Consider the following 43752-nt stretch of genomic DNA (forward strand, 5'->3'; position numbering starts at 1 on the left):
GTAGACCTGGATCTGGCGGGTACCGGGCGGCAGCGGGGGGCTGGTCGGCTCGGGTGGTGGCAGCACCCCCGGAGTGTGCATGGTGACGGGGGGCGCCGCGGGGGGCGGTGCCGGCGGCTCGGCGGTGAGGGTCACCACCTCGGCCGGGGCGGGTGTCTGGCTCCAGCCGGGTGAGGAGAACAGCGGGATCAATCCCATCAACATCCATGCTTTCAACGGCTTGCTCCTTCAGCCTCGTTAGCCTTGTTGAGTAAAGCATCACGGCGCGGGCAGAACAAGCCCGCACAGGTCGAGGTGTGGCCTCGGCTCACCATTTTGTGTGCGGCAAAAAAAAAGCGAGGCCGCCCGGTGGCGGCCTCGCGCGGCTGTGGCCGGTTTACTCCTGCAGCCAGAGCCGGGCGCTGCGGGCGGGAATGGCGACCCGCACCCACTGGCTCTGCACGTTGATCACGGCGCTCTGGTCGAGCACGTCCCGGTAGTTGCGATACCAGTTCATCTCGAACTTGGCGGTATCAAGCCAGTACTCCTGCTCGTAGTCGCACTTGTTGATGCCGACCAGCCCCTGCTTGCCGCGCTTGAACAGCACGAAGCAGTCGCCGCTGCCGACCAGCTGCATGGGCTGGCCCTGCACCGCGTTGTGGAAGCGGATCATCCCCTTGAGGTCGCTGCGCAGGTAGTAGTCCTGCCAGCGCAGCCCGTCCTTGGCCTGAGTCTCGCCATGATCCGAATAGACCAGCGGCGAGCCGCCGTCGCGGCCGAGCAGGTAGGCATAGGCCAGCTTCTCGTCGGTCGGGTTCAGGATCTGGTAGCGAAAGCCGTCGTTGGTGGGGATGTCGTGGGTGATGGCGAAGGTGACCGCCCGACTGCCCGGCAGCGCCTGGCCGTAGGCACCGGGATCCGCCAGCAGGTTCATGCTGCCACCATAGCCGAGCGCCCCGCGCAGGGAAGCAAACAGCGGGAAGTCATAGGCACCCTGACCGCTGCTGTCGAGGTAGGGCTTGAGGAAGCGCTCGTAGTCGTTGCTGCCGGCGCCGCCGGTGGTGATCACCTCGCCGAACACGTGCATCCCCTGCTTTATCTCGGGGGTGAACACGGCATTGATCTGGTAATCGCTCATGTGCTTGACCGCATCGACCCGAAAGCCCTTGATGCCCATCCCCTTGAGCGCCTTGAGGTAGGCCTGCTGCTGGCTCACCACCCAGTTGTTGGGATCGAGATCCGGCAGCCCCTTGTCGCCGGCGCCGCCGCACAGCCGCCAGAACTGCACGTTGCCCGGATCGTTCCAGTCGCTGATGCACCCTTCCGGATGGAAGTCCTGGCCGGCCAGGAAGTTCTGGCCCAGATCGCCAAACAGCTTCTGCCGCTCGAAGTAGCCGGGGTTGGCGGCATAGCTTTGCAGCAGCTCGCTGCCGGGGTAGTTGAGATCGCTGCGCTTCCAGCTCTCGTTGGCCATGTGGTTGAGCACCACGTCCGCGTAGACGGCGATGCCCCGCGCCTGCATGGCAGCGATCAGCTGCTCGAGCTCCTGCTTGTTGCCAAGGGGTGTATCGATGAGGCGCAGATCCTGGGGTTGGTAGCGTGCCCACCACTCGTTGCCCGATGATTTGAGGGGCGGCGAGATGAGCACCTGTTTGTAGCCGGCAGCCTTGATGAGATCGGCCTTGGCGGTGACTTCACTGTATTTCCAGTTGAAGGCGTGCAGTATGACGTCGGCGTGTGCCAAAGGAGCGATCAGCATGCCTGCGATCGCCCAGATTCCCGCTGTGTGTTTCATTATTGTCAGTCCTTTTATTGGGTGCCCTGATGGGCACCCAGAGCCTCACACCAGCCTGGCTGGCCGGCAATCGCCTGACGGTGATTTTGTGAGCACTTTCAAAGCGGACTGTGCGGATCTGTGACGGCTTGCAAAAAACCGCACAGATCCCATCATTACTGATTTTTCAATCACTTATCGGGCTGTATTGCAACTCAGTCGACCCCGTTGTTGTAGAGCGGCTGCCAGGCACAGTAGCGCTGGCCATTGCGCTGGTTGTAGAGCCAGAAGCGGTTGCAGTTGTCGTCGTAGTTGCTGGCGCCGACGTTGACGGCATAGCTGCTCAGCTTCTGCCCCTGCAGGGACTGGAACACCCCGTTGTAGAGCAAGGAGAAGTGCAGGTGCGGGCCGGTGGAGGAGCCGCCCTCGCACAGGGCCTCGTTGCGGTTGCTGGCATAGGTGCCGATGGGGGTGTCGGCGGCCACGTAGTCGCCGCTGCGCACCGAGATCCCGCTCATGTGGTAGTAGTTGGTGGCCCAGCCGTTGGGGGCGGTGACTCGCACCTGGCAGCGGGAGAAGACGGTGACGGTGCCGCTGTTGGCGGCGGTGACCGTGTAGGTGGCGCCGCCCCAGCCAGGCCAGTCGTAGGAGACGTCGATGGAGGAGTAGGGGTAGCCGGAGCCGGTATGGGAGTGGGCGCCGTTGGCCTTCCAGCTGTAGCCCTGACGCCAGGGCAGCTGGAACTGACCGCCGGCCAGCGGTGCGACGGGGGCGGCCGCGCCGTCCCCGGGGGAGGTCATGGCGTCCTGGCCAAACAAGGTCCGCCACTGCTCACCGAGCTGCTGCTGCACTGGCGCGCTCAACAGGCTGGCGAGGGCGGCCTGGTGCGCGGCTTGCGGCGCCAGGGCGGGGGCGCGGCGCGGGGTGAGCTGCAGCTGGGCGCGGGCCTGGTAGAAGCGCTCGGAGAGCTGGCGCGCCATCAGCTCCAGCTGGTTGTCAAAGCCCCTGGCTTTCACCAGCTTGGCGAATGGCGCTGCCATGGCCTGTTCGGAGGGGGCCGAGATGAGCTGGCTGCTCGTCTCCATCAGGGCCAGCAGCAGCTGGGGGTTGAGGCTGGTGATGCCGCTCCAGTGCAGGATCACCTCCTCCTTGGGTAGCAGGTGAGGCGCCTGTTGCAGCAGGAAGTCGTGTAGATCGAACGCCATGGCCGCCTCGCCGAACACGAAGTGGGCCTCATCCAGGGGGAGTGCCGAGGGCTGGCCGGCGGCAAACTGCTGCGCCGTGAAGTGATAGGGGGCAAGCGGGACATGGATGTCGCCGGCCCAGCTGGCGGCGGGCAGCAGGGCCAGCAGCAACAGGGAGGGGATCGGTCTGGACATGATAGCTCCTTGGCAAAGTGGTGAGGTGTCGGTGTGGGGATGACCCCACGCAGGCAACAACAGCGCGATGCTATGCCAAGGCTTCACCATAGGGCGAAACGGTGAAGTTGCTATTCGAATGGAGCTTTTTATCCGGGGCGCTGACGAGAGTGACTTGTTAATAAATGTTTACATGTTCTGTTTGTAGAGCCAAATCAGTGAGTTGCGGGCCAAGAAATGGCGAGCTGCCGTAAAGGGCTAGGAGAAGGGACAAACAGTGTCTGCCTCTGGTTTGCCGTGCTAGGATTGCGGTTTGCCGCCGCGCCGGCAGCATGTTAAAAAGTATGCAACTTGATGTGGTTATTGGCTTTTTTGTTACTAAAAGCCGTGATATCTTCATGCTGGTCGGATCTCTTCGACCAACAACTTCTGTGCGAGGATCTGGCCGGATGGCCAAGGATGAAACGAGTGTGATAGGCAAACGGGCGATGGAACTCACGTTCGAAGAGTACTGCGATGCGGATCTCTCCCTGATCAGGGACTACTACGAAACTACTTTCTCCCACTACGTGCCGGATCTGGCCGAGCGGATCTTCGTGGTACGCGACGCCCACTGGCTGGTGGGGGCCGTGCGCCTGCGCGACGAACAGGATTACTACCACCTGTGCGGCTTTCGCCTGCTGCCCCACTATCAGTCGCTGGGGCTGGGCTCTCGTCTGTTGCAGCACGCCTGCAGCGATCTGCTGGACAAGCCGGTGATCTGCCAGGCCTTGCCGTTCGAAAAACCCTTCTACCTCAAGGCCGGCTTTGCCGACCTGCCCCTGCACGAGCTGGAGGGGCCGCTCTTCTCCCTTTATGACCAGCAGCGCGAACAGGGTTACCAGATCGAGCTGCTGGTGCGCCAGGCCAAGGCCCCGGTCTACAACTGATCCCTTACTGGGGCTTGGTCAGCAGGTGGATCTTGCCCGGTGACAGCTCCAGCCCCAGCAGATTCTCCTTCAGCCAGGCCTGATTCGGATCCTTGGCATCGAGCCGGTAGACAGGTTGGGTCTCCAGCCGCTTCTCCATGCTCTGCAGCAGCATGCCGAGCATGAAGCCGAACTTCTGCTGCGCCGCCTCAGGTTCCAGCTTGTATTCAATCAACTTCATGTTGTCGAGGAACAGGGCGCTCTGCGCCTTGTCGTAGCGCGGCCTCGCCTCGTAGGCCATGTTCAGCCTGGCGTCGTATTCGGTGTTGTCCGGCAGGGCGATCTTGAGCTTGCCCTTGCCGTAGACCCGGGCGGTGTCCGGGCTCTGACGCCCGATCTGCACGTCGCTCTGCTCGAGCTGCACATGGGCCTTGATGATGCCGGGCAGCTCCAGCTGTTTGTTCACTTGCACCTGGGATTGCAGGTACTGGTTTATCTGTTGCTCATTGATGTCATATGAGCCTTGACCTAGCATGGCCAGACTGAGCAGCATAGATGACAGGATCATGCTAACGACCTGATTGAATGGGTGTGTCTTACAGCATACCATCCTGCTTTCGTGGGATCTGCCCACCGCTTTCACCCCTGTGTAAAAGGAGTTCTCGTGATCAACGGTCTGGAGCACGACATCCAACTGCTGTTTTCCCAGTTCCTGGGCTGGTTGCTGCTGCTGTTTCACACCGTGATCGTGGCGGGGGTCTCATTGCGGGTGGTGATGAAGCGACGCCCCATCGGGGTCTCGCTCGCCTGGCTCGCCCTCATCTATGCCATCCCGTTTGCCGGGGTCGGCTTCTACGTGCTGTTTGGCGAAATTCGCCTCGGCCGGCGGCGCGCCGAGCGGGCCCAAGCCATGTACCGCCCTTACGCCATCTGGATCCGCCAGCTGGCCCGGCTCTTCCCCCAGCACTGCTGCGAGGTGGGGGAGAAGGCCCAGCCGTTGCATGATCTGATCCAGGGCAGACTGGCCATGCCCATGCTCTCCGGCAACCGGATGACGTTGCTCAGCAAGCCGGAAGCCATCCTGCGCGAGATAGTGCGCGACATCCGCCAATCTTCCCAGTCCTGCTACCTGGAGTTCTACATCTGGCACCCGGGCGGCGACACCGACGAGGTGTGTGAAGCCTTGATGGAAGTGGCGGCGCGCGGCGTGGATTGTCGCTTGCTGCTCGATTCCATGGGCAGCAAGACCTTCTTCCGCTCGCCCTGGCCTAAGAAGCTGCGCAAGGCGGGGGTCAAGCTGGTGGAGGTGCTGCCGGTCGGGGCCTGGCGCATCCCGTTCCAGCGCCAGGATTTGCGTATGCACCGCAAGCTGGTGGTGATCGATGACAGGGTCGGTTACACCGGCTCCATGAACATGGTGGATCCCCGCTTCTTCAAGCAGAACGCCGGGGTCGGCCAGTGGGTCGACATCATGATCCGGGTACAGGGCCCCATGGTGCCGCTGATGTGGTCCATCTTCGTCTGGGACTGGGAGATGGAGACCGGCGAGCGGCTGCTCGACAGCCTGCAGCACGAGCCGGAGGCCTGGCCCCAGAGCAACTACCGGGCCCAGCTCATCCCGTCCGGCCCCTTCGTCGGCGGCGACTGCATCCAGCAGAGCCTGCTGCTGGCCATCTACCAGGCCCGCCACCATCTGGTGCTGACCACCCCCTACTTCGTGCCGGACGATCCGCTGGCGGCGGCGCTCTCCTCGGCGGCGGCCCGCGGCGTGCAGGTGCAGCTGGTGCTGCCGGCGCGCAACGACTCCATCATGGCCAATTACGCCTGCAATGCCTTCATGGAAGAGCTGCTGGAGGCGGGGGTGGAGATCTACCGCTACGACGCCGGCCTGCTGCACACCAAGAGCGTGCTGGTGGATGACGACTTCGCCCTGGTGGGGACGGTCAACCTGGATCGGCGCAGCCTCTGGCTCAACTTCGAGGTGACCCTGCTCATCGACAACCCGGTGTTCGTCGCCGAGATGACCCAGCTGGTGCAGGGCTACATGGTAGAGGCGACGCCCATGTCGCTGGCCAAGTGGCGGGCACGCCCCTGGTACAAGAAGGCAATGGAGAACATGTTCTATCTGTTCAGCCCCTTGTTGTGACATCACTTAATTGTGGTCGGCGCCGAATTGCGCTTGCCTCCCCCCGAACTTGCCCCGTAGAGTGCGGCAATCACTCCCTGGAGAACGGAATAAAGATGAAGAAGCGAGTATCGCTGGCCGTCACGGCGGCCTTGGTGGTGGGTGGGCTGGGGGCCTGCTGGTACACGGGCAACGCGTTCGACCGCATCATGGCCGAGCAGATCGCCAAGGTGAAGCAGGAGAGCGGCATCGAGTTGAGCTGGCAGCCGGGTTCGAGCAACCTGTTCACTCGCGATGGCGTACTGAAGATGGTGATCACCCCGCAGACCCTGGCCAGCCTGGATGGTCAGCTGGAGGGGAGCGAGCCGGTCGAGGTGCAGTTCATCGTCGACAGCCGCATCCTGCCGCTCTACATCAAGAGCAACATGCTGCTCGACACCAGGCAAGGTTCGCTGGCGCCCGTGTTCAGTGCCTTCAAAATGGAGCAGTGGCAGTTTGGCATCGAGTCGGTCAGCAGCCTGTGGACCTCCAGCAACAGCAGCCGCTTCTGGGCCAACGAGTTCAAGGTCAAGCAGGGGCTCGACGAGTTCAGCTTCCTGCCGATGAAGGGTGACTATCACGGCGATCTGGAAGGCAATGGCCACCTCACCTTCCACTGGCAGGGGATGACCCTGCACGAAGAGCAGAACAAGATGGACATGGTGCTGGCCGAGCTCAAAGGCAGCGCCGACATGGCCGAGATCCGCGGCATCTGGCTCTCTCCCCGCAGCGACATGACCCTCTCCGCGCTGTCGGTACAGCTGCCGGACAACGTCAAGTTCTCCCTGCAGGGGCTGACCTCCGAGACCCAGCTGGCTGGGGATGATGCCCAGACCCTCTCCAGCAGCTACCAGATGAAGGTGGATACCCTCAATCTGGAGAACGAGGCGGACAACCTGGCGCTGACCCAGAGCAAGCTGGCCCTTAATCTGAAGGGGCTGGATCTGGAAGGCTATCAGGCGCTGCAGGCCTCCAGCGGCCAGGGCGTGGAGGAGGAAGCGATCCAGCAGGCGCTGGACAAGATGCTCAAGCGTGGCGCCACGCTGGAGCTGGTGGACTTGAGCTCCCATCTCAACGGCGAGCCGGTGGCCATGAAGGGCGACATCAAGCTGGCGGGCACCTCGCTCGAGCAGCTATTCAACAGCGAAGAGGGGATGCACGCCCTCTCCGGCCTGCTGCACGCCAACCTGAGCGGCAAACTGGGCAAGGCGGTGCCGCAGCTGGCACCCATGCTGGACCAGTTCGCTGCCATGGGGTATCTCAAGGCGGACAAGGATCAGCTTACGGCCGAGATCAAGCTCGACAAGGGCGCCATGACCATCAACGATCTGCCGCTCTGATTGACGTCGCGTCAGTGCACATGGAACAAAGGCTCCCGCGGGAGCCTTTGTCGTTTTCAGTGGCTGGAGTTACTTGAACACCACCGTCTTGTTGCCGTAGACGAACACCCGCTCGTTCAGCACCAGCTCGAGCGCCCGGCTCAGCACGGACTTCTCCACGTCGCGGCCGGCCTTGGCCATGTCGTCGGCACTGAAGGTGTGATCGACGTGGATCACGTCCTGCTCGACGATGGGGCCCTCATCCAGATCGTCGGTAACGAAGTGGGCGGTGGCGCCGATCAGCTTGACCCCGCGATCGAAGGCCTGGCGATAGGGGCGGGCACCGATGAAGGCGGGCAGGAAGGAGTGGTGGATGTTGATGATCTTGCGCGGATAGGCTTCGACGAAACTCGGGGTCAGCACCCGCATGTACTTGGCCAGCACCACGTAGTCGGGCTGGTAGCCGTCGATGATGGCGCGCACCTGCTCTTCGTGCTCGGTGCGGCTCAGATCCTCGTGGCTGACGGTGTGGAACGGAATGTCGAACTTGCCGGTCAGCTCGGCGAGGGTGTCGTAGTTGCCGATCACTGCCACTATGTCCATGTCCAGCGCACCGGCGTAGTTCTTCATCAGGATGTCGCCGAGGCAGTGGGTCTCTTTGGTCACCAGGATGACGATGCGCTTCTTGCCGGCCTTGACCAGCCGACGCTGGGCACCGGCGGGCAGGGCATCATCGAGGTCGGCCAGCAGGGTCTCGTCGTTGAAGCGCCCCTCCAGCTCGGTGCGCATGAAGAAGCGGCCGTTTTCGTGATCCACGAACTCGTCGTTCTTGTTGATGTTGAGCTGGTGCTTATAGCAGATGTTGGTGATCTTGGCGATGAGGCCCTTGGCGTCCGGGCAGTCCGTCAGCAGTATTTTCTTTTCCATCTCTATCATGATTCCGTTGGTGTTGTTGGCGCCTGAGTCTGCGCAGGCCGCGCGTTTTTTCTGGCACTATGCCACAAACAAAATCAGAAAGGACAGCGCGCCGTGCATCCGGGCGATCCGTGCCCCGGAGCAGGCATGCTATTCATCCTTGATGGGTTTTGTGCTGGTATCCGGCGCCGTTTTTCTTTAGGCTGTCTGCGCTTATTCTCAGGGCGGGGTGAAATTCCCCACCGGCGGTATCCCGATCTGACTCGGGGAGCCCGCGAGCGCCCGACCCGGTATTGCACCGGGACGGGGTCAGCAGATCCGGTGAGATGCCGGAGCCGACGGTCACAGTCCGGATGAAAGAGGATAAGACAGACTATTGCAGGCAAGCCCCCCGCGGGCCGGCCGCCGCATGCCTATCTCTGTCTGCCTTTCCATGCCCTGATTCTGGTCCTTGTCTTGTTTAGGAGTCTTACCATGAATCAGTCTCTTCTCAGTGAATTTGGTGATCCCATTGCCCGTGTCGAAGCGGCGCTGGCAGCTCTGCGTGCCGGCCGCGGCGTGCTGGTGGCCGACGATGAAGATCGGGAGAACGAAGGGGATCTCATCTTCGCCGCCGAATCCATGGCCAATGAACAGATGGCCATGATGATCCGCGAGTGCTCCGGCATCGTCTGCCTCTGCCTGACCGACGAGCGGGTACGCCAGCTCGAACTGCCGATGATGGTGGAGGCCAACTCCAGCCACTATCAGACCGCCTTCACCGTGACCATCGAGGCGGCGCAGGGGGTGACCACCGGCGTCTCGGCGGCCGATCGCATCACCACCATCCGGGCCGCCATCGCCGACGGTGCCAGACCCTCCGACCTGCACCGCCCGGGCCACGTCTTCCCGCTGCGGGCCCGCACTGGCGGGGTGTTGACCCGCCGCGGCCACACCGAAGCCACGGTCGATCTGATGCAGCTCGCCGGGCTCAAACCCTTCGGTGTGTTGTGCGAATTGACCAAGGAAGATGGCTCCATGGCCCGCTTGCCGGATCTGGTGGCATTTGGCCGCCGCCATGATATGCCGGTGCTGACCATCGAGGATCTGGTGCAGTATCGTCAGTTGCTGTCAGAACGTTCAGCCTGAGCCTCATACGAAATTGTAATAAGCACAAAATTTGGTTACGCTTTGTGCGAACCTCATCCAGTGACCCTTATTTTTGACTGAACTTTGCACAAAAAGTGTACGTTTAAAAAAAAATGAGGGTTTTAATGCATTTATCTGTGATGGGGCCTATCCAAACTATGATTTTTTTGTGCCATAATCACGCCGCTTGCTAAACGTCTGGCGAGTTAAAGGGAGCTTTTAAAATGAAAAAAATGTTGTTGGTAGGTGTTGTTGGTCTGTCCGCTCTGCTGGGCGGTTGTGCAAACACCAGCGAACTGGAAACTTCCGTTCAGAATCTGTCTAACAAAGTTGACCAACTGGCTCAAGATGTTAGCGCTGTTCGTGCTGATCAGTCCAAGATCGCTGCTGATGTTGCAGAAGCCAAGCAAGAAGCTATGCGTGCTAACCAGCGCATCGACAACATGGCTACTTCCTACAAGAAGTAATCCATGCGAAAAAAATGGCGCAGTTATGCGCCATTTTTTTTTGCCTGAAATTCATCAAATTCCCGCATTTTCCTCGCTGATCCTCGCCTGACAAGGCAATGCCGATCGCTCGGCATCACCCCGTTGCTCATCTTCCTTTCAAGTCAGTAGAGCAGGCTGTAGAGCTTGCGACGGTAACCCTGCGCCGCCGGGTTGGATCCCATGGTGGTCAGGATGTCGAGATAGGTCTTCTTGGCATCGCCGAAGGCGAGATCCCGCTTGAGGATGGTGAACAGCAGCGCCAGCGCCTCTTCCTGGCGACCGGCCTGGCTGTATTGCACCGCCAGCTCCTGGGCCAGGGCAAAGTTGTCAGGCTCCTGCTGGTGGCGGGCTTCCAGCGCCCGCAGCTCCGGGCTGTCCGCGGCCTGTTGGGCCAGCGCCAGACGGGAGACAAGCGTCTGATAGTGGTCATCCTGGGCGATCATCGGGATCTTGCCGAGCAGATCCTGTGCCTCATCAAGCAGATTGAGATCGAGTGCCGCCTGGGTCAACCACAGACTGATGTCGTGGCGATCCGGTGCCAGCTGATGGGCCTTGCCGAAGTGGCCATAGGCCACGCTCGTCTGGCCGTCCGCCAGTGCCTGTTGCCCCTGTTCGAGCAGCAGCTGCTCCTCCTTGGGGGCGAAGGCGGCGAAATAGCCGCGCAGGGTGGCCTCGTCCTGCGGGCCTTCCAGAATGGCCTGCTCGTCAGGGCGTCCCTGATGGAACAGCACCAGCGCCGGCAGGGCGCGCAGACCGAGCTGACCGGCCAGCGGTTGCAGCTGCGGATCGTTCATGTCGACCCTGGCCAGGGTCACCTGGGGATTGGCCGGGCCGACCAGCGCCTCCACCTGCGGGGTCATGGCCTGACACTCCGGCATCTGGGGGGCGTGGAAATAGATGACGATCGGCTTTTTCATGGAAGCATCGATCAGGGCGGCTTGGAAATTCTGGGGATTGATGTCGACGATCATGAGGCTGACTCTTGGAAAATGGTGTGAGTTAACATGGGGTTGAATGGGCCGGAATTCAAGCTGCCATCGAGCAGCCAGCCGTTGACGGCCAGGGTCGGCGCAGCCAGGCTGAGCCAGCCCTGGCCGATAGGCCAATCCTGCACCCGGTAATCTTCTTGATCGAGCTGGTTGTCGAGCCGCCACGCTTCCTCAGGCACGAAGCGCACCTTGTCGAGGCCTGCGGCGATGCCGGCGCCGTGGGCTTTCAGTACCGCCTCCTTGCGCGACCAGAGCCGATAGAAGGCCGACTCTTGCTCCGCTTCGGGCAGGGCGAGCAGCCACTCATATTCACTGCGTGCATAAAAGCGGCGCGCCAGTGGCAAAGTCTGGCGGCGGCGCTGACCCATCTCGATGTCGACCCCGAGCGGGCCGGCGGCGCAGAGGGCGATCACCAGCCAATCCCCGCTGTGGCTGAGATTGAACTGCCAGCACCCGTCGCTTAGCACAGGTTTGCCGTGCGGGTTGCTGGCAAATTGCAGTGCATCGGGTTGACACTGCAGCCGCTCGGCCAGCAGCCGTCGCAGCAGCCCGCGGCTGAGCAGGTACTCCTGGCGGCGCAACGGCTGGCCGATGGCCTGCCATGTCTGCCGTTCGGCGGGGGAGAGCAGGGTCTGCAGCAGAGTCAGCTGCTCGGCGTCGACCTTTGCCGGTTTTAACAAATAGAGATCCACAGAGATCATAATTTTTCACTTTAAAAGAGCGGCGAAACAGCGATAAAAGTCAGTTTAATCCGGTCAGGACGGCCTCTTTCGAGATTGTATATTGTTTGGCCACGATCACATTAATCAGGAAAAATAATGCATTTCCTTGCAGAAATGTGAGGTCGATAGGGATTTTCGCTTGCCTCGATAGAATTCTTGGATATAGTCGGGTGCTGTTGCCTTATAAATTGCCCGTTCGGGCCGTATTTTAACAAGTTTTACTATTTTGCGGGGATAAAGGATTGCGCCACCTGATGCTACTGCTGGTCGCGCTCGGAATGGTGGGTTGTGCCTCGGCACCCCAGCCCGAGGTCGCGAGCAAGATCGAAGTTTCCATGATGGAACCCGTAATTGAACCGGAAGCTTCACAAACCCCAGATGTAAACGAAATCCTGACTGTATACAAAGAGTGGCGCGGCGTTCCTTACCGCATGGGAGGCAGCAGCCAGCGCGGCATCGATTGTTCCGCCTTTGCCCGTGAAGTATTCCGCAACGCTGTCGGCATCGAACTTCCCCGTGATACCCGCTCCCAGGTCCATGAAGGCACCCGAGTCTCCAAGCAGGATCTGGTCGAAGGTGACCTGGTCTTTTTCAAAATCAATCGCCGCCTCAACCACGTCGGCATCTATGTGGGCAATGGCGAGTTCATCCACGCCTCCACCCGGGCCGGGGTAACCCGCTCCAAGCTCGACAGCTCTTATTGGCGCAGCAAGTTCTGGCAGGCACGCCGGATCGACATCTGAGTCAGGCTGGACAAACGGCTCGCAGTACGGACTGTTTTTCCAACCTCACTTGAACCGGGCTCCCGCAGCCCGGTTTTTTATGGCTGCGATTTAGACTTTCGGGTGCCGAATCACTATAGTGTGGGCCCGTTTTTTCCCCGGCAGGCCCAGCATGAAGACCCGTTCAGACCATAAATCCGGATTGCACCCGCGCAATCGCCACCAGGCTCCCTACGACTTTACCGCGCTCTGCCTGCGCACTCCCGAGCTGCAGCCCTTCGTCTTCGTCAATCCCTACGGCGCCAGCACCATCGACTTTGCCGACCCCGCCGCCGTCAAGGCGCTGAACAAGGCCCTGCTGGCGTTACATTACGGCATCCTGCACTGGGATCTGCCGGCCGGCTATCTCTGTCCGCCCATTCCCGGGCGGGTGGACTATCTGCACAGAGTGGCCGACCTGCTGGCCGAGAGCGCGGGCAAGGTGCCGACCGGCAAGGGCGTGCGGGTGCTGGATGTCGGGGTGGGGGCGAACTGCATCTACCCCCTGCTGGGTGCCCGCGAATATGGCTGGCGCTTCGTCGGCTCCGACATCGATCCGGTGTCGGTCAAGGCTGCCTCTCTGCTGGCCAACAGCAACGGGTTGGGCAGCCAGATCGAGTGTCGCCTGCAGGGCAGGGCCGGCGACATCTTTCAGGGCATAGTGGCGCCGCGCGAGCGTTTCGCGCTGACCCTCTGCAACCCTCCCTTTCACGCGTCGCTGGCGGAGGCGAGCAAGGGGACGGAGCGCAAGCTGCGCAATCTGGGCAAGGAGGTCAAGGACAAGCCGGTGCTCAACTTCGGCGGCCAGAAGGCCGAGCTCTGGTGCGAAGGGGGAGAGGCTGCCTTTCTGGCCGCGATGATCAACCAGAGCCGGGCCTTTGCCGAGCAGTGCCTCTGGTTCAGCTCGCTGGTATCGAAAAAGGAGAATCTGCCGGCAGCGAAGAAGGCGCTGACCCGGGTCGGTGCTCGTCAGGTGCGGGTGCTCGAGATGGCGCAGGGCAACAAGGTGAGCCGGGTGCTGGCCTGGACCTTCTTCGATGAGGCAGGGTGCCGCGAGTGGTGGTCTGCAGCGCGCTGATCTCTACACAGGCCCGTGACGGGCCTTTTTAATCTCAATGTAAACATGCTCGGATAAAAAACAGGCAATCGATTTCTTTGTTGGTTCATCATGCTGCTATGTAGCTATCCTGTAGTGATTTTTGCCTTGGTACAGCTGTACGCCGAGATTTTTTTGCACTTTCAGCTGTAACTTTAATAAAATAGGACTGGTTAGACCTCTTTACAGGCTTTGAATCGAATAGGGATCGGTACATGAAAGTTGTCGATTTTCTGAAGCGCAAGCGCGAAATACTGGCGCAGCACCCCTTTGAGCTCAAGGATTGGCTCTCCCCGGCTATCCGCGACTACTGGCGTGAGTTTCAGCAAAAGGCACACCTCCACCCTCTGCTGGGGCGAGTGCTGGATTTGCAGAGCGACAGCCAGTCCATGCTGCAGCAGCAGGGCGCGGCCCAGGCCGTCAACGGCCAGCCCGTGCCACCGCAAGAGTCGATCATCGAACTCGACGGTGAGGCGGCTACCCTGTTTGCCACCTTGCAGGCGCGTATCGGTGAAGAAACCCACGTGGGCGAATGGCTGCATGTCAGCCAGCAGATGATCGATCAGTTTGCCGCCGTGACCGGGGATCATCAGTGGATCCACACCAACCCCGAACGTGCCGCGGCCGAATCGCCGTTCAAGACCACCATCGCCCACGGCTTCCTGACCTTGGCCCTGCTGCCGCAGCTGACCGGCTCGGTGGACGAGGCCAATCCGGAGTTTCCGACCGCCCGCATGGTGGTGAACTTCGGTCTGGATCAGGTTCGTTTCCCGTACCCCATCAAGGTGGACAGCAATATCCGCGCGCGCACCAAGCTGGCTCGGGTTACCCCCATCAAGGGCGGGTTGGAGCTGCTCAAGGAGATCAAGGTGGAGATCGAGGGTGTACGTCGCCCCGGCTGTGTCATCGAATCTGTCACCCGACTCTACTTCTGATGGGGTGACGGTTGTCACTCCGTGGCCCGAATCGTATAGAAAAAAACAGGCTCACCTCGGTGAGCCTGTTTTGTTTATGGCATTTGTTGTACTTACCTATGTCGCAGCCACTTGCGTATCCATGGCTTGTCTTGAGGACTAGAAGCTTGCCCCCAAGCTTATCAGATGACGCCACTCTTTGCCTGATAAGGGTGTCTGAACACCTTGATAGTCCAATCTCGAGTCTTCCCAGTCGAGCTCGCTCGACCAGGAGAGGCGCAGGTGATCGTTGAAGTAGTAGCGCATCCCCAGGCTGCCTTTTACGGCCTGTTCCCGGGTGATGTAGGGCGACGGCTGGTCCAGATAGCGCTTGTAGCTGCCCTTGCTGAACAGCTCCAGTTGCTCCGACCAGAGCGCAACGGGTTGACGATAGTCCCAGCCAAGGCCCATCAGGGGATAGCTGATGATCCTGTCGTTGAAAATATCGGGGATGATGAAGTTGTCCCAATAACCTGGCCGGAAGTAGGAACGCTCCAGTCCCGCTTGGCTGATCAGCTCCAGTCGTCGCCGCTTGTCGTTCCAGAACCGGTAACCCGGGCCGGTCACATACCCCACATCCATGTATTCGGGGTCCAGCATCTGGTATTCAAAGTCGATGGCTGATCGTAAAAACCAGCGCTGGTCGAAGAAAAAGTCCAGCATGGGCTTGAGCCGGTACTCATGGCTGTTGGTGACGTTGTTGGCGGTCTCGTAGATGTACTCCCCGTCCAGCGTATAACGCCAGTCGAGGTTGGCCACCTCGGTGGATGCCTTCAGGTTGACGTTGTTGGTCTGCTTGTCGCTGTGCTTGAGCTTGACGTTCAGATCGCCGCTGCCGCTCCACAGCCAAGCCTTCTTATCATCCGGCGTCAGGGCGAGCAGGGTAATGCCGCTCTTGACGGTCGGTTTCGGCTTGTCCTGCTTCTCGATGCGCCAGCGCTTGACCGCCTCGCGCTTGACCGTGACGGGCTCACTGTAAGGGAGCGCGATGCGCACCTCCTCGTCACCTATCTCTTCTATGGTGCCGGTCAGCCGGTCACCGTTGTCCATCCAGAGGATGTCGGCCAGAGCCGCCGGGCTCAGCAGCAGGGCAAACAGACAAAAAACGCGGTAGCTCATGAAGATCCTCGTGAACATGGTTGGCTATCAGCCGCTGACGGGACGGGGGATGCCGTTCTTGCTGTTGAGCGCGCTGGCGGCCTTGTCACCGTCGACTTCCGGCCTGGCGATGAAGGCCTGCGCCTCGGCGGAGAGGATCAGCGGGGCGCCCTGTTTCAGCTCCAGCTCGGTGCGAGAGAGGGGAGAGTGAACCTCCAGCCAGTGGCGGCCATCCGGCTCGATGGCGGTCTTGACCGGCTGGTTGATCACCCGCACCTGAGTGCCGACGGGGACAATCTTGAACAGGGCCTCGATGTCGTCAGGGCGCAGTCGAATACAGCCGGCACTGACCCGCAGGCCGACGCCGAAATCCTTGTTGGTGCCGTGGATGAGATAGTCCCGCTTGCCATAGCCAAGGCGCATGGCGAACTTGCCGAGGGGGTTGTCGGGGCCGGGCGGCACGACCGCCGGCAGGGTGATCCCTTTTTGTTCCAGCCAGGATTTGCGCACCATGGGGCCGGGCACCCAGGTCGGATTGGGGTTCTTGGCAATGATGGTGGTGGTCATTTCGGGGGTCTCCCGCCCTATGTCACCGATGCCGATGGGCAGCACCATCACCTCGTTCTTGCCCTTGGGGAAATAGTAGAGGCGCAGCTCCGGCAGATTGATCACTATGCCTTCGCGGGGCACGTCCGGCAGCAGCATCTGGGTCGGCAGGGTCAGCCGGGTGCCCGGTTTGGGCAAATAGGGGTCAACTCCCGGATTGGCTTCCAGCAGCGCCAAAAAACCAATCTGGGTGTGCTTGCCGATGAGCTCGAGATGTTCATCTGGCTGGACTATGTAGTCCTCCAGCTCGCCGATCAGGCGGCTGCCTGCCGGGGGCAGCGGATAGGTGGTAGCCAGGGCCGGAGCCGTCAGCAGGCTGGCGGTCAGTGCCAGCAATGAGAGGGTTCGTGCGATGAACATGTACTTCCTGTCTGATTGGATGAGGGGGCCGCACCGCGACCTCCCCGAGGAAAAAGGGGGAAATTGTCAGTCAAATACGCGCCGATTGCCAGCCTGACCGGCAAGGGGTGCAGCCGGGTCCCTGCACGGCAATTTGTCATGTTGACCCTGTCTTGCCTGTTTTTAATGCAAAGCCAAGCCATCTGCAATGAGCAGAGGAACGCTGACGGGAGAGGGGATGGCGGTTCAGCGCCATCGAATGCACGAGATGCAATGCAGGGGGCTGATCGCCTTGGATTGGGTACCAGTACCGGGAGCGACAGGCTCGGACGCCTGCTGCCAGACATGCACTCACTTGCTGGTTTTGTGTGCAGTCGTTTGATCTTTAAAGAGATTCAAGTTGATTTCCAGAGGCGGCTCCGGTAACAATGAAGCCCCGTGGAGAGATGCCGGAGTGGCCGAACGGGATTGACTCGAAATCAATTGTGGCAGCAATGCCACCCAGGGTTCGAATCCCTGTCTCTCCGCCACATACCAAGCCCAACCTACTGATTAGGTTGGGCTTTTTCTTTTAGTCACCTTTTTGGTATGCCATTCAGTATGCCATCTGGTATTGGCTGACATACTACCCGGATGGATTACATTGGACATCGATCCAGTCAGGTGCCCACGTATTGATGATGTTTCCCTCTCTTAGCGATTATATCAACCAAGGCAACGTAGCCTTGGCACTATCCGAGATAGCTCCCGCCAGCTCCGGCCTATTTTCCAATAAGTGTTGACTCAGCAGCTCGATCACCAGCATTGCACTGATCTTGGAGTGAAATGAACCTGCAGTCAGTGGACCTTCCGGTTTAGCAGCAACCAGCAACTGATCAGCTAGTGTGGCGAGCGGACTGCGACTGGTATTACTGAGCACTATGATGTTAGCGCCATGCTCCTTGCCCAGTTGTACCGCATGAAGTAGGTCTTTGGTCGAGCCCGAGCTGGAGACCGCTATCACCACATCCCCCGGTTTCAGGCTGGTCGCGTTCATCGCGGCTCGATGCATATCACTGAACTGTTGGGCGGATATACCCATACGCAGTAAACGATAAGCTAGGTACTCCCCGATAATCGCACTCGCAGCAACACCATAGATCTGGATCTGGCGGGCCTTCTCCAATAGTTCGGCACTTTGTAAGAGTGCCTGCTGGCTGACCAAGGCGCCGGTATCACGCAATGCAGCCACACTCTCTTCAATCAGAGTGCTGAATGCACTGGTCGCCGATGCCTGAGGTTGGCTGGCTTGTTCCTGCTGGGTTTCCAGAGCCAGCGCCATTTTGAATTCAGTATAGCCACGACAACCCACACCACGGCAGAGACGAGTCACGCTGGCTTCGCTGGTGCCACTCTCACGGGCAAGCTCGGTGATGGTCAGGTAGAGCACCCGCTGGGGTTGTTCCAGCACGAATTGTCCCAACCGCTGCAGGGTCTGGCTGTATGTGGCGAGTTGATGGCGAAGCAGCAAGAGAACACGTGGGGCTTCTACAGGTTGATTCAATGGGAACTCCTTCGGAGGGGAGAGGATTCAGACTGCCATGATTTTAACGCGATTCACGCTATGAATGTGAGAGCGGTCACGGCATGAAAATAATTATCATGACATTTGAATTTGATTGGTAAAAATTACCATCAGTGTGATTCACTCGTGGAGATTTTTATCATGTCACTGTCCGAGAAGACGGGAAGCCGCCCGTTTTTCGAAAAGGCGCAGCGTTTTGGCAAATCATTTATGTTGCCCATCGCCGTCTTGCCTGCTGCAGGGTTGTTACTGGGGATTGGTGGCTCGCTCTCCAATCCGAACACGCTGGTTGCCTATCCATTCCTTGATGTGCCCTGGTTACAGGGGCTGTTTATGTTGATGGCCGATGCCGGTGCCATTGTGTTTGCCAACCTGGCGGTACTGTTTGCCGTGGGGGTTGCAGTGGGGCTGGCCCGCTCTGACAAGGGGACCGCCGGTCTCTCTGCGTTGCTGGCCTATCTGGTAATGAATGCCAGTATCAGCACCTTGCTCAAGCTCTCCGATACCTTGGCGAGCGGCAATCTGGGGGCAGCAGGTCAAGGGATGGCGCTCGGGATCCAGACGCTGGAGACCGGCGTATTCGGTGGCGTGGTGGTCGGACTGATGAGCTATTGGCTGCACAGCCGCTACAACAAGGTGCAACTGCCGCAGTTTTTGGGCTTTTTTGGCGGTTCCCGTTTTGTGCCTATCGTCTGTTCACTCGCGGCCATCGTGCTGGGGTGTGTCATGTATGTCGTCTGGCCCCATTTCCAGAAGCTGATCTTCGGGATGGGTGGGCTGGTCGATGCCACCGGTTATCTTGGTACCTTCATCTATGGCTTTGTGCTGCGGATGCTCGGTCCATTTGGTCTGCACCATATCTTCTATCTCCCGTTCTGGACCACCGCACTGGGTGGCAGCGAGCTGATCAACGGTCATCTGGTGGAAGGAACTCAGCGCATCTTCTTCGCGCAGTTGGCTGATCCCAATACGGTGCAGTTCTATGAGGGCACGGCCCGCTTCATGTCCGGCCGTTTTATCACCATGATGTTTGGCTTGCTGGGCGCATGTCTGGCGATTTATCACTGCGCTCGGCCCGAGAACAAAAAGCGGGTGGCAGGCCTGCTCATCTCGGCTGCCCTGACTTCATTCCTGACCGGGATCACCGAACCTATCGAGTTTTCATTCCTGTTTATTGCACCGCCGCTCTATGTGTTGCACGCCTTCTTCGACGGTCTGGCATTCATGCTGGCGCACATGCTCAACATCACTATCGGGCAAACTTTCTCCGGTGGCTTTATTGATTTCATGCTGTTTGGTGTGTTGCAAGGCCAAGCTAAAACCAACTGGATGCTGGTTCCGTTGGTGGGCATTCCCTGGTTCTGCCTCTACTACCTTTCATTCCGTTTCATGATCCCGCGCTTCAAGTTCAAAACACCGGGACGCGAAGATCAGCAGGAAGAGACAACGGAAGCTGTCGGCGCCGATCGTGCCAAAGCCATCATCATCGGGCTTGGCGGCGCGACCAACATCAAGGATGTGGATTGTTGCGCGACCCGGCTGCGCGTCTCCGTACATAACGGGGAGAGCGTCAGTGAAGGGTTGTTAAAGCAGACTGGAGCACTTGCAGTGATCACCAAGGGCAATGGCATTCAGGTTATCTATGGCCCGCATGTCACCATTATCAAGAACGAGATCGAGGAGTTATTGGGAGCATGAGTTGTACAATGCTAAACCAGATCAAAGGCAAGTTAATCGTTTCCTGTCAGGCGCTGGAAGATGAACCGCTTCACAGTGACTTCATCATGGGCAAGATGGCACTGGCAGCAGCCCGTGGTGGTGCCAGTGCTATCCGTGCAAACAGCGTGGTGGATATCAAAGCCATCAAGCAGGAGGTCTCTTTGTTAGTCATTGGGATCCTCAAACGGGATTATCCAGGCTCTGATGTCTATATCACCGCAACGATGCAGGAAGTAGATGAGTTAATGGCTGCAGTACCCGAGATCATTGCGATTGATGCCACATTCCATCAACGTCCCGATGGACTGACATTGGGTCAGATGGTGGGGGCAATTCGCGCCCGCTATCCACAGTTACTGCTGATGGCCGACATCGCAACCGTGGAAGAGGCACAGCATGCAGAGGTACTGGGCTTTGACTGTATCGGCACGACGCTTCATGGTTACACAGCCGAGACTCGGGGCCACAAGCTTTATGACAATGATTTTGCCTTTCTGCGCTCTGTGCTTGAGGCGGTCAATAAGCCTGTGATTGCGGAAGGGAACGTCAATACCCCACAAATGGCAGCCCGTTGCTTGCAGTTAGGGGCTCATGCCGTCGTTGTTGGCGGCGCAATTACTCGTCCACAGCAGATAACCGAACGTTTTATCGAAGCGATGGGATTATCATCGTGATGTGAGCAAATGCAAGAGAGGGCCATCAGGCCCTCTCTTGCTATCTATTTTGTTGGTCCGTGCAAACAGCACTGCTTGTACTTCTTGCCGCTGCCACGGGGCACGGCTCGTTGCGGCCAATCTTGATGGGTACAACCACCGGTGGAGGTCGTGCCGGGCGTTCGCTACGTTGTGCCAGAAAGTGGGCATGCAGGATGTTTTTGGCGTTACCTTTTCACTAGCGAGTATCAAGGCAGTAGCGGTAATCCTAACTCCTTGAGAAATTCGTTATGCCGCTGCGTAGCCTGTCTAACCTGTTGGTCCAGTGCTACAAGATCTGCATGCACAGCTGTCAGATTGATCTCCTCTTCTGGCTGGGCTGTGCTCACATAGCGTGAGATATTCAGGTTGAAATCGTTCTTCTCGATTTCGTCCATACTCACACATCGTGCATAGCGGGGTTCTTCCTTGCGGTGCTGGTAGGTGTTGATGATCTTACTGATATGCTCTTCCGTAAGTTGGTTCTGTCGCTTGCCCTTTTCGAAGTCTTCGGCTGCATTGATAAAGAGCACATCGTCTGGCTTCTTGCATTTTTTCAGCACTAATATGCAAACTGGAATGCCGGTCGAATAGAACAAATTCGCCGGTAGTCCAATTACGGTATCGATATGACCATCCTGTATCAGTTTACGACGAATACGCTCTTCAGCCCCACCACGAAACAGTACGCCGTGTGGTAGGATTATGGCCATCACACCGTCATCTTTCAGATAGTGCAAACCATGCAGTAGGAAGGCAAAGTCCGCCGCGCTTTTTGGGGCCACTCCATGGTTTTTGAAGCGCATGTCTTGGCTGGCGGTATCATTAGGGTCCCAGCGATAACTAAATGGTGGGTTAGCGACCACGGCGTCAAACTGTGGCTTCTTCGCTGGGTTGGTTTCGCGCAAGTAGTCCCAGGCATTGGTCAGGGTATCGCCGTGATAAATCTCGAATTCGGAGTCTTTTACCCCGTGCAGCAGCATGTTCATGCGCGCAAGGTTATAAGTGGTGACGTTGTACTCCTGACCATAGATCTTGCCGATACTGCCGCCGGACTCCAGCATACGATGGCGGATGTTGAGCAGCAACGAGCCCGAACCGCAGGTAAAATCGAGCACGTTTTCCAACTTCTTGCGGGGGCCTTCCTTCGGCTCTTGGCTATCGAGTGTCACGATGGCTGATAAAATGTTCGAGACTTGTTGCGGTGTATAGAACTCGCCTGCTTTCTTGCCCGAGCCGGCGGCAAACTGCCCGATCAGATACTCATAAGCATCACCCAAGGTATCGGTCGCAGTAGAGAACAGCGACATACCTTTTGCCAGCTCAGCGATGATTGCGCATAGCTTGGCATTACGCTCCCCGTAGCTGCGTCCCAACTTATCAGAGGCCAAATTGATCTCCGAAAACAGCCCCTGAAAGCTGCTTTGGAACGACTTTTCCTCGATGTATTTAAAACCCTTCTGCAGAGTGTCGAGCAACAAGCCATGCTCGCTCTTCGCCAGGCGGACAATGTTGCCCCACAGGTAATCGGGTTCGATAACGTAATGCACTTTGCGTCGCATCTGCTGCTCGAACTCATCCACGTCAGCCTTATTTTCGTCATACCAGCGGGCAAGTGGTGGGCGAGCAGGGATCTTAAGTTCTTCCAGTTCCTCATCCGGCTCACACTGCGGATAATCAGCCCCCAGCTCCTTCTTAGCCGCTTGTTCATAGTTATCCGAGAGGTAGCGCAGGAACAAGAAAGAGAGCATGTAGTCTCGGAAATCGTCCGCGTTCATCGCGCCGCGCAGTTGGTCGGCAATGGCCCAAAGGGTCTTGCCTAGTTGCTTCTGATCGTGTTCGGTCATGGTTATAGCTGCTTCTTAAAGGTGGTTTCCAGCGTCTTCTGCTTGGTCTTGTCCTGCGTATCCGCCTGACGAGTCTCTTGCTCTTTGCTACGCTGGTCATAATCGAGGTAGCAAGCCGTGGTGGCTCGTTCCATCAGTGTGTGGCTAACCTTGCACGCATGGATAAGCAATGGAAAGCCGTTGGTGCAGCTGGATCTGCTTCACAGTCTTTTGCCTGACGTTCATGTAGCGCCCCCAAAAAGTACCGGACTGAAGGGGTGGGTGGTGATGAATTGGCGCAATGCTCTACCGAGATAATCTTTATTCTCCGGCAGCATTGCCCTTGGCTCATATAGCGAATAGTCGCCGTGGCTCATCAGATCGATCACCCGCTTGTAGCCCGAGTGGTTCGGGTCATCGGCCTCGGGCTTGATGCACTCTTCCCATTTGGCGTAGCCGAAGAAGCAAGCCGTCTGCTCCATCACCCTGCGCAACATATTGAAGTGATGGGTATAGAGTGCACCAGACTGCATGGCCTGATGCAATTCAACGAGCGACGATAGGTGATAGAGAAAGGGAGTACTATCGGTTTCCTGGATTGTAAAACCTCGTCCGCTACCCTCTTTTGTCAAAAAGTACTTCCTCGACTTGTTGATTTCGTTGCACAGAACGTTGAAGAACAACACATGGTGAGTCGACACAACTACTCGCAGGTCTCGCTGTGGCTCTTTTAGCATCTGGGCAAGATGGTGTGCGACCATCACTATGTTGCCCTCGTCCAGTGACGACATCGGATCGTCAATGTAGATATAACGAACCCACTTGTATGCCTCAGCTTGATCAAGCACCAGTTGAACAATGGCCAAGAAGAAGCACCAAATAAAGATGCTCTCTTCGCCTCGAGATACCTTGATCGCAATAGGGTCACCGTTTTTGTCTCGTTCGCGGAAGAACAATACCGCCGGCGGTAACTTAATTTCGGTATTGTCGGTGCGATCCTGCTTGCGGCGGTCGTAGTCGATGTAGAAGCTGAAATCAGAATAGCGTTCCAAGAACTTGCTAATCTTTACTTCCATTTCAAGGTCACGAAGCCCATTGAAAAACTTCGAGTCAGTATTGAGCTCAAGTACCCGCTCTTGATCGTTCTCCAAGTCATTGTCCCAAATGAATAGGTCTTCCGTATACGCGTTGAAGTACAACGTATCGCGCTTCGCGACTTCACCGTTCTCATCGACAACCTTGCCCAGATCTTTAAATGCGGAGGAAAGACGAGTCTTGCCCGTTCCGTTATAGGCATAGAGTAAAATCGGTTTTTTCACTTTCAGCTCATTACGGAGATGCTCCGCCAACCAAATCAAATTGAAGTAGCTCACATTAGCCATGAATTACTTCTCCTCCAGTGACGGGAAAAGTTGTTGCATTAAACCGTTTTTGTGGGACTTAAATGCTGCGAGTTTGTCTATCTCGGTAGCAATCTGTGCATCTAGAGAAGAAAAAAAATCAGCGATCCGTTGCTGCTCGGTGGGAGTCGGAACAGCTAGCTTAAGGGCATTCAAAACATCAGTATTCAACTTTCCAGTACCGTGGCCCGCAATATCGACCATTTTTAACAAGCGTTGCTTATTTCCAAGTAGCAGATGCGCCACAAACAGGCTGTATGTATCACCTTTTGGTATCAACGCCTTTACGTCTTGATTGAAACTCATCTCACGGCGCAATACGCAGATGGGCACGTCTTTAAGTAATGTCATGCCTCTCGTCAGCATGAGCACCGTGCCGCCCGGAACCAACGTGGCACCATTGTTGACTGCTGTGACAGATATGTGATCCTCCGAATCGTCCAAGAAGAGTCGCTTCATGTCTTTTGCGGATACCCAAGGAATCGAGCCATTCCAGAACTCAGGGTTAGCCTTCGATGGGGTGCCACCTGACTTGAGGCGTACCAGACCATCCAAAGTCGTCGGCTCCCACTCCGGCGCATTGCGGAACTCGGGGAAGCGGAGGCGGGGAAGGGTTTCGCCTGGGCGGGGGAAGAGCAGTTGCATCAGGCCCCGCGTATAGGTCTTCAGTGCCTCAACTTTCCGCCCCTGTATAGCAATAAGTTCGTCTAGTGAACTTAGGCAGTCGGCGATCTTTTTTTGCTCGGCCGGCTCACTCGGAAGCGGCAAGCACCCTGACAGGAATACTGTGTTTGTGATCTGAATCGTGTTCTTTGCACCTTTCTGGCACAGAGGTGAAAGAAATGCAGCTGAACGATTGGGAGATTCAAAATATGCCTCAATCATCAAGCCCGCATGCGGATTGACAGGAGTGAATACCCCGTAAAGTGGGGATAGTGCAACTTCACCGTCAAATTTACACTGCTTCACAATGCCAAATGGAAATGCCTTCAACGGACTTTTCGTATAGACCAGATCGAAGCGACGACCCAAGTTGTAATGAGCTGTATCGCTGGCGGCGAAACTCCTTCCTAGGTGTTCAACTTGATTAACGATTCCACTTTCCATCGAAACAGAGAAAACATCCCGCGCGTTAGTATTCTTTAGCTTGTGCTCCGTCAGCGTTTTAGATAGAGGGTCAATTGACCACGGTTCGTCAAAGCCCGGAAACCGCAGCTTCGGCACCACTGTTTTCTTACTATCTTTCACTATCGTTTAGTCCTCGTAGGCCTGCAGGCCCGAAATATCCTGGCCTCCGGCACGCTTTTTCAGCATGGGTACCAGCTCGCTCATCAACGTCAGTTCCTTTTGGGTGCGGGCCTTCCATCCTAGCCCCAGCGGGGCGAGCAGTTCGGTCAGTTGCTCGCCATCGAAGATGCGGCGCTCCAGCACTCGATCTACAAAGGCTTGCAGTGCGGCGGTAGTCAGGCCATGGCGAGCGGCGAGTTCGGCCAGTTCGCGGGCAGCCTTCAGTGCTTTAAATTGCAGGTAACCGGTACGGATGGCTCGCTCATCCAGCCCTTCGCCTGCTTTGAGGCTCAGCACATATTCGGTTATGTCATCGCGCTCGTCGATAAACTTGGCGTCGCTGGCAATCAGGCTGACCAGTTGTTCTCGGCTCATGCTGGCCTTGCCTGGCTTCTTGGTGGAAAAGTCGGCAATTAGCTTGATGATGTAGTCGTAATCAATGGTCGCGGAAGCAAAGAGTACAAACTCGAAATCAAGCTGTGCAATAGCGTCGTCCTTGTCGTTGGTGGCTTGATGGTCTGCGCTGGCACGTTCGTCGCGCAGTCGCCTGGCAGTTTCCAGATACTGGCCACGGAAGGCATTGAGCTCATCAGTCGGCATAATGGCCTGTATGGTTGTTTCCTGCTCGGGCGTCAGGTCGGTGTATTGATCGAGTTGAGTTTGCAGCTTCTGTACGTCCTTGAACGCCTTAACAAATCCTATGCGAGCTTCGTCGCCTTTGAGCTGGGCGATCTCTTCGGGTTTACCGGAAAGTCCGTACGCTTGCATGAAGCTTTGCAGGAAGCTCTTGGCTTGTTGCAACTTTTCAATCACAACAGGGGCCTTGTCCACTAGCCATATTTCACGCGCCCGCGCTTCATCTTTTTTGCCAGAGAAAAGTGCGATAGCCGCATCGACGGCATCCTGCTGGCCACGAAAATCGAGGATATGGCCATAAGGCTTGGTGTCGTTCAACACGCGGTTGGTTCGGCTAAATGCCTGGATCAAGCCATGGTGCTTGAGATTTTTGTCGACATACAAGGTGTTGAGGTACTTGCTGTCAAAACCGGTAAGCAACATGTCGACGACAATGGTGATGTCAATTTTGTGCTGCGCGGCGCCGGGGTTGGCTTTACGCAGGTCGGCATTTGGCCATTGCTGGTCTTTGATCCGTTGTTGCACGTCCTGATAGTAGAGATCGAACTCTTCAAGATGGTGGTTAGTACCAAAGCGGGCGTTGTAGCTGGCGATGATGGCCGAGAGCGCGGCCTTCTTGGCATCTGGCTCCTGTTGGTTGTCTTCTAGCTCGGTGGGCAAGTCTTCCTGCAGTTGGCGCACATCGGCACTTACATCACCGGGCGGTGAAAATACAGCCGCGATGTTAAGCGGCAAGAAGTCGACATCGGTCTGCTGTTTCTGTGTCTGGATCTCGTCAAATAGGCGGTGATATTCGATAGCATCGTTGATCGATGACGTGGCGAAGATGGCGTTGAACTTGCGTCCACCCGTAGCGGCATCGTGCTTGGCGAGGATGGCCTCGACGATGGCGCGCTTGGCCAGTGTTTCACCTTGTCTAGGAAGGTTTTTGCCATCAGGCTTGAAGTAATCAACATGAAATTTCAACACATTACGATCTTCAATCGCGTGAGTGATAGTGTATTCATGTAGCGACTGCTGGAAGAGATCTGTCGTGGTCTTTAGTCGCTGAATATCGTTGTCCGGATTCGTGTCATCACGGGCAATCTGTTTAATGGTGGCATTCTCATCAAAGATAGGCGTGCCGGTAAAGCCAAAGAGCTGCGCCTTGGGGAAGAAGTCTTTGATGGTCTGGTGGTTGTCGCCAAATTGCGAGCGGTGGCATTCATCGAAGATAAAAACGATGCGTTTGTCGCGTAGTGCTTCTAGCTGGTCAACATAAGTAGTGAGCCCGCGTTTTTCGCGGCTCTTGTTACGTTTACTGTTCTCATTGAGCGCCAAGCCCAACTTCTGGATAGTGCAGACGATGACCTTGTCGGCAGGTTCATCTGACAGCAACCGGTTAACCAACTCGTTAGTGTTGGTGTTGCTCTCGACGCAGCCTTCCTGGAAGCGATTGAATTCCTCTCTGGTCTGGCGATCGAGGTCTTTACGATCTACGACAAACAGACATTTCTCTATGGTTGGATTAGACTTCAGCAGCGTCGATGCCTTGAAACTGGTCAACGTCTTGCCGCTACCAGTGGTGTGCCAGATATAACCATTTCCGCTGTTCTCATCAATGCACTTGACGATGTTCTGGACGGCATAGATCTGATAAGGGCGCATCATCAACAGCTTCTGTTCGCTGGCTACTAGAACCATATAGCGGCTAATCATCTGCCCTAGTGTACATTTGGGCAGAAAAGTCTCTGCGAAATGATCCAGCCCGTTAATCGGGGTGTTGTCGGGCGCAGCGAATTGGTAAACAGGCAGGAAGCGCTCGTCCGCGTTAAAGCTGAAGTGTCGCGCATTGTTATTGGCGAAGTAGTAGGTTGAATCCCGATTGCTGACGATAAACACCTGCATGAAGCACAGTAGTGTGCGAGTGAAGCCGTTGCCAGGGTCATTTTTGTATTCGACGATTTGCTCAATGGCTCTGCGTGGGTTGATGCCGAGTGTTTTGAGCTCGATCTGCACAACGGGCACACCATTGATAAGCAGGATGACATCGAAACGGTGGTGGCTATAGTCGGTGCTGATGCGCAACTGATTGATAACTTCATAGTTGTTCTTACACCAGTCGTCGATATTCACCAAGGTGTAGTTCAACGGTGTACCATCCTCGCGAATGAAGCTGTTGCGTGTGCGCAAGAGCTGAGCCGCAGTAAACACATCTGGTGTGACGATCTCTTCAAGCAGGCGGGCGAACTCTTCATCGGTCAGATTGACGCGGTTGAGCTGCTGGAATTTTTCACGAAAGTTAGCCTCTAACGACGCTCTGTCACGAATGTCGGGACGTGACGTGTATTTGAGCTCACCCAACTTAGCGATGAGAGCCTGTTCGATCTGCTGTTCTGTTGTGGTCATGAATCAGTTTCTGCCGTCATGGATGGTGGGTGTCGTGGTCAGGCGGTGTTCTGTATTTGTACTAGGTGCCTCTCAAGCGCCCGATTTTGCAAGGCGGGATTATACCTTTTTCAAGATAATTCTCATGTGCTGTAATCCCAAAAAGCATCTCCATTCGAAAATCGCCACTCCAGCATGAGCATTTGAGTTTCCGCCGTTCGCTGATCGGTTTCGGATGATCCTGGGCCATATTCAACGCTAGACGACGCAACAGCGCAAAGTCCTCTACTGCTCACCTGTCTCCCAGCAGCCCCATGGACGAGCGGTGGTTTAGCGCCCGCTTGGTAAGAAGTCAGACAACTGAGCGGGGGTGGGGGGGGTAAAGCATAGTGCTGACAGATTCGATCGAATGCCTCGCGCAAATAGCGAGTGGCACCTTCGGCCAATACTTTGAGCACAGTAGGCATCATTGCTTGGCAGGGTTTCTTTCAATGGGTAACCAGATCGAGATAACAACCGCTCATCTTGCCACAGCTGGAGCCATTTGGTCTCGAAGACTCTGGGCTCTGCGTAAAAAAAGCAAAGGGAAGGCCACGAATTGGCCTTCCCCAAGACCCACACACTTATCACGGACGAGTAGGTGCAAAAATGTTACCTCAAGCGGATTTGTGATCACGCCTTGCTGCCAGAATTGGCTTCCATGTTGGTCGCAGGGTAAATTGCTATGTAGAGATATCCATGGCTACCCAGGGTATCGGCTTCGCAGGTGAAGCCGCCGTGCTGGAGAATGATACAGTGCTGACGTTGGGCATCCAGTTCGCCGGTCAGCTGCTTAGCTTCCAGTGCCTTGATGATCTCAGGGAAAGCCTGGTCGAGCTTGTCAATCTGCATCAGGCTCCACTCACCGATCAGACTGGCTCGGTCAGATAGAAAATCGAGCCGGTAGCGACTCTGTATCAGACGAGCGCCAAAGCGTGGAGAGATATCACGCGGCAGACCCCAGCTGATGCTGGGGAGCGGAGTGAGAGTCTGGCGCTCTGGAGAGTGCGTGGCAGAGTATGTGGGATGGGTTGTGGTCATGATTAGCGATACCTCATTTGAATGACGATGATGGTGCCGGGCGCGTTGTGGCGCTGGCGCAATCTGGTCAGATGCTCCGAGAGTTCTGTCAGGCTGGCCAGTCGCCCCCGGTATAGCCGGGAGAGATTGATGTAGTCGGGATGGTGCACCGTGATGGTCACCTGATGCCCTGGCTGCCAGAGGCTAAACAGGCGGGCTTTGGCCTCTTTGATGGTGGTGATGCCGGGAGCGGGTAACGTCTGCCGGTTGCGCAGGTGCAGCTTGTTGAGCTCGGGGGCATAGCGATGCACCTCGAGTCCAGTGATAAGACGGGTCATGTTCGGTGACTCTAATGATGCCAAGGGCCAGCCTGTGAGGGCTGGCCCTTTATGTTGTTTGTTGATGAGTGAGACAGTGGGGCGTCAACGAGCGCAGTCAGCCGTCTCATTGATAACCGGCTTGCAATTGAGCCGGTCCAGCAGATGCAGCGAGCCGTACTGGGCTACCAGCCGGTCTATGGCCATCTGGGCGCAGGCCGCTCTGCTGGGCTTATTCTCAGGTATGGCGTAACGAGCGGTGAGCCAGCCACCGAGCAGCGCGATGCGGTAACCACTCGGAATATGGGTAAGCGACGTACCGACGCCCCTGCCGTGAATGAGAAATGGCACTGCTTGGCCGCCGATGTCGATATCGATGCGCTGGCCCTTGAGCTCAAAGGTAGTGAGCTCGCCGGTTTGCGGATGTTTGCCGGGCACCTTGATGGTGATGTTCTTCGTCATGTCACACCTCCGGCTTAGCTTCAAAGTGGCGGGTCACAACGCCCACTTCCGGGTCGATGCTAATAAACGCCGGGGCTTGCGGATGGTACTGGTAGAGCCGCGCCAATTCAGCGCGAAACGCCTCGACGTTCGGTGCAATCACATGACTGGTATCCCCTTCGGCGTAGGTAAAGGTTTCCAGCTTCTCTGTGTGAATCCAGATGCCGAAGAACCAGGCATCCTCCACGGTGTCGTATTGCTGCCAGCCCTGGGCCAGCAGCGTGCGGTCGTAGTAATAGCGGTCAGCCTGATGGCTCCCCCGGTCGATGCGGCAACCCGTCACAGTGAGCTCAAACGGGATACAGCCCGCCTTGTGGGCTTTCTTGACCCGGCGCAGAAGCTTGAGGGCCTTGGCTCTGCTACGGCCATTACCGAGCGGTTGCGGCTGCCTGGCCCGTAATGCCAGGTGGGTCATTATCTTCGGTGCAGTGTTGTGGTTGAGCTGGCCGATAGCGGCGGTGAGTTGTCGGGCGGACAGAGTCTTGTAATCACGTAAGTCATGCATGGTGGGGTTTCCTTCAAATGCAAACAGCCCCTCGGCGTGAGGGGCTGCATGGGGTCATATGTGTGCTGTCGGCGTTGTCATGGTCATGTGTGGCTACTCCAATCCGGCGCATCGTTGCTGCCATGGTTGACGTAGGCACCCACAATGGTGCGTCGCCACTCCCCAACGGGATAGCCGAGGTCGTTGCACTCACGCTCCCACCACGCAAAGTTAATCTCGCGGGGCAGGTTGTCCACCATGTCCAGTGGACTCACGAACAGCGTGGTCTTGTGCATCGTTGGCACTGGCTTGATCTTGTCGGGGCCAGTGCGCTTGCCGGTCTCGTCATAGTCGTGTGCCCACTTCGGGAAGGTGAGCTGATAGGTAATGAGCCGATGCAAATCCCCATGTGCGCTCATTGCCTGAGCGACTGCGACCTGAGTGAAGCTATCGTTGAATTCGATCATGGGTGTTTCTCTCTTTCTGCAGGTGAACGGTAAGCCGCTGCCAGCAGCGCAAACTGTTCGACCAGGTAACTGATGCTGATGCCCAGTTCATCGCTGACTCCATCCCCCAGACGGTGATGCAGGTGTGCCATGTCATCGGCGATACGTTGGGCTAGGTGGGCCGTTGAGCTCGGTGGTGAGCTTGTCACCGTCAGGGTGATGGAGAGAGCCATCACATCTCCCCCCAGGGTGCTTGCTCCCACAGTGACAGCCGGGTCAGCACGTCTTGTGCGAGAGCCTGTTGCAACTGCTGTAGTACCTTCACAAGCCGAGGTGCCTGCTCAGGGCTCCCACTCCATTCGCTCGATTGGTACAGGGCGCAGCAGGTGAATTTGTACAGCGCCACCAGCTCGCTATCGGTGAGTGGTGCTTGGTGGTAACGGTGGGCCAGTTTAAGCGGACTCAGCTTGGTAGAGCGGTGCTGACGTGGCTCCTGACGCCCCAGCTGATAGCGATGCCAGACTGCCCGTCGGTTGGCGATCATCATCAGCCGCACCAGCCGGTCTACCCGCCACGTCCAGGTACTGGTGACATCCATTGGTGAGTTCCACCAGAGGGTGCGCAGCAACTCAAGGGTGTAGTGCGGTGGCATCGGGGCATTGCAAAAGCGGTGTAACTGAACGGCAAAGGCTAGGTAATCCTTGCGATCGATCATGAAAGCAGACATGGGAGTAGCTCCTTGAAATGCAAAAGGCCACCTGCAGTGAGGTGGCCCAGTAGGTAGTGTTGGAATATCCGGATCATGGTGCTGGCGCTGATGATCCAGGTTTGGGATGCTGGCGTTATTCGTGCGCCTGCTCAGTGTCGGGGTGAGCTAGGGCGAACAGGATGGCGTAGAGCGCACAATCAATGCCGTTGACGGCATCGCGATGCGGGTAATAGGGCGGTACGTCTCGGGAGCGCTCAAAGTAGTCACCAAAGCAGCTGAGACACTCGCGTATCTCTACGGTGGATCCCTGCAGCAAGGTCTCTTCAAGCAGCTTGGCATAAACCTCGTCGTCACGCGCCTTGGTGACGGCCTTTTCCAGCAACGTCAGTGCATCCTCGTTGCTGGCGGTTGTCAGGCCATGGCGTAGCTTCTCGAGAGTCTCCTCTAAGGTATAGGGATTGGGTAATCGCATGGTGCTTGTTCCCTCTTGGCGTAGCTGATGCAGCAGCGCATCAATGGCCTCGATGCAGTCGGCCTGGGTAAGTTGGTAACCGTTGGGCAGGTGAGCCACGATAGTGGGCTCGGCCTGCATCTCGACGTTGTCAGCCAGCCAACAGCGCAACTCGATGAGGATGTCGAGGGCGGTGAGGTGGGTTTTGCCTGGGGTTAGAGTCATAGCTGACCTCTTTCGGCCATCGAGACTACGCCTTCGGCACCGACCACCAGATGGTCGAGTAGCCGGATATCGACCAGCACCAAGGCCTCTTTGAGGGCCTGGGTAAAGACCCTGTCAGAATGACTGGGTTCCGGGTCACCGCTGGGGTGATTGTGCACCGCGATGATGGCCCCACAGTTGAGCAGTAAGGCTCGCTTGACCACTTCCCGTGGGTAGATGCTGGCACTGTCCAAGGTGCCACGAAACAGCTCCTCAAAAGCCAGTACGCGATGTTGGGAGTCGAGGAACAGTGCGCCAAACACTTCATGCTCCCGGTCTTGCAGCAGGGTTTGCAGCCGCTCAGCGGCCTCTGTAGTACTGGTGATGGCAGTGCCTTTGGCCAGGCGCTTGCGAGCAATCTGGTTGGCGATACGCAGCAGGTCTTGCTCTGTCACCGGCTCGGTGACCACATAGGTACCGGGGCATTCCCCGGCTTTGAGTTTGTGGTAACGCATGTGGGGTTCTCCAAATAAACAAAACCCCGGCATGCAGAAAGCATGTCGGGGTCAAAGGTCGAGAGGTTGTTGGTTCACTTTGAGGGGGGGTCAGCTGGTCGTGGCTGCGGGACCACTCTGTACCGGTATCAGCGGTTCAGGCACCAACACGTCTAGCGGGATGGCCAGTGCCAGACTTAATCGCTTTGCCAGTTCGTAAGCGGGGCCGACAGTGTCGTAGTCAACTACCCAGGTAGCTAGGGCAAGGCCACTGGTCTCTACCGCCCGCAGGTAGACGCTGTAGCCCTGCACGGTCAGGCCACTGTCGCGCACCACCTGCGTCTCGCCATCTCGATTAATCGCTTCAAGCTCAACGGCGAACGGTTGTTTTGGCATCTTTCGCCTCCTCTTGATGTAAGGAGTCACTATCCACGCGATAGCCGTGATGAATGCAGGTATGCTGCAGGTCGGCCAGAAAGCTGCCCAGTACACGAGGCTGTTCAGAGAGCGGGATGGGGCCTGCTTGGCAGCGCCAGAAACATTGGCGCTTGGGGTCCACGCAGATTTCATCCACGTGCTGGCTCATGGTGCGCCAGTCCTCGGCATTGGTGAGGGAGAGCAGTTGCCACTGCACGCCAGACCAACGTAAGTGCAGCGTGACGGTGCGGGCATGTGGGCTATTAGGGGTCAGGTGCAGCAACCAGCGCTCGCCCTGGCGAGTGGGCTGCAGCTCGGCTTTGGTCGCGACCAGTCCCAGCCACTGACGTGAGTAACGGGAGAGCGGCAGTTCGTTAGTCATCACACACCTCCTACTCCCCGCTGACCTCAACGGTGAAGTATGCCATCCGGCAGTAGGCAACAAAGTTGGTCTGCCACAGGGTGAATAACTCATGGGCCTCTGAGCGCTGAATTGGCCCCCATCCTTGCAAATAGTGTTCGTCATCCAGGAAATTGAAATCGAGCTCCTTGCAGAGCTCGGCATCCTGACCCACTCCCTGATAGCTGAAGTCGGTGACGTAATCGAACAGCCAGCCATCGAGCCCACGGATCAGGCGGATCTCGACGGGGTGAGCCCCTCCCTGCTCGGAGCTATAGGTGGGACTGCGAAAGTTGAAGGTGAGTTGAGTCAGGCGCTCGAAGTTGAGGCCGACAGTGGCGGCTTCCTGATTGAGTAATGCGAGCAGCGCTTGGGCCACGGGCAGGGCAAAGCCGTCCCGGTGAAAAGGAATTGTCATGATGTGTCCTCGGTGAGTGGAAAAGAGGGGCCTTCATGTGGGGTCAGTCTTTGAGCCAATCCCACAGTTTGCTGACGCCATAGGCCGCGACGGCGCCTACTGCAAGGGGAGCTAACAGTGGGGCTGAAACGATGCCGGTCACCGACACCACTGTCACAGCGGCACCACTACCGCCAGCAGTCGTGGCCAGTGTGGTGGCTGCAAGCCCAGCCGTTGCACTGGTGGCTGCTTTACCCAGCGTATGGCGAGCCACCTCAGCTGCCACCACCGTTGCTACAGCGGTTTGCAGCAGCTTTGGGGGATGCTGAACCCCTTCAATGCACCAGATAACAAATTGCTCGCTAGTGGCAAATGGCTGACCTTGTTCACCTTCGCTGAGTCGTGCGTAGGCTCGCGTCAGGCTTTCCTCTCGACTGAACAGGCGTTGGGCATGGGGCTGGACCCTAATGGCGCAGTGCTGACTGAATTCAGCCAGCGAGGTCAGCGCCAGTTGGCCTGAGTGCTCTCCGGAAGGGGATGGTCGACAGTGAATGACCAGGTCATGGCCAACAAAGAGTCCGTGATGGTGGCCTTCAGGCTGCGGTGTTACCAAGTGATCGCCAATAATGAAATGTCGTGTCATGGGGTGATGTTCCTCATCAAGGGGGGGAAATGAAAAAGGGCGTCACCGTGATGGTGACGCCCTTTGGCTTTATTTTTTCTGAGTGGGCTACTTGCCGCCCACGGTGATCTTCAGTGGTTGATGAAACTCGGGTGTGAAGGTGGAAACTGGTAGCCGGGTGACTTCGTTGTGAGCGAGCACCTCGGTCGCCTGAATGATGGTGATGGACTTGGCCTGCTCTACCTGTCCGCAGTCAACCTCCGTAAAGCCACCGCCATAGCGTGTGGCTGAGCTCCCGCCGAAAGGTTCCACTTCTAGTGTTGATTCGGCCAGCGCTTTGCCCTTCTTGTCATTGAATTGCAGCGTGATGTACAGCCGACCAAACTCATCGGCCCCACCGCTATCGAGGGAAAAGTGGTAGGCGCAGACGCCTTGGTTGGCGTAGACGGTGTCAGTGTGCTGGATCGCGAGGTAGCGCTGATCTTCTGCATGGCTGGCGTTTGCCCAGAGCAGTCCACAAGCCATCAGGGCAGCTATCGAGAATCTGGTTGGAACGATATTCATGACTCACCCGTTGTAATAGTCGCAAGTGGAGGTCAACTTCGTGGGCTTGACGGTCCATGTGGCTTTTTGATCCTGCCCACTGTAGATACTCAGGGTTGAGGCGGAGAGGATAGCGTTGACGAGCTGAGTCCACTCAGCTTGGCTTTTGGCTTTACCGGACAGGCGCTTACCATCGACCTCGATCTCCTCGACGGTGCTTGAGGCATCGTAGGCTCTGGTGTATCTGAGCTCGGAGTGCAGTGGCCAGGTTGCCCTCGGCATCTGGTAGGCGCATTTGATCTCCAGTACAGATCGCGAGTAGTCCCGCCCCTGTACCAGGGTATAGCGGGGGCCATAACGCCCCTCTTCGGCCACCCACTGTGCAGGGGGGCCTTTTGGTGCATCCAGCATCTGAGGCTTCTTGGCATTCTCTTCTGCCTTGCTCCAGGACGCTCCTTTACCCGCCTTGCGTACTTCTCCCCACATCCAGGCATCTAGCGGATAACGCTTGATGAGTCGGTCACCGATAATGACATCGACATTGTTCAGCCGATTGTAGGTATTGACCTCGATACTGGCTGAGGCGCTGCAGGTGCCGGTATCCAGTTTCTTAAAGCTGCGACTGGCGTGTTCGGCAACCAGCAGATCGCCAGTGGCACAGCCCGTTTGGGAGCGGTTGTTGACGAGGGCAAGGTAGTGGCTGTTTTTGTAGATCAGCTCACAGGTACGTTTGTAATTACACGCTTGAGCCAAGGTGGTGCCATCACTGTCTTGATAAGACCAGATGTCATTGATGTTGCTGGCCATGACACTCGGTGCAGTGACTGCCAGGGTGAGCAATGGAACGAGTCGTTTCATGAGAACTCCTGTTGGTAGTAAGTCGTAGAGAAGGGGATAACCCTAGTCCGGTGAGATAGGCAGAAAATGCCCAATAACAACCTTTTGGGTTGATCCTCACCTTTTGTGGTTCTTCATGTCAACGAGTCCACACCCAACCATAGGGGTTGACTGGAGGACTTATGACAGATATCAACTTTGAGCAGTTAGCCAAGAACGTAGGTAAGGCGATTGGGCGTCAGCGTAACCAGGCCGGGTTTACCCAGGAGCAGGTAGCTGAACACCTCAATATCGGGATGGAAGCTGTCTCGCGAATGGAGCGAGGGATTGTGGTGCCGACAGTGGTGCGGCTGGCAGAGCTCGCTCAACTGTTTGGTTGTGAGCTGGCGGACTTTCTGCGTGAGACCAGTAACCGGCCCACTGAACAGGGTATTGTGCTGAGTAAGCAATTGGCCCTGCTCGATGACGCCGACCGGGCTTTGTTACTAGAGACAGTCGAGCGGTTGGTTAGCCGTCTAGCCAGAGGTTAACGCAAACATTTCCCTGAGAGCACATCGTGTTTTCTGTGATGCGATAAATGGTAAAAGGGACTGCTCTATGCAGTCCCTCGGCTATGTTCACTACAGTAAAATATATCTGTAATTTCGTTTAATCGATGTGATTATTAAATACGACTGCATCCGAAGTTACGATAGCCATCATGAAAGGATTTGCTTTTGGCTTTGGTCATGTAATGGATGCGGTTCATGAACTCGGCCGGATAAATGTCTCGATCTACGGCCTCCTTATGGAGAGTGTATTTCCCGTTGGTGGGATAGTGGACTAAGTATTGCCCCTCATCTGGATGCAGCTTTAATGCGCTGCACCACGCTGTCGTTATCATGGTTCTGAGGGTGCTGTTTTCAATGTTGTAATCTCCGAGATGGAAGAAGGCGTCTTTGTTGAATAGTAGGAGTACGTGGAAATGGCGCTTCCCTGTTTGGCTGAATTCACGCACCCAGGCATAACGAAGCGTGTTGGGATAAACCCGTTTACCTGCTTTGGCGTTTCGCTGTTGGTGGGCTGCTATTTTTGAATTTAGAGAGTTAATGAAGTTATTCATGACACACCCTTGGTTCTTGTGAAGGCTCGTTAACATATCGCCATGGTTGATAATGGCTGGGTCATGTAAATCAACCCGCAACACTAAGGTTCTCGGATGCGTTACGAGAGCTGCGCGGATAAGGTCAATAATACGGGTGTAGTAGTCCAGGATATGGGGGCCAAAGATGGTCTGATAATATTTCATGTTGTTAATTCCTATATGGATTCATGTTTTCAGGTGCGAGCGTGTACTTTCCCCCAGTGGGGAATAGATGCTGCGGGTATCGTGATATTCCTAATGCCCCCTTACAGGGGCTGAGCGCTATAGTGCGTTGTATCCTCCCTCGTGAATATATTCTTCATCAGACACTTCTCCCTATTAGAAGGGGGTGACGTTATCTCAGTCATGCAGTTTTATAAGCAGCTATCACTGTATTCATGTGGTCTGGTAGTTGCTCATGGCTGATACTCTACGCCTATGGGCGTGCTAGCTATCAGACTATGGGTTGTCTGTGTAAATTAAAGGTGGTTTATCCATTTGCCGTATCCTATAGGGTTCCCCTCTCCATGACCTTAGTCATGGAGAGTATTGATAGGGTATTATGTAGGGTTGTTGATATAGCGCTATTGATATGGTGTTTATATATAATAACTATCCAACAGACTTATATCCCTTAAAGCCAAGTGTGACACAGGATTGATAGTGAAATATCACTCATTAATTAGTGGTAGAGTATTTTCTATCACGCATCTAGACCAATATCGTTTAACCGTTGATATACTGATGTTCAGTGCCGTTGCTGTATTAGCTTGTGTCATGCCTAAGAGCCGACATTGTTGAATAGCATTAGCAAAATGACTGCCCTTGGGCCTTCCGGGTTTACACTTATGCTCCTCGTTCATCGGTCTAACGTACCTCTCAAGGGTGAATGGAATGGGACTGTACTACCGATAAAGCAGAGGCTCACGGGGTATGCAAAGTGTCGTTTCTGCTTACACATGGTGTCATTAACCCTCCTTTTTGCCTATAGATTGAACAACGCTATTTCTGTGCCTATCTCCTTACGTTACGACCTCCTGCCCGAAGAGATTGATGATGATAGCTTTATCCATCGTCAGTTTTTGTTTTTTTACGTCGGTCGCCTTTATTACGGGCGTCATAATCACCGTATCATCAACGTAGTAGATCGGTACCCAGCAAACACAAGGGGCAGATAGTGTTACCTGATGCTTCTTTAGTGCTTCTGTAAGTCCATGTGCGATGACATCAAGCATGGGCAATGGCGCCGAGTATGCAAAATCAAAGAAATAACCATCATATTCCGATTGATTGATAAGCAGCGTGTTTGACAGCCCTCCAGCTTTCCGTAATTTGTGTGACACCCGTCTGTCGGTATAGATGAAGATAGCTTTTTCAACGTTCGTCTTACTGACAATATTTTCAAGCATTTCCTTGATATAGGTTATTTCATCTTGTTCCATGCCAGCTTTGTTTTTCTGATGCTCATGGATCTGGTAGTCAATAATATTCTGGGGGTGTCGAATTTTCATCATCCATATCTGATGGAAATGTTCTTCTGCGCTGATTGAAAATTGTTGTTTTGGCAGCAAGTAATCTTGCTGCCCCAGCACATTCGTTAATTCATACTCAAGATTACTTGCCGCATTGTAATGCGTGTTGATGCACTTCAGTCTCGGCACTAAGGCGTTCAGTAGGCTTGAAATAACTGCCGAGCGAGAAAGTTTTTTAACTCGGCAATAATTATCTATCTCACAAATAGTCGAATCTCTATCTGCTTGAAACGTGATACGTTTAGGCATATGTCATCCTTTGGGTTTTACAATAATCTGGCAGGTACAGCTGATATAATTCGAATGCGAAGAGAAGATATTTATCCGCGATTCAATACCCACTCATCGAGTTCAGATTCAATCCAACCCACGGACTGTTTGCCTAAGCGCCTGGGACGAGGCAAGGTCGGGTCGTATCGGGGGGAGTTGGGGTTGAGCCAGTCATAAACGGTTGAGCGTGCAACGCCTAATTTATCTTCGACGGCGGGCATTCGTAATACCTTCACTCTGGGTTGTGTAACCATGGTTTGCGCTCCTCTTGGTCGGTTGACTTTCGACGAGGGCAAGATTAGCGTTTTCACTTGGCATCGAAAATACGTGTGCTAACCAACAAATTTTACGTACAACAAAAAACGATAAGTGATTGATTTATGGCTGAATTTTTATTGGGCGTGTTGGCTTCTGAGTACGAAGAACGTCTAAATGACCTGAGAGTGCTCTGCGCTCATGCAGAGTGGGCCCAGAGCAAGGCATGGTTGGCGTCAACAGATATATTGTTGAAGAACTACTCTGTTGATGAAAGAAATGAGAAAATACATCTTTATATTTTCTGGAAGCCGGTCCATAACGTGGAAGACATTGCGTATATTGAATATGTCACCACGTTTGGTCGCCCCAAGAAAGATTTCCCCGAGCGGATATGGGAGTACAGCAACATCGCAGCACTCTATTATGTCTGGAGCCAGAAGCTAAAAAAAACACAGTCAGACGAAGCGTGCAAAGCTCTCTTGGGAGCAATACGTGTATTGATGAAATTGATTGGTTTACTAGAGGCTCTTGATATCGCCCATATTCAAGAAATTCGAGAAAAAAAGAAAATGGTGGCGAGGGAGAAGGGAGGGAAAGTAAAGAATGAGCGCTATGACAGCGTGAAGCAAGAGATAGTCAGGCTGTTGCAGGGTGAAGACCCTGGGAAGTATGAAACGAAGCAAAAGGCAGCAGAGTCGATATCTGAGGAGATTTGGCTTTTCTGTAAGCGTTTGACGGTAGAAATTGATGCCGAAAATAAAAAATTGCCAACTTTTCAGCAAACCAGGAAGGCTCCAGGGTTGGCAGAAGGCAATCTCATCAGGCAGATGCTAGATTGGTCTCGTAAGGACGAGGTTGTATCAGCAGCCTTCAATCGTGTCGTCCAACCCAGAAAAGGGCGCAGGAGTGCTAGAACAAAAGTGGAATGCTCAGATGATGTGAGTGAATAAGTCTGTTTTGCGCAAAGATATGCCCACCATGCAGATTAAACTGCTGCATGTGCAAGCATTGCCGGTATATCTGCACAGACTGAGCAGGAACTTGCTCAAAGCTGAGCGGTCGGAGTGCTGGTTTGAGATAAGTGGCTGATAAATAAAAGAACAATAAAGTGGCATGGTCGCTGCTAAGGCTGGTTGAGTGCTATCTCGTTTAACCAACCTATTTAGGAGCATACACATGCCAACTCCATGTTATATCAGCATCGAAGGTAAAACCCAGGGCAACATCACCGCCGGTGCTTTCACTTCTGACTCCGTCGGCAACATCTTCGTACAAGGTCACGAAGACGAGATGCTGGTACAAGAGTTTAAGCACGTTGTCACCGTCCCGACTGACCCGCAATCTGGTCAGCCTGCCGGTCAGCGTGTCCACAAGCCGTTCAAGTTCACCGTTGCCCTGAACAAAGCCGTACCGCTGATGTACAACGCGCTGGCTTCCGGCGAGATGCTGCCGAAAGTGACCCTGAAGTGGTACCGCACCTCCGTTGAGGGCAAGCAGGAGCACTTCTTCTCTACCGTGCTGACCGATGCCACCATCGTCGACATCGACTGCCAGATGCCGCACTGCCAGGATCCGGCGAAGTCTGACTTCACCCAGCTTATCCAGGTCTCTCTGGCTTACCGCAAGATTGACTGGGAGCACACCGTTGCCGGTACCTCTGGTGCTGATGACTGGCGCGCGCCCATCGAGGCATAAGCCTGACGTTCTAACTTCGTTATTCCCTGTATTAGGTTTCGTATCTTGTGGCCGGTGTGCACCGGCCTTTTATCGCCTATTTCTCCGGACAGTCTTGGGCTGCCGGAGTTTTTCTGCTTTGCCATCCCCCTGCCTACCAGTTGAACCGTGTTGGTGAATGCGGAGTGATAGCAAAGCAATAAGGGGTGTTCTGTTATGCAGACACAAACAGCGGATTACCCGTCATGTTACTTATCTTTGGTGACCGCTTGTGTACCAGAGAGGGCTGTAGCGTGGTGTTTTGACAGGTTTTTGGTGCAGTTTCGAAAGGTGATAGGGAGATATCATGGCTAATCAGACCGGATTGCAATTCACCGTTAAGGTGGGCGCGCTGCCTGCCCCCACCTTTGCTGTGGCAAGCTTTGAGCTTAACGAAGGGCTCAATCGTCCATTTGACCTTCATCTCGAGTTGGCCAGTCTACTGAGTGACATTGATTTCGGTGCCGTGTTGGATCAGCCCTGTGAACTGCTGGTGTGGTTTGAGGGGGATCTTCTGCGCCGTGTCAGTGGCGTGGTGGCCCAATTTGCTCAGGGCGATACTGGGTTTCGTCGTACCCGATACAGCATGGTAGTGAAGCCTGCACTATGGCGACTTTCCTTACGTACCAATGCCCGCATCTTCCAGGCGAAGAAGCCCGAAGAGATCCTCTCCATCTTGCTGCAAGAACACGGTATTACCGACTATGCCTTTGCCCTGAAAAACGTGCATGCCCAGCGCGAATACTGCGTTCAGTACCGTGAGAGCGATTTGGCTTTTTTGAACCGGCTAGCGGCTGAAGAGGGGATGTTCTACTTCCACGAATTTGAAGCAGGCAAGCACCGGCTCGTTTTTGCCGACGATGCTGCTGCGCTGCAGGAAGGGCCCGCCCTCTTTTTCAATCTGGCCAATCAAGGGTTGCAGCAGGGTGCGTTTGTGCGCCGGTTCCATTATCAGGAAGCGGTGCGTCCAAGCGATGTAGAGCTCAAAGACTACAGCTTCAAGACCCCGGCTTATGGCCTGTCTCACAAAAAAATGGGGGCTGAGCTGGAACACCAGCGTGATAGCTACCAGCACTTCGACTATCCCGGTCGCTTCAAGCAGGACCCAAGCGGCAAGGCGTTTGCTCAGCATCGACTGGATGCGCTGCGAGCCGACGCGGTGACGGGAAATGGACACTCGACAGAGGCGGGGTTGATGCCTGGACTGAGTTTCGAACTATCGGAACACCCTGCACCTGCACTCAACATTGCCTGGCAAGTAGTGCATGTGACACACACCGGTAAGCAGCCTCAAGCATTGGAGGAAGAAGGTGGTAGCGAGCCCACAGTGTATTACAACGATTTTGGGGTAGTAAAGGCTACCACCACCTGGCGTGCGCAGATGCCCCATAAGCCTCTGGTTGATGGGGCGCAGATTGCCACTGTTGTGGGGCCTGCGGGGGAAGAAATCTACTGCGATAAATATGGTCGCATCAAGCTGCAGTTCCCTTGGGACAGGTATGGCGCCAGCGATGAGCACAGCTCCTGCTGGGTAAGGGTCGGTCAGGCCTGGGCCGGAGGTGGCTATGGCATGATGGCCATTCCGCGCATTGGGCATGAGGTCATTGTGAGCTTCCTTGAGGGGGACCCTGACCAGCCCATCGTCATTGGCCGCACCTATCACGCAACCAACCTTCCTCCAGAGGGGTTGCCAGCTAACAAAACCCGCATGTCACTGCGCAGCAACACCCACAAGGGCAAAGGCTTTAACGAACTTCGTTTTGAAGATAAAGCAGGCCAGGAAGAGGTGTTCCTCCACGCTCAACATGACATGAATACGGTGGTGCTTAACAACCGCTCAACCTCTGTTAATGCCAATCACACGGAACAGGTTGGCGGGAGTCAAACCGTTGCCGTTCAGGGTAACCAGACGGTGTCGGTCAAGCTGGACCAGGTGACAGAAGTGCAGGGTGAGCAAACCGTAGCGGTCACCAAAAATCGCAGCACCATGGTCAATGACAATGAATCGCTGCAGGTGAAGAACAATATCGCCATCCAATCGCAGGATGGGGACATTCTCATTGCCACAGCCGGTGGTTATATCGCCATCGACAAAGAGGGCAACATCGCCATTACCGGCAAGGGGCTCGTGTTGAACGGCACCCGTATTGATTTGAATTAAGGATGTGACATGTATCAGATGAATGAAGGTGCGCTGTTGATACCACAGCAATGGCGCGATGAGTCCCTCCATGTGTTTGTATTGCCGGGCGATACAGTCAATCTGGTGGTCAATCGTTCACCGTTCGAGTTTGGATTGGCGCCAGAGACTGTCTATCAACAGACGCTTTCGCAATTTGCGGCTCACCTCAAGGGTTATCAGGAATTGGCCAACTGGGAAACACTGCTGGATGGGCAAGCCGCTCCTGTCATTGAGTACACCTGGCGCTCGACCGAGGGGCCGATGCACCAGGTGGTGGTGATGCAGGTGAGGGGGACGTTGCTGCTGACCTTTACCATCACGGCAGCTGGCACTTTGCAAGATGAACAGAAACAAGCCTTGCTTGACGTGATTGCAACCTTTAAAGCGGCGGGCTAAGGGGGGGGCATGCTTGGCGATATCTTAACGCGGGTAGCGCGAGTTGGTGCGATGCATGCGGGAAACCGCCCCTCGCCCCCCACTGATAGACCCAAACCAGGTGAGGGCAAGCCGCCCACGTCCCCTGGAAAAATGATTAAGCACAAGAGTTTCTTGGGCGCTTTGGCGGGGGCGATAGCAGGTGCCCTGGTGGCGGCTGCAGTCTTTGCTGTGGCTGCTGCGGTAGTAACGGCTGCCGTCGCCTTGACGGGGGTGACTGGGGGGATGGGGCTAGCGGTGGTGGGGGGGGTCGCCAAGCTTGGCCTGGGC

At 55.9% G+C, this 43752-nt stretch carries 47 protein-coding genes, 1 tRNA gene, 1 pseudogene and 1 riboswitch; of the genes and pseudogenes, 16 read left to right on the forward strand and 33 right to left on the reverse strand.

Annotation, left to right across the window (positions count from 1 at the left end; genetic code table 11):
- From BN1143_RS10125 to BN1143_RS10140, 3 genes and pseudogenes are all read right to left on the reverse strand, one after another.
- A pseudogene (locus BN1143_RS10125) lies at positions 1 to 204 on the reverse strand (lytic transglycosylase domain-containing protein); the annotation flags it as partial.
- A gap of 172 nt (positions 205 to 376) precedes the next feature.
- A complete protein-coding gene (locus BN1143_RS10130) occupies positions 377 to 1774 on the reverse strand; it encodes an alpha-amylase family protein (RefSeq protein WP_042050476.1) in 1398 nt (465 codons plus the stop codon).
- Positions 1775 to 1968: 194 nt separating this feature from the next.
- Positions 1969 to 3132 (reverse strand): M23 family metallopeptidase, encoded by a 1164-nt coding sequence (locus BN1143_RS10140; RefSeq protein ID WP_042050478.1) that lies wholly within the window; start codon positions 3130 to 3132, stop codon positions 1969 to 1971.
- 428 nt (positions 3133 to 3560) lie between these two features.
- Here BN1143_RS10140 and BN1143_RS10145 point away from each other — a divergent pair, with 428 nt between their 5' ends.
- Positions 3561 to 4040 (forward strand): GNAT family N-acetyltransferase, encoded by a 480-nt coding sequence (locus tag BN1143_RS10145; RefSeq protein ID WP_010634686.1) that lies wholly within the window; start codon positions 3561 to 3563, stop codon positions 4038 to 4040.
- Positions 4041 to 4044: 4 nt separating this feature from the next.
- Here the strand turns inward: BN1143_RS10145 and BN1143_RS10150 are convergent, their stop codons facing one another.
- Positions 4045 to 4587, reverse strand: coding sequence for a YceB family lipoprotein (locus BN1143_RS10150; protein ID WP_005298658.1), 543 nt, complete (start codon positions 4585 to 4587; stop codon positions 4045 to 4047).
- Positions 4588 to 4683: 96 nt separating this feature from the next.
- Between BN1143_RS10150 and cls the strand changes: the two genes are divergently transcribed.
- Positions 4684 to 6165 (forward strand): cardiolipin synthase, encoded by a 1482-nt coding sequence (gene cls, locus BN1143_RS10155; RefSeq protein ID WP_005298659.1) that lies wholly within the window; start codon positions 4684 to 4686, stop codon positions 6163 to 6165.
- Between the two features lie 95 nt (positions 6166 to 6260).
- Positions 6261 to 7523, forward strand: coding sequence for a DUF945 family protein (locus tag BN1143_RS10160; RefSeq protein WP_042050479.1), 1263 nt, complete (start codon positions 6261 to 6263; stop codon positions 7521 to 7523).
- 69 nt (positions 7524 to 7592) lie between these two features.
- Here BN1143_RS10160 and purU read toward each other — a convergent pair whose 3' ends face one another.
- Positions 7593 to 8429 (reverse strand): formyltetrahydrofolate deformylase, encoded by an 837-nt coding sequence (gene purU, locus BN1143_RS10165; RefSeq protein ID WP_011705222.1) that lies wholly within the window; start codon positions 8427 to 8429, stop codon positions 7593 to 7595.
- A 199-nt stretch (positions 8430 to 8628) separates the two neighbouring features.
- Positions 8629 to 8786, forward strand: a riboswitch (FMN riboswitch).
- A 105-nt stretch (positions 8787 to 8891) separates the two neighbouring features.
- On the opposite strand from purU, the gene ribB reads away from it, so the two are divergent.
- Complete coding sequence (ribB, locus tag BN1143_RS10170; RefSeq protein WP_042050482.1) at positions 8892 to 9545, forward strand: 3,4-dihydroxy-2-butanone-4-phosphate synthase; 654 nt, start codon at positions 8892 to 8894, stop codon at positions 9543 to 9545.
- Positions 9546 to 9769: 224 nt separating this feature from the next.
- Positions 9770 to 10012: an Lpp/OprI family alanine-zipper lipoprotein gene (locus BN1143_RS10175; protein WP_010634682.1), complete on the forward strand. Its 243-nt coding sequence runs from the start codon at positions 9770 to 9772 to the stop codon at positions 10010 to 10012.
- A gap of 143 nt (positions 10013 to 10155) precedes the next feature.
- Here the strand turns inward: BN1143_RS10175 and BN1143_RS10180 are convergent, their stop codons facing one another.
- Positions 10156 to 11004 (reverse strand): tetratricopeptide repeat protein, encoded by an 849-nt coding sequence (locus tag BN1143_RS10180; RefSeq protein ID WP_042050483.1) that lies wholly within the window; start codon positions 11002 to 11004, stop codon positions 10156 to 10158.
- Positions 11001 to 11723: a 4'-phosphopantetheinyl transferase family protein gene (locus BN1143_RS10185; protein ID WP_042050484.1), complete on the reverse strand. Its 723-nt coding sequence runs from the start codon at positions 11721 to 11723 to the stop codon at positions 11001 to 11003. The genes BN1143_RS10180 and BN1143_RS10185 overlap by 4 nt, the downstream gene beginning before the upstream one ends.
- Before the next feature lie 275 nt (positions 11724 to 11998).
- Between BN1143_RS10185 and BN1143_RS10190 the strand changes: the two genes are divergently transcribed.
- The 3 genes from BN1143_RS10190 to BN1143_RS10200 all read left to right on the forward strand — a co-directional run bounded on the left by BN1143_RS10190 (position 11999) and on the right by BN1143_RS10200 (position 14536).
- Entirely contained in the window at positions 11999 to 12487 is a 489-nt protein-coding gene (locus BN1143_RS10190) for a C40 family peptidase (protein WP_005298673.1), read from the forward strand.
- Between the two features lie 151 nt (positions 12488 to 12638).
- Positions 12639 to 13583, forward strand: a complete 945-nt coding sequence (rlmF, locus tag BN1143_RS10195) for a 23S rRNA (adenine(1618)-N(6))-methyltransferase RlmF (RefSeq protein ID WP_042006046.1) — start codon at positions 12639 to 12641, stop codon at positions 13581 to 13583.
- 233 nt (positions 13584 to 13816) lie between these two features.
- Entirely contained in the window at positions 13817 to 14536 is a 720-nt protein-coding gene (locus BN1143_RS10200; RefSeq protein WP_017783374.1) for a MaoC family dehydratase, read from the forward strand.
- A 138-nt stretch (positions 14537 to 14674) separates the two neighbouring features.
- Here the strand turns inward: BN1143_RS10200 and BN1143_RS10205 are convergent, their stop codons facing one another.
- Together BN1143_RS10205 and BN1143_RS10210 are read right to left on the reverse strand one after the other, a co-directional pair.
- Positions 14675 to 15673 carry a DUF481 domain-containing protein gene (locus BN1143_RS10205; RefSeq protein ID WP_042050485.1) on the reverse strand — a complete coding sequence of 333 codons (999 nt, stop codon included), beginning with the start codon at positions 15671 to 15673 and terminating at the stop codon, positions 14675 to 14677.
- Between the two features lie 27 nt (positions 15674 to 15700).
- Positions 15701 to 16618 (reverse strand): L,D-transpeptidase family protein, encoded by a 918-nt coding sequence (locus tag BN1143_RS10210; RefSeq protein WP_042050486.1) that lies wholly within the window; start codon positions 16616 to 16618, stop codon positions 15701 to 15703.
- Between the two features lie 419 nt (positions 16619 to 17037).
- Between BN1143_RS10210 and BN1143_RS10215 the strand changes: the two genes are divergently transcribed.
- Positions 17038 to 17127: transfer RNA gene (locus BN1143_RS10215), tRNA-Ser, on the forward strand.
- A 170-nt stretch (positions 17128 to 17297) separates the two neighbouring features.
- On the opposite strand, the gene BN1143_RS10220 is transcribed toward BN1143_RS10215, so the two are convergent.
- Positions 17298 to 18140 carry a MurR/RpiR family transcriptional regulator gene (locus BN1143_RS10220; RefSeq protein ID WP_042050487.1) on the reverse strand — a complete coding sequence of 281 codons (843 nt, stop codon included), beginning with the start codon at positions 18138 to 18140 and terminating at the stop codon, positions 17298 to 17300.
- Positions 18141 to 18302: 162 nt separating this feature from the next.
- Here BN1143_RS10220 and BN1143_RS10225 point away from each other — a divergent pair, with 162 nt between their 5' ends.
- Together BN1143_RS10225 and BN1143_RS10230 are read left to right on the forward strand one after the other, a co-directional pair.
- Positions 18303 to 19859: a PTS transporter subunit EIIC gene (locus tag BN1143_RS10225; protein WP_042050489.1), complete on the forward strand. Its 1557-nt coding sequence runs from the start codon at positions 18303 to 18305 to the stop codon at positions 19857 to 19859.
- Between the two features lie 8 nt (positions 19860 to 19867).
- Positions 19868 to 20554 (forward strand): N-acetylmannosamine-6-phosphate 2-epimerase, encoded by a 687-nt coding sequence (locus BN1143_RS10230; RefSeq protein ID WP_197069861.1) that lies wholly within the window; start codon positions 19868 to 19870, stop codon positions 20552 to 20554.
- Between the two features lie 227 nt (positions 20555 to 20781).
- Here BN1143_RS10230 and BN1143_RS10235 read toward each other — a convergent pair whose 3' ends face one another.
- From BN1143_RS10235 to BN1143_RS10325, 20 genes are all read right to left on the reverse strand, one after another.
- Positions 20782 to 22419, reverse strand: coding sequence for a type I restriction-modification system subunit M (locus BN1143_RS10235; protein ID WP_042050493.1), 1638 nt, complete (start codon positions 22417 to 22419; stop codon positions 20782 to 20784).
- A 2-nt stretch (positions 22420 to 22421) separates the two neighbouring features.
- Positions 22422 to 22553, reverse strand: coding sequence for a hypothetical protein (locus BN1143_RS22850; RefSeq protein ID WP_268811956.1), 132 nt, complete (start codon positions 22551 to 22553; stop codon positions 22422 to 22424).
- A gap of 87 nt (positions 22554 to 22640) precedes the next feature.
- Positions 22641 to 23780: an AAA family ATPase gene (locus BN1143_RS10240; protein WP_042050495.1), complete on the reverse strand. Its 1140-nt coding sequence runs from the start codon at positions 23778 to 23780 to the stop codon at positions 22641 to 22643.
- A 3-nt stretch (positions 23781 to 23783) separates the two neighbouring features.
- Entirely contained in the window at positions 23784 to 25046 is a 1263-nt protein-coding gene (locus BN1143_RS10245) for a restriction endonuclease subunit S (protein ID WP_197069862.1), read from the reverse strand.
- 6 nt (positions 25047 to 25052) lie between these two features.
- Complete coding sequence (locus tag BN1143_RS10250) at positions 25053 to 28109, reverse strand: type I restriction endonuclease subunit R (protein ID WP_042050499.1); 3057 nt, start codon at positions 28107 to 28109, stop codon at positions 25053 to 25055.
- Between the two features lie 651 nt (positions 28110 to 28760).
- Positions 28761 to 29168 (reverse strand): type IV toxin-antitoxin system YeeU family antitoxin, encoded by a 408-nt coding sequence (locus tag BN1143_RS10255; protein ID WP_082038505.1) that lies wholly within the window; start codon positions 29166 to 29168, stop codon positions 28761 to 28763.
- 2 nt (positions 29169 to 29170) lie between these two features.
- Positions 29171 to 29485 carry a hypothetical protein gene (locus BN1143_RS10260; RefSeq protein ID WP_042050500.1) on the reverse strand — a complete coding sequence of 105 codons (315 nt, stop codon included), beginning with the start codon at positions 29483 to 29485 and terminating at the stop codon, positions 29171 to 29173.
- An 84-nt stretch (positions 29486 to 29569) separates the two neighbouring features.
- Complete coding sequence (locus tag BN1143_RS10265) at positions 29570 to 29926, reverse strand: hypothetical protein (protein ID WP_042050502.1); 357 nt, start codon at positions 29924 to 29926, stop codon at positions 29570 to 29572.
- 1 nt (position 29927) lies between these two features.
- A complete protein-coding gene (locus BN1143_RS10270; RefSeq protein WP_042050504.1) occupies positions 29928 to 30470 on the reverse strand; it encodes a hypothetical protein in 543 nt (180 codons plus the stop codon).
- Positions 30471 to 30553: 83 nt separating this feature from the next.
- On the reverse strand, positions 30554 to 30916 hold the full coding sequence (locus BN1143_RS10275) for a hypothetical protein (RefSeq protein WP_042050506.1): 363 nt from the start codon (positions 30914 to 30916) through the stop codon (positions 30554 to 30556).
- The gene (locus tag BN1143_RS10280) at positions 30913 to 31128 is read right to left on the reverse strand and encodes a hypothetical protein (RefSeq protein WP_042050507.1); all 216 of its coding nucleotides are present in this window, start codon (positions 31126 to 31128) and stop codon (positions 30913 to 30915) included. Before BN1143_RS10280 ends, BN1143_RS10275 begins: the two co-directional genes overlap by 4 nt.
- The gene (locus BN1143_RS10285) at positions 31128 to 31622 is read right to left on the reverse strand and encodes a hypothetical protein (protein ID WP_042050508.1); all 495 of its coding nucleotides are present in this window, start codon (positions 31620 to 31622) and stop codon (positions 31128 to 31130) included. The genes BN1143_RS10280 and BN1143_RS10285 overlap by 1 nt, the downstream gene beginning before the upstream one ends.
- A gap of 115 nt (positions 31623 to 31737) precedes the next feature.
- Positions 31738 to 32280 carry a hypothetical protein gene (locus BN1143_RS10290; protein WP_042050509.1) on the reverse strand — a complete coding sequence of 181 codons (543 nt, stop codon included), beginning with the start codon at positions 32278 to 32280 and terminating at the stop codon, positions 31738 to 31740.
- A complete protein-coding gene (radC, locus tag BN1143_RS10295) occupies positions 32277 to 32774 on the reverse strand; it encodes a RadC family protein (RefSeq protein WP_042050511.1) in 498 nt (165 codons plus the stop codon). Before radC ends, BN1143_RS10290 begins: the two co-directional genes overlap by 4 nt.
- Positions 32775 to 32864: 90 nt before the next feature.
- Positions 32865 to 33149: a hypothetical protein gene (locus tag BN1143_RS10300; RefSeq protein WP_042050513.1), complete on the reverse strand. Its 285-nt coding sequence runs from the start codon at positions 33147 to 33149 to the stop codon at positions 32865 to 32867.
- Positions 33124 to 33552 carry a hypothetical protein gene (locus tag BN1143_RS10305; RefSeq protein ID WP_042050514.1) on the reverse strand — a complete coding sequence of 143 codons (429 nt, stop codon included), beginning with the start codon at positions 33550 to 33552 and terminating at the stop codon, positions 33124 to 33126. The genes BN1143_RS10300 and BN1143_RS10305 overlap by 26 nt, the downstream gene beginning before the upstream one ends.
- A 10-nt stretch (positions 33553 to 33562) precedes the next feature.
- Positions 33563 to 33988 carry a DUF2787 domain-containing protein gene (locus tag BN1143_RS10310; RefSeq protein WP_042050516.1) on the reverse strand — a complete coding sequence of 142 codons (426 nt, stop codon included), beginning with the start codon at positions 33986 to 33988 and terminating at the stop codon, positions 33563 to 33565.
- A gap of 43 nt (positions 33989 to 34031) precedes the next feature.
- Complete coding sequence (locus tag BN1143_RS21945; protein ID WP_082038506.1) at positions 34032 to 34610, reverse strand: lecithin retinol acyltransferase family protein; 579 nt, start codon at positions 34608 to 34610, stop codon at positions 34032 to 34034.
- A gap of 87 nt (positions 34611 to 34697) precedes the next feature.
- The gene (locus tag BN1143_RS10320) at positions 34698 to 35153 is read right to left on the reverse strand and encodes an IrmA family protein (RefSeq protein ID WP_042050519.1); all 456 of its coding nucleotides are present in this window, start codon (positions 35151 to 35153) and stop codon (positions 34698 to 34700) included.
- A gap of 3 nt (positions 35154 to 35156) precedes the next feature.
- Complete coding sequence (locus BN1143_RS10325; protein ID WP_042050520.1) at positions 35157 to 35990, reverse strand: hypothetical protein; 834 nt, start codon at positions 35988 to 35990, stop codon at positions 35157 to 35159.
- A 161-nt stretch (positions 35991 to 36151) separates the two neighbouring features.
- On the opposite strand from BN1143_RS10325, the gene BN1143_RS10330 reads away from it, so the two are divergent.
- Positions 36152 to 36499, forward strand: coding sequence for a helix-turn-helix domain-containing protein (locus tag BN1143_RS10330; protein ID WP_042050521.1), 348 nt, complete (start codon positions 36152 to 36154; stop codon positions 36497 to 36499).
- A gap of 134 nt (positions 36500 to 36633) precedes the next feature.
- Here the strand turns inward: BN1143_RS10330 and BN1143_RS10335 are convergent, their stop codons facing one another.
- From BN1143_RS10335 to BN1143_RS21950, 3 genes are all read right to left on the reverse strand, one after another.
- Positions 36634 to 37257, reverse strand: a complete 624-nt coding sequence (locus BN1143_RS10335) for an inovirus Gp2 family protein (protein WP_042050522.1) — start codon at positions 37255 to 37257, stop codon at positions 36634 to 36636.
- A gap of 857 nt (positions 37258 to 38114) precedes the next feature.
- Positions 38115 to 38873, reverse strand: coding sequence for a hypothetical protein (locus BN1143_RS10340; protein WP_017788607.1), 759 nt, complete (start codon positions 38871 to 38873; stop codon positions 38115 to 38117).
- Between the two features lie 71 nt (positions 38874 to 38944).
- On the reverse strand, positions 38945 to 39148 hold the full coding sequence (locus tag BN1143_RS21950) for a helix-turn-helix transcriptional regulator (RefSeq protein WP_080631501.1): 204 nt from the start codon (positions 39146 to 39148) through the stop codon (positions 38945 to 38947).
- Between the two features lie 126 nt (positions 39149 to 39274).
- Here BN1143_RS21950 and BN1143_RS22760 point away from each other — a divergent pair, with 126 nt between their 5' ends.
- The 4 genes from BN1143_RS22760 (at position 39275) to BN1143_RS10360 (ending at position 43443) form a co-directional block, all read left to right on the forward strand.
- A complete protein-coding gene (locus tag BN1143_RS22760) occupies positions 39275 to 40102 on the forward strand; it encodes a hypothetical protein (protein ID WP_231570581.1) in 828 nt (275 codons plus the stop codon).
- 226 nt (positions 40103 to 40328) lie between these two features.
- Positions 40329 to 40847, forward strand: a complete 519-nt coding sequence (gene hcp1 / locus BN1143_RS10350) for a type VI secretion system effector Hcp1 (RefSeq protein WP_042050523.1) — start codon at positions 40329 to 40331, stop codon at positions 40845 to 40847.
- Between the two features lie 325 nt (positions 40848 to 41172).
- Positions 41173 to 43026 (forward strand): type VI secretion system Vgr family protein, encoded by a 1854-nt coding sequence (locus BN1143_RS10355; protein ID WP_042050525.1) that lies wholly within the window; start codon positions 41173 to 41175, stop codon positions 43024 to 43026.
- Between the two features lie 9 nt (positions 43027 to 43035).
- A complete protein-coding gene (locus BN1143_RS10360; protein WP_042050526.1) occupies positions 43036 to 43443 on the forward strand; it encodes a DUF1795 domain-containing protein in 408 nt (135 codons plus the stop codon).
- Positions 43444 to 43752 lie beyond the last annotated feature (309 nt).

It is taken from the genome of Aeromonas dhakensis (genome assembly GCF_000820305.1).
Classification (GTDB): Bacteria; Pseudomonadota; Gammaproteobacteria; order Enterobacterales; family Aeromonadaceae; genus Aeromonas; species Aeromonas dhakensis.

Coding starts and splice junctions, on each gene's coding strand:
- BN1143_RS10235 (WP_042050493.1), bottom strand. CDS start 22,419: ATGACCGAACACGATCAGAAGCAACTAGGCAAGACCCTTTGGGCCATT.
- BN1143_RS10175 (WP_010634682.1), top strand. CDS start 9,770: ATGAAAAAAATGTTGTTGGTAGGTGTTGTTGGTCTGTCCGCTCTGCTG.
- BN1143_RS10360 (WP_042050526.1), top strand. CDS start 43,036: ATGTATCAGATGAATGAAGGTGCGCTGTTGATACCACAGCAATGGCGC.
- BN1143_RS10185 (WP_042050484.1), bottom strand. CDS start 11,723: ATGATCTCTGTGGATCTCTATTTGTTAAAACCGGCAAAGGTCGACGCC.
- BN1143_RS10305 (WP_042050514.1), bottom strand. CDS start 33,552: ATGACTAACGAACTGCCGCTCTCCCGTTACTCACGTCAGTGGCTGGGA.
- BN1143_RS10355 (WP_042050525.1), top strand. CDS start 41,173: ATGGCTAATCAGACCGGATTGCAATTCACCGTTAAGGTGGGCGCGCTG.
- BN1143_RS22850 (WP_268811956.1), bottom strand. CDS start 22,553: ATGGAACGAGCCACCACGGCTTGCTACCTCGATTATGACCAGCGTAGC.
- BN1143_RS10285 (WP_042050508.1), bottom strand. CDS start 31,622: ATGTCTGCTTTCATGATCGATCGCAAGGATTACCTAGCCTTTGCCGTT.
- BN1143_RS10265 (WP_042050502.1), bottom strand. CDS start 29,926: ATGACGAAGAACATCACCATCAAGGTGCCCGGCAAACATCCGCAAACC.
- BN1143_RS10140 (WP_042050478.1), bottom strand. CDS start 3,132: ATGTCCAGACCGATCCCCTCCCTGTTGCTGCTGGCCCTGCTGCCCGCC.
- BN1143_RS10280 (WP_042050507.1), bottom strand. CDS start 31,128: ATGGCTCTCTCCATCACCCTGACGGTGACAAGCTCACCACCGAGCTCA.
- BN1143_RS10260 (WP_042050500.1), bottom strand. CDS start 29,485: ATGACCCGTCTTATCACTGGACTCGAGGTGCATCGCTATGCCCCCGAG.
- BN1143_RS10310 (WP_042050516.1), bottom strand. CDS start 33,988: ATGACAATTCCTTTTCACCGGGACGGCTTTGCCCTGCCCGTGGCCCAA.
- BN1143_RS10130 (WP_042050476.1), bottom strand. CDS start 1,774: ATGAAACACACAGCGGGAATCTGGGCGATCGCAGGCATGCTGATCGCT.
- BN1143_RS10230 (WP_197069861.1), top strand. CDS start 19,868: ATGCTAAACCAGATCAAAGGCAAGTTAATCGTTTCCTGTCAGGCGCTG.
- BN1143_RS10200 (WP_017783374.1), top strand. CDS start 13,817: ATGAAAGTTGTCGATTTTCTGAAGCGCAAGCGCGAAATACTGGCGCAG.
- BN1143_RS10255 (WP_082038505.1), bottom strand. CDS start 29,168: ATGACCACAACCCATCCCACATACTCTGCCACGCACTCTCCAGAGCGC.
- BN1143_RS10180 (WP_042050483.1), bottom strand. CDS start 11,004: ATGATCGTCGACATCAATCCCCAGAATTTCCAAGCCGCCCTGATCGAT.
- BN1143_RS22760 (WP_231570581.1), top strand. CDS start 39,275: ATGGCTGAATTTTTATTGGGCGTGTTGGCTTCTGAGTACGAAGAACGT.
- BN1143_RS10205 (WP_042050485.1), bottom strand. CDS start 15,673: ATGAGCTACCGCGTTTTTTGTCTGTTTGCCCTGCTGCTGAGCCCGGCG.
- BN1143_RS10225 (WP_042050489.1), top strand. CDS start 18,303: ATGTCACTGTCCGAGAAGACGGGAAGCCGCCCGTTTTTCGAAAAGGCG.
- BN1143_RS10330 (WP_042050521.1), top strand. CDS start 36,152: ATGACAGATATCAACTTTGAGCAGTTAGCCAAGAACGTAGGTAAGGCG.
- BN1143_RS10250 (WP_042050499.1), bottom strand. CDS start 28,109: ATGACCACAACAGAACAGCAGATCGAACAGGCTCTCATCGCTAAGTTG.
- ribB (WP_042050482.1), top strand. CDS start 8,892: ATGAATCAGTCTCTTCTCAGTGAATTTGGTGATCCCATTGCCCGTGTC.
- BN1143_RS10190 (WP_005298673.1), top strand. CDS start 11,999: ATGCTACTGCTGGTCGCGCTCGGAATGGTGGGTTGTGCCTCGGCACCC.
- BN1143_RS10320 (WP_042050519.1), bottom strand. CDS start 35,153: ATGAATATCGTTCCAACCAGATTCTCGATAGCTGCCCTGATGGCTTGT.
- BN1143_RS10300 (WP_042050513.1), bottom strand. CDS start 33,149: ATGCCAAAACAACCGTTCGCCGTTGAGCTTGAAGCGATTAATCGAGAT.
- BN1143_RS10160 (WP_042050479.1), top strand. CDS start 6,261: ATGAAGAAGCGAGTATCGCTGGCCGTCACGGCGGCCTTGGTGGTGGGT.
- radC (WP_042050511.1), bottom strand. CDS start 32,774: ATGCGTTACCACAAACTCAAAGCCGGGGAATGCCCCGGTACCTATGTG.
- BN1143_RS10340 (WP_017788607.1), bottom strand. CDS start 38,873: ATGCCTAAACGTATCACGTTTCAAGCAGATAGAGATTCGACTATTTGT.
- BN1143_RS10290 (WP_042050509.1), bottom strand. CDS start 32,280: ATGACTCTAACCCCAGGCAAAACCCACCTCACCGCCCTCGACATCCTC.
- hcp1 (WP_042050523.1), top strand. CDS start 40,329: ATGCCAACTCCATGTTATATCAGCATCGAAGGTAAAACCCAGGGCAAC.
- BN1143_RS10150 (WP_005298658.1), bottom strand. CDS start 4,587: ATGATCCTGTCATCTATGCTGCTCAGTCTGGCCATGCTAGGTCAAGGC.
- BN1143_RS21945 (WP_082038506.1), bottom strand. CDS start 34,610: ATGACACGACATTTCATTATTGGCGATCACTTGGTAACACCGCAGCCT.
- BN1143_RS21950 (WP_080631501.1), bottom strand. CDS start 39,148: ATGGTTACACAACCCAGAGTGAAGGTATTACGAATGCCCGCCGTCGAA.
- BN1143_RS10145 (WP_010634686.1), top strand. CDS start 3,561: ATGGCCAAGGATGAAACGAGTGTGATAGGCAAACGGGCGATGGAACTC.
- BN1143_RS10270 (WP_042050504.1), bottom strand. CDS start 30,470: ATGCATGACTTACGTGATTACAAGACTCTGTCCGCCCGACAACTCACC.
- BN1143_RS10210 (WP_042050486.1), bottom strand. CDS start 16,618: ATGTTCATCGCACGAACCCTCTCATTGCTGGCACTGACCGCCAGCCTG.
- BN1143_RS10325 (WP_042050520.1), bottom strand. CDS start 35,990: ATGAAACGACTCGTTCCATTGCTCACCCTGGCAGTCACTGCACCGAGT.
- rlmF (WP_042006046.1), top strand. CDS start 12,639: ATGAAGACCCGTTCAGACCATAAATCCGGATTGCACCCGCGCAATCGC.
- purU (WP_011705222.1), bottom strand. CDS start 8,429: ATGGAAAAGAAAATACTGCTGACGGACTGCCCGGACGCCAAGGGCCTC.
- BN1143_RS10335 (WP_042050522.1), bottom strand. CDS start 37,257: ATGAAATATTATCAGACCATCTTTGGCCCCCATATCCTGGACTACTAC.
- BN1143_RS10275 (WP_042050506.1), bottom strand. CDS start 30,916: ATGATCGAATTCAACGATAGCTTCACTCAGGTCGCAGTCGCTCAGGCA.
- BN1143_RS10240 (WP_042050495.1), bottom strand. CDS start 23,780: ATGGCTAATGTGAGCTACTTCAATTTGATTTGGTTGGCGGAGCATCTC.